A 54679-nucleotide genomic window follows, 5' to 3' on the forward strand; every position below is an offset into this window, starting at 1 on the left:
AACTTCCCGACCTCGGAGTGCACTCCGTAGGCCGCGGCGGGATTCGCGCTCGGGTCGGTCATAGCGGTTCCTCCTGGTTGACGACGATCCCGCTCACCGCTCGACGGGTTCGGAGCTCGCCGGATCCACCTTCTCGATGGTGAACCCGGTGAAGCCGTAGATCACGCTCAGCAGCGGGCTGGCGATGTTGAAGAAGCAGAACGGCAGGTAGACGATCGTCGGCACACCGAGCACCGCACCCATGAACGCGCCGCACGAGTTCCACGGCACCAGTGGCGAGGTGACGGTGCCGCTGTCGGCCGTGAGCCGGGACAGGTTCGACGGGGCCAGGCCCCGCTTCGCGAACTCGGCCCGGTAGACCTTCGCGGGCAGGACGAGCGCGATGTACTGGTCGCCCGCGACGACGTTGAGGCCGAACGCGGTGCCGAACACCACGAGGAACAGGCGGCCGGTGCCCTTCGCGAGGCGGATCATCGGGTCGATCAGCCGGCGCACGAGCCCGAACTCCTCGAGCAGCGTGCCGAACGTGACGGCGCCGATGATCAGCCAGAGGGTGAGCAGCATGCTGTCCATCCCGCCGCGCGACAGCAGCGCGTCGACGTCGGCGAGGCCGGATTCCATCGAGAACCCGGTGGCCATCGCCTGCCACACCGCCTGGATCCCGGTCAGCACCGGATTGAGTCCGGGCTCGTTCACGAACGCGCGGGCGACGTCGTACTGGAGGAAGACGCCGAGGACGCCCGCGGTGAGCGCCGCGGCGGCCAGGGCGAGCGAGGCCGGCGTCTTGCGGATCGAGAGGAACACCAGCAGCACCAGCGGCAGCAGGTTGAGCGGTGTGATCCAGTAGATGTCGCCGAGAGCGGTGAGCTCGACACCGGTGTCGCCCGCGTCGGTCGGTGCAGGCCCCCAGACCAGGCCGAGCATCAGCATCAGCACGAACGCGATGCCGAAGGCCGGCACCGACGTCCACGCCTGCCGCCTGATGTGGTGGTAGAGGTCGACCTTCACCAGCTGCGCGGTGAGCACGGTGGTCTCCGACAGCGGGGAGAGCTTGTCGCCGAGGTAGGCACCGGAGATCACGGCGCCCGCGGTGATCCCGGGCGAGACGCCCAGCAGCGCGGCGATCCCGACCAGCCCGACCCCGATCGTGCCCGCGGTGGTCCACGAACTGCCGATCGACATCGCGACGATCCCGCAGATCAGGGCGGACGCCGCGTAGTACCAGGTGGGCGAGAGCACCTGGATCCCGTAGTAGACCAGCGTCGGGATGGTGCCGGAGAGGTTCCAGGTGCCGATCAGCGCACCGACCGCGAGCAGGATGAAGACGGCACTCGTGATCGACGACAACGCCCGCTGACCGCTGGCCTGGATCTCCTCCCACGGGTGCCCGTTCTTCAGCGCGATCAGGGCCGCCACCATCGCGCACAGCACGAGCGCGACCTGGAGCGGGCCGTCCAGCGCGGCCAGGCCGAACAGCAGGAGCGAGCTCGCGATCAGGACGACCAGCGTGACGAGGGGGATGACCGCGTCGGCGATGGACGGCTCGCGGACACCCTCGATCTCGGTCATTGCGCCGGGACCGCGCCCGCCTGTGCACGTCCGCCGTCCCGCTCAGCGGTCAACGCGGCCACGATCGCGTCGACACCGGCGATGATGAGGTAGATCCCGATCAGGTTGACCAGCAGGAGCAGTTCGCGGCCGGGCGAGCCGATGGCCCACAGTCCGAGCCCGAGTTCCAGGACGCCGGCGATCAACCCGAGCCACCACAGGTCCCGGGTGCGGGCGACCACCGAGTCGATGATCCGGATGACGCCGTTGATGACCAGCGACCAGGCGGTGACCAGGGCCAGCACGAACAGGGTGAGGGCGGGCCAGAAGAACGCGGCGAGACCCGCGATGATCCCGACGACGCCGCCCAGGTAGGCGAGCCACCGCCAGCCCCGCTCCACCTCGGGGGCGAGCCCGAGCTGGGCGACGCCACCCACGATCAGCGCGAACCCGGCGAGGATGGCGACGGTCGCGAGCGCGGCCGGGCGCAGGCTCATCACCAGCAGCCCGTAGACGACGGTGAGCAGCCCGAACACCACGAGGCCGACGCGCCGCCACGCCGGGATCGGCCGCTGTTCCGGGTGCGCGCCGACCGGTTCGACCGGCGGCGCGCTCTCGGCCGCGCCCGGCGGCGCAGCGGATGCCGATGCGGGAGAGGTGTGCGGACCGGACACAGCGGCCTCCTCCGTCTGGTTCACCGCGTGATCTCGTGCGCGGGGAGGTCCACCGTTGTCCCCGCACGGCGCGCCCGGCCTCGTCCGCAGAGGGGGAGATCGGCCGGCGCCGCACCCCGGCGTGCACGGGGAACGGCTGCGGTCCAGGTGCTTTCGCCACAGCGGTCGTCCCGCCGGGAACCCGATCTCATCCCGTGCGGACGATCCGGTGGCATCGCCCCGCTGAGCAGGGTGACATCGCCCGCGTCGACTCCGGGGAGGAGGGGTCGCGACATGAATCCGCGACGGTACGAGTTCCGGGTGGCCGGACGGCTGTCGGACGAGACCCGCGCTGCGTTCCCGGACATGAAGGTGGTCGACCTCCCCGCCGAGACGCTCATCTACGGCGCTGTCATCGACGAGTCCCAACTGCTCGGCGTGTTGGCGCTGATCCAGAACCTCGGACTGCGCGTCGTGTCGATGAACCAGATCCCCGACTGATGGGAACGGTCCCCCGAGTGACACCAGGACAGGAGAGCTGACCATGGCCGACACGGTCCCCACGGTTGCCGGCACCTCGGCCGCACCCACGTCGGTCACGCCCTCGGGTACCGACAGCTCGGCCACGGAGCCGGGCAAGCTGAGCCTGCCCACCCTGACCGGCATGGTCGTCGGCAGCATGGTCGGCGCGGGCGTGTTCTCCCTGCCGGCGCGCTTCGGCGTGGCCACCGGCATCCTCGGTTCGCTGATCGCCTGGGCGGTCGCGGGGGCGGGGATCCTGATGCTCGCCTTCGTCTTCCAGAACCTCGCGATCCGCAAGCCCGACCTGGACTCCGGGGTCTTCATCTACGCCAAGGCCGGCTTCGGCGACTACGTCGGCTTCAACTCCGCGATCGGCTTCTGGGCCAGCGCGATCGCAGGCAATGCCTTTTACTGGGTGTTCATCACCGCGACCCTCGGCGCGTTCTTCCCTGCCTTCGGCGACGGCGACACCATCCTCGCGGTGGCGCTCTCCACCGTCGGGGTCTGGCTGTTCCACTACCTGATCGCCCGCGGGGTCCGCGACGCAGCGGCGATCAACCGGATCGTGACGATCCTCAAGATCCTCCCGATCCTGGTCTTCATCGTCGTGCTGTTCCTCGCCTTCGACGCCGGCATCTTCGCCGACAACTGGATCGCCACCGGCTACGGCGACCTCGGATCGCTCGACGAGCAGGTCCGCAACACCATGATCATCACGACGTTCGTCTTCCTCGGGGTCGAGGGCGCCAGCGTCTACTCCCGCTACGCCAAGAAGCGCTCGGACGTCGGCAAGGCCACCGTCCTGGGTTTCCTGAGCGTGCTGTCGATCTTCGCCCTGGTGACGCTGGCGAGCTACTCGGTGATGGCCCAGCCGCAGATCGCCGCGACCCGCCAGCCCTCGATGATCGGGCTGTTCGAGCACGTCGTCGGCGACTGGGGCCGCTGGTTCATCAGCGCCGGCGTCATCATCTCCGTTCTCGGCGCCTACCTCGCCTGGACCCTGATGGCCGCCGAGGTGATGTACATGCCGGCCCGCAACGAGGACTTCCCGGCGTTCCTCGGCAGGGAGAACGACCAGAAGACGCCGATCACGGCTCTCGTCGTCAGCTCGCTGGCGGTTCAGGCGCTGCTCGCTGCAACGCTGGTCCTGACCGACGCGTTGAACTTCATGCTCGACCTGTGCACCAGCCTGGCGCTGATCCCCTACTTCTTCGCCGCGGCGTACGCGCTGAAGCTCGGGCTCACCGGCGAGTCGTACGAGAACGTCGACGCGCGGACGCGGCGCAAGGAGGCGATCGTCGCGGGGATCGCGACCGCCTACACGCTGTTCCTCTTCGAGGCCGCCGGCCTGCAGTTCCTGCTGCTGTCCGCGGTGCTCCTCGCTCCGGCCACACTGCTCTACGTCAAGGCGCGCAGTGAACGGAACAGGAGGCTGTTCACCCCCACCGAGGTGGCGCTCTGCGCCCTGATCGTCGCCGGCGGGATCACCGGCGTCGTCGGCTTGTGGACGGGCTTCATCGCGATCTGAACGGCTCCCGCTGTTCCTCCCCTCACACGGACTGGAATCTGACACTGGTGTCAGGGCTTAGCGTCGCGTACGCCCTCGAGCCGAGAGCCGGCCGAGGACCGGGAGGAATGCGCGATGAGCACAGCTCTGGGATACCGGGCTTACGGGGCCGCCGACGTCCAGGAGTTCTTCGACCGGCCCGACCCGGCGCCCGGGCCCGCGGAGGTCCTGATCCGCGTCGCGGCGGCGGGGGTCAACCCGCTGGACCACCTGCTCCGGTCCGGGTACGCCCCTCGGATGAACGGCCACCTCCCCTTCCCCCAGGTCCTGGGGATGGAGGCCGCCGGCACCGTCCTGGCGGTGGGCGCCGACGTGACCGGCCTGTCCGCCGGCGACCGGGTGGCCGGGTTCGCCCTGACCGGCGCGGGCACCTACGTGGGCACGACCCTGCTGCTGGCCGAGTCGACGGGCCGCATCCCCGACGCGCTGCCGGAGACCTGGGCGGCGACCATCCCCGTCGCGGGGACCACCGCGCTCGACGCCCTCGACCAGCTCGCGCTGCCCGCGGGCGCGTCGGTGCTGGTGAACGGGGTAGGCGGCGGCGTGGGCATCGCCGTGGCCCAGATCGCGCGGGACCGCGGCCTGGTCGTCGTGGGCACGGCCAGCGCGGCCAAGCGGGACCTGGTGGCGAAGACCGGGGCGACGTTCGTCGACTACACCGCGGGCGACGTCGTGGACCGGCTGCGGGCGCACGCCCCGGACGGCTTCGACGCCGTGGTCGACACCGTCGGGGGTGACTCGCTGCGCGCCGTCGCCCCGCTGGCGGCGACACCGGGCGCGCTGCTCTCCGTGGGTGACCTGTCGGTGCCCGAGCTGGGTGGCGTGTTCGTCCACCGCCGCCTCGACCGCGACAGCATCGAGCGCGTGGCCGAGCTGATGGCCACGGGACGGCTCGACCCGCACATCACCGCGACCTACCCGCTCGCGCGGGCGGGTGAGGCGCTCGCGCTGGTGGAGACCCGGCACGCGGCGGGCAAGCTCGTGATCGACATGACGCTCTGATCCGCGGATCTCGCCACGGATCCGCCCGAGGCCTGAGCGGGGTCGTCGGTTCAGCGGCCCGCCATCGTCGCCCGCAGCTGCGGGGACGCCGCGGCCGGCGGCGCGCCGGTGGAGAAGGCGGAGAGCCCGGGCAGCGCGAGGCCGGCCCGGAACGACTGGTCCTCGAGCAGCAGGTACACGAGCTCGCCCTCGAACCGCTCGGCACGGGCGTCCAGGTCGGCGGGCCCGAGGGTGTCGGCGAGCCACTCGCGCACCCGCCGGGGGTCGACGTTCGTGATCGCCGCGATGCGCTCGACCGGCCCGGCCTGCGCCGGCGCCCCGAACGCACGGGCCCCGTCCACCTCCGAGACGTCCGGCAGCGGCTGGGACAGCAGCGCAGCCGCGTCGATCCGGCCCACGCCCCAGTCGTCGTCCCAGCCCAGGGGCCGCGCGCACACCCCGGGCGCGCGGACCTGGTGGAGGAAGACGGCCTGCACGCGGTGGCGCCCGAAGCGCCGGACCAGCTCCGCGTGCCCGTGGTGGGCCAGCCACAACGCGGAGACGCCCGCGAGGTGCGCCACCGCGTAGGACGTGCCGTCGGTCCGCTCGACCACGCGGTTCGGCGGGGAGACGTTCCAGTCGAACCCCGCGGCCCAGACACAGGCCCCGGGCGCCGACACGTCCACCGCGGCGCCCCGGGACGACCCCGGCCACATCGAGTCGCCGGTGCCGGTGGCCGCGACCGCGATGCAGTTGTCGTACGAGGCCGGCGCGGTGACGACGCCGACGTGGTTGCCCGCGGCCGCCATGACGATCATCCCGTCGTCCACCGCCTGCTGGATCGCCTCGCGCAACCCGAAGAACCCGGTGCCGCCGAGGCTCATCGACACGATGTGGCAGCCGGCCGCGCGAGCCCGGTGCACCGCCGCGGCGACGTCGCTGTCGAAGACCTGCACCACGCTCTCCGTGGCGCGGAACGGCACGAGCACCGCCTCCGGTGCCACCCCGCTGAACCCCGCGCCGTCCCCCTTGCCCAGGATGACGCTGGCCGTGCTGGTGCCGTGGCCCGGATTCGGCAACGGGTTGAAGAACGTGACGTTCGGCGGGCGCAGCGGATCGGTGGCGTCGTCGTCGTCATCGATCAGGTCCCAGTCCGCCGCGACGTCCACCTCGGCGCCGAGGGCGAGGTGGTCGCTGAAGCCCGAGTCCGGGTGCCCGACGCGGATGCCCGCGCCGCCCCGGGTCGCGGGGTCCATCGCGGCGAGAGCGTCCTGCCAGCCGATCGCGTCCAGCGCCCACCCGTGGTCCTCCGACGCCGCATCGGCACCGCAGTCGCCGCCGGAGAACGCACCGGTGGCGCGGGCCTCCGGGTCGAACGCGCGGACCGGGACGTCGGCCTCCGCGACGGCGAAATCACCGGTGTCCTGCAGGACGTGGGTGAGCTCCCACGCCGTGGACGCGTAGGTGGGCGACCCGATCGCGTCGGCCACCCGTACGGTGACGATCCGGTCGCGCTGGCCGTCCGGGCCGAGGCGGCGGACCTCGACCGGCCCCCCGACCCCGGCGACGCGCGCGGCGGCTTCCGCGACGATCGCCGCCACGGCGAGGTCGGTCATCTCGTCATCGGGGCGGACCGCGATCAGGAGCGGCTGGTCGGCCCGGGGCTCGGACATGTCGGCACACCCTCCGTGACGGGGATCTCCGGTGCAGGTGGGGTCGGACGGCCGGCACGTGGTGTTACCCGACGTCGCCACTCCGCTACGGAACGGCACACCGGCAGAGCTGCTGCGGCGCCGCTGTTCTGCGAGGATGTGCGCGGTGCGGGACGAGAGCCGTCGCTCCGGGAGTGCTCCGTCGCCGGCGAGGCTGCGCCGGTGGCGGCGCCAGCTCGCCGACGAGCGCGAGGCGGCGCTGGTCTACCGCGAGCTCGCCCGGCGAAGGGACGGCGAGGAGCGGGAGATCCTGCTCGGCCTGGCCGGGGCCGAGGAGCGCCATGCCGCGTACTGGGAGCGCAGGCTGGGCGATCGCGCCGGCCCCCCGCGGCGCCCGTCGTTGCGGGCACGGCTGGTCGGCGTCCTGGCCCGGTGGTTCGGCTGGGTGTTCGTCCTCGCGCTGATCGAACAGGCCGAACGGCGCTCGCTCACCGCCCCGGACGCGGACGTGCCGGAGGCGATGCTGGCCGACGAGCGCATCCACAGCGAGGTCGTGCGCGGGCTGGCCGCGCGGGGGCGGGCGCGGATGTCCGGCACGCTGCGGGCCGCGGTCTTCGGGATCAACGACGGCCTGGTGAGCAACTTCGCGCTCGTCCTCGGCGTGATCGGCGGTGGCGCCGACACCGCGACCATCCTGCTGACCGGCCTGGCCGGGCTGCTGGCCGGAGCGCTGTCGATGGCGGCGGGCGAGTACATCTCGGTCTGCTCGCAACGCGAGCTGCTGGCCGCGTCGAACCCGGACGAGGCGGCAAAGGCCGCCGTCCCCCTCCTCGACGTGGACGCGAACGAGCTCGCCCTGGTCTACCGGGCGCGGGGCTTGCCGGCCGACGAGGCCGAACGCCGCGCGGACGAGGTTCTGCGGCACGGCTCCGCGAGCACGCGGTCGGACAACCCCCGTTCCCACGGAGCCGAGGTGGTCGGCAGCGCCGTCGGCGCCGCGTCGTCGAGCTTCGCGTTCTTCAGCGTCGGGGCCGCCATCCCGGTGCTGCCGTTCCTGTTCGGCGTCGAGGGCCTCGCCGCGGTGGCGCTGGCCGCCGTGCTCACCGGGGCGGCGCTGATGCTCACCGGCGCCGCCGTCGCGGTGCTGTCCGGAGGACCGCCGCTGCGCCGCGCGCTGCGCCAGCTCGCCATCGGCACCGCCGCCGCGCTGGCGACCTACCTGCTGGGGCTGGCCTTCGACGCGACCGTCGGCTGACGCGCGCCGGCCGGCTCCGGGAACGAGCCGGCCGGCGGCGTCGTCCGGATCAGGACGTGACGCAGACCTGCCCGCGGTCGACCTTGCGCGGACCCTCGGCGTTCGGCCGGATGTCCGTGTCGAAGATGCCCGTCGGCAGGAACACCGAGCAGCAGGCGTTGGGGATGTCGACGACGCCGCCGATGCGGCCCTCGATCGGGGCGGTGCCGAGGATCAGGTAGCCCTGCTCGCCGGTGTAACCCCAGGTCTTGAGGTAGTCGATCGCGTTGAGACACGCGTTGCGGTAGGCCAGCGTCGCGTCCATGTAGGCGTTGCTGTTGTCCCGGTGGTCCACGGAGATCCCGATGAACGTGAGGAACTCCGTGTACCGGGGCTCGACGTTGCCCGGCATGAAGACCGGGTTGTTGTGGATCGCGAACTTCTCCATGCCGCCCTTGATGAGGTCGACGTGCATGTCGATGAAGCCGCCCATCTCGATGGCGCCACAGAAGTTGATCTCGCCGTCGCCCTGGCTGAAGTGCAGGTCCCCACCCGAGAGCAGGGCGTTCGGCACGTGCACGGGGTAGAAGATGCGGCTGCCGCGGCTGAAGTTCTTGATGTCGTGGTTGCCACCGTTCTCCCGGGCGGGCACGGTGCGGGCCCCGTCGCGCCCGATCGCCTCCACCGCTGCACCCGTGGCGGTGCCGGCCAGCACGCCGGCGCCCAGCGGCGGCAGCGCGAGCGGCGGCACGCGGTCCGGATCGGTGGCGATGAGCGCGCGCTCGCGCTCGTTCCACTTCGCCAGGAGCTCCGGGGAGGGCGCGGTACCGAACAGGCCGGGGTGGGTGATGCCGGTCATCCGCACCCCCGGGACGTGCCGGGACGTGCACTGCTGGCCCTGGAAGTCCCACACCGCCTTGTAGGCGTCGGGGAAGTAGTCGGTGAGGAAGCCACCGCCGTTGACCTTCGAGAAGATGCCCGAGTAGCCCCAGCCCTGCCCGCAGTGCGGGCCGGTCTCCTGCGGCACCGGGCCGAGGTCGAGGATGTCGACGATCAGCAGGTCCCCCGGCTCGGCGCCCTCCACCCCGATGGGGCCGCTGAGCATGTGTGCGACGTCGAGGTTGACGTCCCGGACGTCGTTGGCCGAGTCGTTGTTGCCGATCTGCCCGTCGGTCCACTCCTTGCACTCGATGCGGAACGTGTCACCCGGCTTCACCATCACGGCGGGCGGGATGTCCGGGTGCCACCGGTTGTGGCCGGGCACCTTCTGGTCGCGCATCGACTTGGCCTGGTCGACGCTGAACACGACCTCTGGCATGACGAGCTCCTTCCGTTCTCACGCGTGGTGGGGGACCGAGACGGGTGCCGCGGCGCGGCGCCCGAGTGCGAACCAGAGCCCGCCGAACAGCAGGACTCCGACGACGAGGTAGGTGACGGCGAGCCGGGTCGAGTCCGACCAGTAGCCGGTGATGAGCAGCAGCGCGGGCACGGCGGCCGTGCCGAACGCCTCGATGATCGTGACCCAGCCGGTGAAGCGGGTGAGCCGATCGAGCCCGAGGCCGAGCACGAGGAAGAACAGCAGCCACAGGAACGACCAGAAGAGCCAGATGACGGCGAAGGTGCGGTCACCGAGGACGGCGATCGAGTGCACGGCGAACCCGACGGCGGCCAGGGCCACGAACAGCGAGAACCACCCGAGGCCCGTCTGCGGCCAGCCGGTGATCGCATTGATGCCCACCCAGAGGTAGGTGAACCCGAACAGGTACAGCCCGGCCGCGAGCGAGATCGCGCGGGCGTCGCCGGCGGCGGCGATGATCAGGTAGGTCGGGGTGACGACCTGCAGGCCGCCGACGAAGAGGTTGATCGGCGCCGCGGCGCGTCCGTCGACGGTGCCGATCAGCAGCAGCCCGTTCACGAAGAGCACCGCTCCGACGTAGAGCAGCCCGACGTTGCCCATGTCAGGGCCTCGGCAGCCGGGCGTGCAGCGGGTGGGCGTGGCGCGGGGCCCGCGGTGCGACTTCGCGCCGGACGACCTGCGGGTTCTCCGCGCTGGCCCCCGCGGTGTCGAGTGCGGACACCAGGCCGGGGGCGACCAGGCGGGTGCGCGGGCTCGTGTAGACGCGGCGGGCGTCCGCGCCGCAGCGCGGGCACGGGACGTGGGACGTGGCCGCGCCCATCGGGCGGCGCACGTCGACGTCGCCGCAGGCCGCGCACCGGTACTGGTAGGTGACCATGTGACCTCCTGTTATTTCCATCTGGAACTTATCCAGGTGGAAGGAAAAGTCAAGCGGCCACCACCGCCGGAATCAGCGCACTGGGCCGATCAGCCGTCGGCGGATGCCGCGGCGAGGCGGGTGAGCAGCGCGGAGAGGGTGCTGCGCTGATCGTCGGTGAGCGCGGAGAACGCCGCCGCCTCCGCCTCGGCGACGGCAGGCCGCAGCGAGCTCCGCAGCTGCTCCCCGCGCGGGGTGAGGTGGACGAGCACGCGGCGGCGGTCGTGGGCGTCGACCTCGCGGTGCACGAGCGCCTTCGTCGCGAGATCGTCGACGATCCGGGTGAGCGTGGGCCCGGTGACGACGACAGCGTTCGCGATCTCGCTCATCGTCATCCCGTCACGGCCGGCGAGCAGGTCGAGGATCCGCCACCGCTCGAGCGTGAGGCCGCTGTCGCGCAGCACCTTCAGCACCGCGGCGGACACGCGCCCGGCGGCGCGGTCCAGCAGCAGGGACGGCGCGGTGGCGGCGTCCTCCTCGTCGGTCCTCGACACGGCGCCCCCCGAACGTCTGACGTGTTGGCCCTACCCAAGCTAAAGCTTCCATGTGAAAGTAGCAGCGAGCCCATCGCCGTGCCGCACGTCACCTCGAGAGGGGGGACATGCTCGTCACCGATCTGCCCTACCGGATCGCGCTGGTCATCCCGCTGCAGGGGCCTGCCGGGCTGTTCGGCGCATCGTGCGAGGCGGTCGCCGAGCTCGCCGCGGCCGAACTGAACGCGGAGTGCGGGCTGCTGGGCCGTCCCGTGGAGCTGGTGGTGGTCGACGGCGGGGCGGCGCCCGCGACGATCGCCCGCCAGGTCGGCGACCTCGTCGACGCCGACCACGTCGACGCCGTCACGGGCTGGCACATCTCCGCGGTCCGCGAGGCCGTGGTGCCCGCGATCGCCGGACGGGTGCCCTACGTGTACACCTCGCTGTACGAAGGCGGCGAGCACCGCGCCGGGGTCTTCTGCTCGGGCGAGACCCCGATCGACCAGCTCGCCCCCGCCCTGCGCTGGCTGCGCGACGAACTCGGGTTGCGGCGGTGGGCCGTGGTCGGCAACGACTACGTGTGGCCACTGCGCACGAGCGTCGCGGTCCGCGCCTACGCCGCGGCGCTGGACCTCAGCCTGCTCGACGAGCAGTACCTCCGGCTCGGCGCGGGCGACTTCCGCGCGGCCGCCGAGCGGGTGGGCCGCAGCGGGGCGCAGGCGGTGCTCATGCTCCTGGTCGGACAGGACGCCGTGGAGTTCAACCGGCGCTTCGCCGAACGCGGCCTGCAGGAGCGGATCGTGCGCTTCAGCCCGTTGATGGAGGAGAACATGCTCCTGGCCAGCGGGCCGGACGCCACCACGGGCCTGTACGTCGCCGCGTCGTACTTCCGCACGCTGACCACCGCAGGCTCGCTGGACCTCGTCGGCCGCTACGTCGACCGGTTCGGGCCGCACGCGCCGCCGCTGAACAACGCGGCCGAGTCGTGCTACGAGGGCATCCGCACCCTGTTCGCACTGGCCCACCGCGCCGGGTCGACGCGAGTGGACCGGATGGTGGCGGTCGCCGACTCCGTGGGCTACGACGGCCCGCGCGGCACGATGCACCTGCGCGACGGCCACCTGCGCCAGCGCGTGCACCTCGCGGTGGCCGACGACGTCGACTTCTCCGTGCTCACCAGCATCTAGCTGACCGAGGACGTCTTCGGGCGCGGGCGGCGTGGTGGGCGCCCGCCCCGCGCACCCGCCTGCGCCGCACGATCCCGCTCGGAGAGCTAGGCCGACGCGGCGAGGACGGCCGCGAGGCCGTGCGGGTCGCGGCGGGCGGTGTTGTGCCCGACGGGGATCTCGTGCACGCGCCAACCCGGATCGGCGCGCAACCGTTCGGCGAGCTCCACGAACGGGCTCCCCCGCCACGCACCCCCGCTGATGTACGTCCGGTCGTACGCCTGTCCCGAACCGCCGCCCGCGAACGAGTGCAGCCGCACCGACTGGAGGAAGCTCGCCAGCGGGTGCGGCCGTGCGCGCGGGTCCAGACCGTCCGGGACCGCGACCCATCGACCGTCGGCGCGGGCGCCGGCCACGAACACCTCCCGGAACGCGTCGCTGGTGAGCGACCAGCACGAGTCCCCATCCGCCGGGACGTAGGCGTCGATGAAGACGAGCTGGTGGAGGCGGTCGCCGAGCCGGTCCGCGACGCCGGCGATCACCATTCCGCCATAGCTGTGCCCGCACAGCGCGACGTCGGTTCCGCCGCTGCGCTCGACGATCCCGGCGACCTGGTCGATGTGGGCGTCCAGGTTCGGTGGGCGGTCCGGGTCGGCCGGGCCGTCCACCTCCAGGCCCGACAGGGTCACGGCCTCGACGTGGTGGCCGTGGCGCCGCAGCTCCGCCGCCACGGGCTCGAAGACCCACCCGCCCTGCCAGCCGCCCGGCACCATCACGAACTCCACGCCGTGATCCTGCACGGACGGCCTCACCCCGTCGACGCGCATCCCGACCAACCCGCGTTGCCGGCCCGCGGCGGCCAGGCGTACGGTGAGTTAAAGCAACAGATCGTTGTTTTTAGTTGGGTGGAGGCCCCACGTGAAGATCCTCGTTTCCGGAGCCGGAGTCGCCGGGCTCGCCGGCGCGCGCGACCTCGCCACCCGCGGCCACGACGTCACCCTCGTCGAGTACGCCCCCCACCTGCGGCTCACGGGAACACCCATCGACATCCGCGGCGACGCCATCGAGATCACCGACCGGATGGGCCTGCTCCCCCAGATCCGCGAGCACCGGATCCGGATGAGCGAGCTCATGCAGTTCGTCGACGCCGACGGCCTGCCGGTGGCCCACATCCCGATGGCGCAGGTGAGCGACTCCGACGACGACATCGAGATCGTCCGCGAGGACCTGGTGCGCATCCTCGCCGACGCGATCCCCGACTCCGTGACGATCCGCTTCGGCGACTCGGTCGAGGCGCTCACCGACGACGGCGACGGCGTCGACGTGGGGTTCCGGTCCGGCCGCACCGAACGGTACGACCTGGTGGTCGGCGCCGACGGCCAGCACTCCGCGGTGCGCAGGCTCGTGTTCGGCCCCGAGCGGGACCACCTCCGCCACCTCGGGGTCTACATCGCCCTGGCCGACCTCCCCGGCGAGGCGCGCCCCGATCGCGTCAGCTCGATGCACAACGTCCCCGGCCGGTTGGCGGGGATCGCCCGGTTCAAGGACCGGGCCCTGGCCGTGCTGATGTTCCGCTCGGAGTGGCTCGACCACGACCACCACGACCTGGACGCCCAGAAGAAGCTGCTCGCGGACGCCTTCGCGGGCCACAGCTCGTGGCGGATCCGCCGGCTGCTCGACGCCGCCCTCGCCGACCCCGAGCTCTTCTTCGACTCGGCGAGCCAGATCCACATGCCGTCCTGGCACCGCGGCCGCGTGGTGCTGGTCGGCGACGCCGGCCACTGCGCGGCCTTCCTCTCCGGCCGGGGCACCTCGCTCGCGCTCACCGGCGCGTGGTTCCTCGCCGAGGAACTCGGCCGGTACGGGGCCGACCACGCCGCCGCCTTCGAGCGGTACGAGGCCCGGCAGCGTCCGTACGTCACCGCCGCCCAGCAGCGGGTGGACGAGGGCCGCGAGCGCCTGATCCCGCCCACCTGGGACGCCATCGACACCCGCAACGCACGCCTGCAAGCGGCAAGCTGAACGGCACCCGGTTGCCCACGTCCCACGTCCCCTCCTGCAGCGCAGCAGGCCCCAACCCGCCAGACCTGCTGGAGAGAACGCACCCGTGAATGACGCAACAGTCGAGCTCGCGCCCGTGGTGGAGGAGCGCCGGTGGAGTGCGCGGCTCATCGGCTGGGTGGTCGTGCTCGTCCTCGCCAACCGCGTCGCCGACACGGTGCTCACCACCCCGCAGATGGTCACGTCGGAGATCCTCGAGCACTTCTCGACCAACCAGGTCGCCTGGCTGAACTCGAGCGCGCTGCTCGCGGGTGCCATCTGGTCACCGCTGCTCGCCAAGAGCGCCGACATCTACGGCAAGCGCCGGGTGCTCCTCGCCACGCTCGTCCTCGCGGGCGTCGGCTCGGTGATCTGCCTGGTCGCGCCCCACCTCGTGGTGTTCCTGCTGGGCCGGCTCCTCCAGGGCTCCGCCATGGCCGTGGTGTTCCTGTCCGTGGCGCTCACGCGCCAGGTCAGCGCCCCGGGGGTGGCGATGACCGCGATCGGGATCGTCACCTCCGCCTCCGCGATCATCGGGATCGTCGAACCGTTCGTGATGGACCCCCTCATCGACCGGTTCGGCTGGCGCAGCGTGTTCGTCGTGTCGGTCGTCCTGGCCGCGGCCGCCGTGCTGTGCGTGCGGGCGTACATCCCGGAGTCACCCGTCCGCACCGGCGGCAGGGTCGACGTCCTCGGCGCGTTCCTGCTCGGCACCGGCCTCGCCGGTGTGCTCGGTTACGCCAGCCTCGGCCAGGACCTCGGGTGGCTGTCGGGCGGCATGGTCGTCCTGCTCGCGGCCGGTGCCGCCGCCCTGGCCGGCTGGGTGGTGCTCGCCCTGCGGGTCGAGGAGCCCATCGTCGACCTCCGCGCCCTGAGCAGGCCGATCCTGCTGACGCTGCTCGCCGTGGTGCTGGCCGCCGGCTCCTTCCAGGCCGTGATCCAGCTGACGGACCTCATCGCGTCGGTGCCCCCGGAACTCGGGCTCGGGTACGGGCTCAAGGGCGTCGGCCCGAACGCCCTGCTGTTCGCCGCACCCGCGCCCGGCATCATCCTCGGCGGCATCGTCGCCGGCTGGCTCGCCTCCCGGATCGGCCCCGCGCGCACCCTGCTGGGCGGCATCGCCATCGGGACGGCGGGCACCTTCACGATGCTCGCGGGGGTGTCGTCGTTCCCGCTGGCGGTGGCCGGGTTCGCGCTGCTCGGCACGGCGGCGGGCGCCATCAACACCTCCGGGTTCAACCTGGCGACCGGGCTCGCGCCGCCCGCGCGGCACGGCGTGGTCTCCGGCCTCGTCTCGGTGATGCTCGCGGTCGGCGGCGCCGTCGTCACCGTCGCAGGCACCGCGGTGCTGAACGCCACCCCCACCGTGGTCGACGGCACCCCGCAGAACTCCGCGACCGGCATGTACCTGTACATCCTGATCGCCGGGATCCTGTTCGTCCTCGCCACGGCCACCGCCACCGTGCTCGCGCGCAAGCGGAACGCACCGCAGACCCCCGGGCGTTCGACGCGGGAGGCCGTCACCGAACCCATCCCGGTGGTGCGCACCCACCACCCGCAGAACCGGGCACAACGGGTCGCGGCCGGGGTCGGCGGGACACTGGTCGCGGCTGTCGCGCTGGTCTTCGGGGCCCAGATCCTCACCGCCCACGACGGCACCGCGCTGCTGGGCAGCCGCCAGGTCGCCGTGGCAACCGACCAGGCCCGGATGGAGGTGGGAGCGCTCTTCGGCACCGTCGACGTCGTGGTGCCCGACGGCGTGCGCGCCCGCGTCACCGGCCGCGTGGCGTTCGGCGGCACCGAGTGCGAGCGGGCCTGCAGCGAGCCGGGCCGCGAGGTCGTGGTGGACGCCGTCGGCGCGTTCGCGACGGTCCACGTGATGCGCCCGAGCGAAGTCCTCGCCGACGCGCGCGAACAGGCGCGCGAGGACGCGGAGGATGCGGCCGAGGCCGCGCGGGAACGGGAGCAGGACGAGCGGGACGGCGACTGAGCGCAGCCCGCCATGATCGGCGCAGGAAGGGCCTCAGCGCAGGACCGATCCCCCGTCGACGACGACCGTCTGGCCCGTGACGAAGCCGCTGTCGCCCGACAGCAGGAAGCTCATCACGCCCGTGAGGTCGTCCGGGGTCTGTTCCCGCGGCAGGCACCGGCTCGCGACGTTGGCGTCCATCAGCCCGCGGGGGAAGCTCTCGGAGTGGTCGAGGACGCCTTCGCTGAGGGTGAAGCCCGGTGCCACGCAGTTCACGCGGACGCCGTCGGGTCCGAGCTCGCGAGCCAGGGCACGCGTCATCGCGATGACCGCTCCCTTCGACGACACGTAGTGCGCCCACATCGGGATGCCTTTGAACACGGTGCCCGAGCTGACGGTGACGATGGAGCCGTCCCGCTGGCGGCGCATCACGGGCGCGACGGCGCGGATCACCTCGAAGGTGCCGCGCACGTTGACGGTGAGGACGCGCTCGAACTCCTCGGACGGGATCGTCTCGAACGGGCGGGGTTGCAGGCCGGTGAAGAGGGCGGCGTTGGTCACCAGCCCGTGGATCCCGTCGCGGCGGTCCAGCACCTCGCCGACCAGCCGCGACACCGACTCCGGATCCGCCACGTCGCAGACCCCGCCGAAGACCGCACCGCCCGCCTCGCGGATCGCCGCGACGGTGCGTTCCGGCACCCGCAGGTCCGCGATCGCCACGTACGCCCCGTCGCGCGCCAGCGCGGTCGCCACCGCCGCGCCGATGCCCTGCGCGCCACCGGTCACGAGGACCGTGCGCCCCGACAACCGACCCATCTCGCCTCCCACCCGCGTCAGGACATGAAGGTCGCGAACCAGTCGAGCATCGGCTCGGGCCTGCGCTGGAACTCCATGTAGCCGTCCCACCGCGCGGTGGTGCCCTCGATCCACTGCAGCTTCTTCTCGGCGACCGGGATGTTGTCGAACATCGTCTGGACGTCGCTCGGGTGCGTGAGCACGTCGTCGCGCACCTGGTAGAGGAACGTCGGGACGCGGACGTTGCGGGCCCACTCCCGCGGGCTGCGCGGGCCGAAGCCGATCCCGGAGCGCACGACGATGCGCCGGTCGAGGTCGTCGATCCGGTCGGCCAGGCCCATCGCGGCGAGCCGGCGCTCCATGATCGTGCGCGCGGTCACCGGCTGCGGGCCGACGAGACAGCGCACCCCGTCGAAGGCGCCGGGGAACTGCGTCATGGCGGCGAACGTGGAGCTGCAGCCCAGGCATCGGCTGAACAGGCCGATCGCCATGTCCCGGGTGTCGGGCCGCTGCCGGGCGTAGGCCAGCGCGCCGACGACGTCACGGGCCTCGAAGATTCCGCTCGAGGCGATGCCGCCGTTGGCGGCGCCGCTGAGCCCGTGGTTGCGCAGGTCGTAGGCCAGCACGTTGTACCCGGCCTCGTGCAGGACCGCGTAGTCGGGGATGAAGTCGATCTCGAACCCGTTGCCGCTGGCCGCCCACATCGAGTGCCAGGGCTCCAGGTGGGTGGGCAGGCCGGAGCGGGTGAAGCCCATGGGGTGGTTGGCGATCACCAGCTTGTCCGAGCCGGGTGCCGGGATGAACCAGCCCTCCAGCGGCACCCCGTCGTGGGACGGGAAGGTGACATCGGAGAAATCGAGCCCGTGCTCGGCGGGCGAGTGCAGCAGCGGCGAACGGGACAGGTGGCTGAACCCGTCGGCGATCCGGTCGAGCACCTGCGCGATCCGCTCCTCGGTCAGCGCGGGGGTCTCCTGCAGGTCGGTCATGGTCGCTCGTTTCCTTCCCGGGGGGTGAACATCCGGTCGAGGGTGATCGGCAGCTCGCGCAGCCTGATCCCGACCGCGTTGTGGATCGCGTTGCCGATGGCCGCGCTCATGCCGCCCGCGCCGATCTCGCCCGCGCCGCGGACCCCGCACTCGTTGTGCTCGAGATCCGGGACGTCCAGCAGCACGACGTCGACGTCGGGCACGTCGGCGTTGACCGGCACCAGGTAGCCGGCCAGATCGGCGTTGGTCATCCGCGCCGACGGGTCGAACTCGATGCTTTCCAGGAGTGCGGCGGACAGGCCCCAGACCATCCCGCCCACGATCTGGCTGCGCGCCGCCTTCGCGTTGACGACGCGGCCGATGTCCATCACGCCGAGCATCCGGGTCACCCGAGGCTCCCGGGTCCAGCGGTTGACCCGGACCTCGCAGAACTGGGCCCCGAACGACCAGTGGGCGTGGCCGTCGGTGAGAGCGCCGCGGGGTCGGGTTTCGCCGCGCCCGGTGACAGCCGTGCGACCGGCGGACCGCAGGACCTCGGCGAACGGGACGGCGGTCGCGTCGGGCCGCACCTCGGCCATGGCGGCACGCACGGCCGCCCGCACCGCCGGGACCACCGCCGCGGTCCCCGTCGACCCCAGCGCGGCACCACCGGGCGGGAGCGCGGAGTCGCCGAGGCGCACCCGCACCCGCTCGATCGGGATGCCCAGGGCGTCCGCGGTGGTGATGGCCAGGACGGTGGCCATGCCGGTGCCCAGGTCCACGGCTGAGGTGGCCACCTCCGCGTCGCCGTCGGCGCGCAGGGTCACCGACACCGCCACCGGGGCGACCTGCGCCGCCCGGTAGGACGTCACCGCCATCCCGAGCCCGACGAACCAGTCGCCGTCGAGCCGGGTGCCGGGACGGCGGGCCCGCTCGCTCCAGCCGAAGCGGTCGGCGCCGATGCGCAGGCACTCGGTCAGGTGCCTGCTGCTCCACGGCAGGTCCGTACCGGGGAACACCGGGGTGTCGTTGCGCAACCGGATTTCGACGGGGTCCATGTCGAGGGCGTCGGCGAGCTCGTCCATCGCCGTCTCCAGCGCGAACAGCCCGGGTACCTCGGACGGCCCGCGCATGAAACCGGTGCGCGGCAGGTGCGCGGTGACCGCCCGCTGGCTGATCGCCATGGCCTCGGCGCCGTAGAGCACGCGCGAGACCGTGTGGCCGGGCGCCACGAGCAGGTCGGACAGCACCGCGGCTTCGGCCGAGCGCGACCGGTGCACGACGGCGGTGAGCCGGCCGTCGCGGTGCGCCCCGAGCGTCACCTCCTGCTCGGTGGCGGCCCGGACGACGGTGGAGGTGAACACCTGCTCGCGGGTGAGCACGATCTTCACCGGCCGGCCCAGCACCCGGCTCGCGGCGCAGGCCAGCTTGACGTCCACCCCGGCTCTGGTCTTGCCGCCGAACGCACCGCCGACGTGGGTGGCGACCACGTCGACGTCCGCGGGGTCCAGGTCGAAGGTGAGCGACAGCTCCCCCACCAGCCACGGGATCGCCTGGTGGCCGGTGCGCACGTGGAGGCGGCCGTCGTCGCTCCACCAGGCGAGCGCGCTGTGCAGCTCCATCGCCGCGTGGTTCTGCACGGGCGTGCGGTACCGACCGCTGACGGTGACGTCGCTCCCGGCCAGGACCTGCTCGACGGTGCTGCCGTCGGGGCTGTAGCCGATGTCGGGGTCCTGGCCGTGGTCGACGGCGGCGGGGACGCGCTCGTGTGCGGGGTCGAGGTCGACCCGGCCGCGCTCGACGTCGTAGGACGCACGGACGAGGGACGCGGCGCTCCGAGCCTGTTCGGGGGTGTCGGCCACGACGACGGCCACGACCTGGCCGTGGTGGTGCACGGCGGTGTCCGCCAGCGGCGCCCAGCGCGCGCCCGCCGGGTTCGAGATCGACGGCAGCGGCGGGATCGGGAGCGGGTCGAACGGGGAGAAGATCGCGACGACCCCGGCCGAGCGCGCGGCCGCCTCCGTGTCCAGCGCGCGCAGCCTGCCTGCGGCGACCTCGCTCGTGACGAGGTGTCCCCACAGCATCCCGGGCCGCGTCTCGTCCACCGGGTACCGCGCGGTGCCGGTGACCTTCGCCGGCCCGTCGATCCGGTCGACGGGCGTGCCCAGGAACTCACGCACGCGGCTCGTCTCCCTGGACCTCCTGGATCGCGGCGACGATGTTCGGGTAGGCCCCGCAGCGGCAGAGGTTCCCCGACATGAACTCGCGGATCGCCGCCGCGTCGCGCAGGTCCGGCCGCGCGAGGGCCGCGGCCGCCGACATCAGCTGGCCGGGCGTGCAGAACCCGCACTGGAAGGCGTCGTGGGCGACGAACGCCTCCTGAAGCCGCCTGCCGCAGGGGTCGGCCGCCAGCGAGTGCACGGTCCGGACATCGGCGTCGCGGGCGGTGGCCAGCAGGGTGAGGCAGGACAGCACGGCACGGCCGTCGACGTGCACCGTGCACGCCCCGCACTGCCCGTGGTCGCACCCCTTCTTCGGGCCGGTCACGCCGAGCCGGGTGCGCAGGGCGTCCAGCAGGGTCAGCCGGACGTCGTCGGTGAGGTCGACGAGGTCGCCGTCGACGCGCAGTCGGGTGCGCACCGTGGGCACGGTGGGGGTCGGGGTGGGGGTCGCCGCCTCGGCCGTGTCGGTCATCGTCGTCCTCCAGCCCGGCCGGGATCAGCCCTGCTCGCGCTCGGCGAGGAGCCGGTCGCGCACGGCGGCGAGCGCGCCGGTCAGCGCCCCGGGCGGCCGCTCGAAGGTGGTGGTGGCCACCGGTGCGGGGCCGGTCTTGACGCTGATGGCGTGCGGGTAGGCGAACTCGAGCAGGCCCTCGTCGCCGTGCTTGCGGCCGTAGCCGCTGATGCCGCGGCCGCCGAAGGGCAGGCCCGGGATCATCGAGAACGCGATGGCGTCGTTCACGCTGGTCATGCCGACGCGCAGGCGGCGGGCGATCTCCTCACCGTGCTCGCGGCTGAACACCGCGCTGCCCAGCCCGTACGGGCCCGAGTTGATCAGCTCGACGGCCTCGTCGGTGTCGCGGACCCGCACGATCGACAGGACCGGCCCGAAGGTCTCCTCGGTGGCGGCCAGTGCATCGACCGGCACGTCGACGAGGATCGTGGGCTGGACGTACCGGTCGGCGCCCGCCGCGTCCGGGCCGCCCACCACCGCGGTGGCGCCTCGCGCGATGGCGTCCTCGACGTGGTGGCGGATCACCGGGATCTGGCCGGGCATCGGGACCGGCCCGATCTGGTCGTCATCGCCGCTGCCCGCGCGCACCTGCCGGGCCAGCGCGGCGATCTTCTCCACCAGCGCGTCGTGCACCTCGTCGACGACGTAGGCCACCTCGTGGCTGATGCACCCGCACCCGGAGTTCTGCAGCGCGCCCCAGGTGATGTGCGCGGCGGCCTCGTCGAGGTCGGCGTCGCGGGCCACGACGACCCCGTCGTTGCCCCCGAGCTCCAGCAGCATCGGGGTGAGGCGGGAGGCGCAGGCCGCGGCGACGGCCTGCCCGGTCCGGACGCTGCCGGTGAAGGCGATCTTGTCGACGCCGGCCTCGGTGAGCGCCTGCCCGGTGGCGGCGAACCCGATGAGGTTGTGCAGGACGTCGGGCATGTCGGGCACGGCCCGCGCCCAGGACCGGGCGAGCCACTCCCCCACGCCGGGGGTGAGCTGGCTGGGCTTGAGGACGACGGCGTTCCCGGCGGCCAGGGCGTGGATGACGATCGCGCCCGGCGTGCCGAGCGGGAAGTTCCACGGCCCGATCACGCCGACCACCCCGTACGGCAGGTGTTCGACGAATCCCCGCTGGTTCGGCGTCGTCGGCGGCACGGCGACCTTGCGGCGGCCCAGCACCCGCTCGGCGTTGTCGATCACGAAGGTCAGGTGCCCGATGGTGGACAGCACCTCCGCCCGGCCGTCCTCGACGGACTTGCCGTTCTCGGCGTGGATGAGGGCCGCCACCTCCTCGCCGCCGCGCGCGATCTCGCGGCGCCACGCCCGGAGCCGGGCCGCGCGGCCGTCGAACCCGAGGTCCCACCACGGCGCGGCGGCCGCCCGCGCGGCCGCGACCGCGGCCTGTACCTCCTCGGGCCCGGCCACGGGGTGGCGCGCCAGCTCCTCCCCGGTGGCCTGGTCGATCGTGATCACCTCGGTGCCGGTGGCCGCCAGGTCGCCGTCGCGGGTGGTGGCGTCGGTGCTCAGTGCGGTGCTCATCGTCCTCCGTCGCTCGGCGTCGTTGCACCGCCGAGTCTAATCAAGTCCTGAATGTGCATCAAGTTCTTGATGCGGTCTCCATGGATGAACGGCGCGTCCGAGCCGAACACGATGCGATCCGCGCCCGCGAACTCCGCGAGGGCCGCCAGCGCGGGCCGCCCGAGCAGCGCGGTGTCGAAGCAGCTGACCCGCAGCAGGTCCGCGAACCGGTCGCCGCCGTCGACCGTGCCCGGCGGGTCGTCCAACCGCTCCGCGACGTAGGGCAGCGTGCCGCCCCCGTGGGCGAAGATCCACCGGATCCGCGGGAACCGCGTGAAGACGTGGCGCCGCGCGAGCAGCACCGCCACCCGCGTGGTGTCGAAGACGTACTCGACGAGGTGCGGCCCCTGCAGGTCACGCAGCGGGGCGCCGGCCGGGGCCGTCGGGTGGACGTGCACGAGCGCGCCGTGGTCGTCCAGCACGGCGAGCAGGTCGTCCCACTCCGGCCGGCCGACGTGCTGCCCGGCGTACTGGGTGAGCAGCGCGATCCCGTCGGCGCCGTCGTGCCGGAGCGCCCGCTCGGCGTGCGCGAGGGCCTCCTCCAGCGCCGGCAGCGGCAGCGGGGCGAGCACGCCGAAGCGCTCGGGGTGCCGCTCCCGCAGTCCGAGCAGGTCGTCGTGGGCAGCGCGGGCGAAGTCGACGACCTCGTCCACCTCGCCCGCGCCGAATCCCCGTGCCGCAGGGGAGAGCAAGGCCCGCTCGATGCCCACAGCGTCCAACCAGGCGAGCGCACTCTCGGCGCTCCACTCCGGGATCGCCGGGATGCCGGCGACCCCGGCCCGGGAGCGCATGCGCTCCCGGTAGCGCTCGGTGATGGCGTGGTGGTGGACGTCGATGCCGCCGCAGCGGTGACCGGCGGCGCTCACGACGCCGCTCCCGCCGGTGCCGGCGTCGCCGCGTCGGTGTCCCCGCGGCGTCGGGTCTCGGCCCGCAGCCCGAACGCGGCGCAGGCGCCGGCGAGCAGCGGCACGCCGAGGGCGAGGAAGATCGCGCCCAGCGTCCAGCCCGCCCCCACCACCAGCCCGCCGAGCAGGCCGCTGGCGAGCGTGCCCAGCCGCCCCACGGCGCTGGTCCAGCCCATGCCGGTGGCGCGGGCGTGCGGCGGGTAGGCCAGCGCCCCGATCGCCTGCAGGGCGCCGTTGGCCCCGGGCAGGGCCAGCCCGAGGACGAACAGCAGCACCACGAGGCCGGGGAAGCCGGGAGACAGCGCCGCGATCACCCAGAGCCCGACCGTCCCGCCCGCCCACAGCAGGGCCAGCACGCGGAACCGGTCGAACCGGCGCAGGGCGAACGCGACGAGCAGCTGCCCGACCAGCCCGCCCCAGCCGAAGACGGCGATGAGCACCCCGGCCTCGCCGGCACCGAGCCCGCTCCCCCGGACCATCAGCGGCAGGTAGTTGAGGATCAGGAAGACCACGCCGATCCCGATGAAGAAGCACAGCCACACCAGCAGCGTCGTGACGATCAGCTGCCGGGACAGCACCACCCCGACGGCCCCGCCCGGCGCGTCCGCGGTGCGGGTGGCCTCCGGCTCCTCGACCAGCGCGGCGAGGCCCGGCACCAGCAGCAGCGGCGTGAGCCCGCAGACCAGCAGCAGCACCTGCCAGCCGAACGCCGGCACCAGCGCCGCGGCGAGGAAACCGCCGACGATCGTGCCGACCGACACCCCCGCGAAGGTCAGGGTCACCAGCTGCGCCCGGCGGGCCCGCGGCACCGCGTCGGCCACCACGGCCAGCACCACCGGCATCGTGGCGCCCAGGCCCACGCAGGCGACGATCCGCAGCGCGGTGAACACCTCGATCGAGCCGGCCAGCCCCATGCCCGCCGTGGCCAGGCCGAACAGCACCACCCCGGCGAGCGTGGCCGGCCGCCGCCCGTGGCGGTCGGCGATCGGACCGGCCACCGCGCCGCCCAGGGCCATCGCGAGCACGCCGATCGTCACGGTGGCGGTCACCGCGCCGAGCGACGTGCCCCACTCCTCGACGATCTGCGGGTAGACGAAGCCCGGGATCGTGATGTCCAGGCCGTCGGCGATCATCGTGAGGAACGCGATTCCCACCAGCAACCGCCGGCGGCGGGTCATCGCATCGCTCCCACGGTGGGGCCGCCGGCAGAGGCCGGCTCCGCGTCCGTGCGCCGGATCCGCGTCAGCACGTGCGCGCGCAGCTCGGCGAACCGCGGCAGGCTCTTCGTGGTGACCTGGTCGCGCGACCGGGGCAGGTCCACCTCGACCGTCTCGACCACCACGCTGGGCCGGGCGGACATCACGACGACCCGGTCGGCGAGGTAGACCGCCTCGTCGATGTCGTGCGTGACGAGCAGCATCGTCACGCCCGTGTCGTCGCGCACCCGCAGGATCAGGTCCTCCAGGTCGGCGCGCGTCTGGGCGTCCACCGACGCGAACGGCTCGTCGAGCAGGAGGATCTCCGGCTCGTAGGCGAGCCCGCGGGCGATCGCCACGCGCTGCTGCATGCCGCCGGAGAGCTCCCACGGGTAGCGCGAGCCGAATCCGCCGAGCCCGACCGCGTCCAGGGCCCGCGCCACGCGCGCGTCTCGTTCGGCGGCCGACCGGTGCTTGTTGCGCAGCGGCAGGCCGACGTTGCGCGCCACGCTGAACCAGGGCATGAGCGATCGGCTGTAGTCCTGGAACACCGCGGCCATCGCCCGCGGTGGCCCCGTGACCGGTTCCCCGTCGAGCACCACCGAGCCCGCCGACGGCGCCAGCAGCCCGCACAGGCACTTGAGCAGCGTGGTCTTGCCGGCGCCGGATGGCCCGACGATGCAGACGAACTCGCCCCCGGCGACGGTCAGCGTGAGGTCGCGGATCGCCTCGACGGCCTTCTCCCCCGAGCCGTAGGTCTTCTGGAGATGGGTGACCGAGAGCATTCAGTTCCTTCCCGTCATGCCGGTGTGCCACCGCAGGACGCGCCGCTGCAGCGCGAGGAACGCGACGCTCACCGCGACCCCGAGCAGACCCAGCAGAACGGTGCCCGCCCACATCAGCGGGACGTCGAACGAGCTCCGTGCGGTGACCGTGACGAAGCCGATTCCGTTGGTCGCCGCGTACAGCTCGGTGACGACCATCATGATGAAAGCGATGCCCAGCGCCGTGCGGATGCCGGCGAAGATCTGCGGCGCCGCCGCGGGCAGCAGCACGAACACCAGGCGCTGGGTGCGGGTGAGCCGGTAGGAGCGGGCGACGTCCTCCAGCTGGGGGTCGATCCCGCGCACCGCGTCGATGGTGTTCAGCAGCACCGGGAACAGGCACACGAACGCGATCACCGCGATCTTCGCGGCGTCGCCGATGCCCATCAGCACGACGCTCACCGGCACCAGCGCCGTGCCGGGCACGGAGCGGCCGAACTGCACGGCCGGGTTCACCGCGGCGGCGAGCAGCCTGCTGCGGCCGATCGCCGCGCCTGCGGCGACGCCGGCGAGCGTGGCGATCACCAGTCCGGCCAGCAGCCGCGCGAGGCTCGGCACCACGTCGGAGCCCAGCTGCGCGAAGAGCCACGTCTCCCGGAACGTCTGCAGCACGACGCTCAGCGGCGGGTAGAAGGGGGAGCTGCTCGCGGTGGAGGTGCTCCACCACAGCACGACGAGCAGCACCGGCACGATCAGTCGCAGGCAGGTTCGCAGCACGGGTGGCCTCCTCACGCGATCCGGTGCCGGTGGGACGCGTGCCAGGTGAGAGCCCGCCGTTCCAGCCGTTCGAACGCCGCGTTGAGCAGAACCCCGAGCAGGCCCGCGACGACGATGGACCCGTACGTGGCGGCGTAGAGGCCGTTGGCGGCGTAGGTTCCCAGCGTGTTGCCGAGGCCGGGAACGGCGCCGAGCAGCTCCATCGCGATCGCTACGAGCAGCGTGATCGTCGAGGCGATCCGCACGCCGGTGGAGAAGTAGGGCAACACGCTCGGGGCGGTGACCCACAGCAGCCGCTGCACCGGCGTCAGCCCGAACACCCGCGCGGTGTCGCGCGAGACCGGGTCGACGTCCTGCACGCCGTAGAACGTCTGCAGCAGCATCGGCCACAGCGCCCCCAGCGCCGCGAGCGTGACGACCACCTCGGACGTGGCACCGAGCAGCAACAGCATGATCGGCAGGTAGACCACCACGGGGATCGGGCGGAAGAACTCGACGGTGCCGAGCAGCAGCTCGTTGACCACGGGGATCGCCGCCATCGCGGCACCGGCGACCGCGCCGAGCACCACACCGGCCAGCAGGGCGAGCGCCCAGTGGGCGAGCGTCTGCGCGATCGCCGTCCACAGTCCGGCGGTGCCGAGGCCGGCCCACAGCCAGGCGGCGATGTCGGTGACCGGCGGCATCTCGGGAGGGAGCGCGCCGGAGCCCGACAGCGCCTCCCAGATCGCGAGCAGCGCGGCCGTCGTGACGACCGGCAACAGGACGGTGGGCTTCATGGCGTCAGCCCGAGATCTGCAGGTGCTGCGGCGGCGTCGTCAGGCCGGTGGCCTCCGGCGCCTGCGCCCACACGAAGGCGTCGAGCGCCGGGGCGGTCTCCAGTCGGCCGTGCTCGACCATCAACCGGGTCACCGCCTCGGCCGACCGGCGGTCGACGCCGCTGACGTACCACGGCAGGGGCAGCCGGGCCACCGCCTCGGGCGGGGCTCCGGTCAGCTCCGCGATCGTCGCGCGGATCTCCTCGGGGTGCTCGTTGGCGTACCGGGTGGCCTCGTCCCACGCCCGCACGAAGCGCCCCACCGCGTCCGGGTTCTGTTCCACGAACTGCTGTGACGCCGTCAGCACGCCGGAGATGCTGCGCGGACCGAGCGCCTCGGTGACGGGGTTGCCGACCGAGCGGAAGCCGTCGGCCACCAGCCGGCCGGCGAACGGCTGGACGGTGTTGACCGCGTCGACACGGCCCTGCCGCAGCGCGGCGACCTGGTCCTCCATCGGCACGGCGACGAGCTCGACCGCCGCCGGATCACCCCCGGCCGCCCGCACCGCCTCGAGCACCGACAGGTCGAAGATGCTCTCCAGCGCGTTGACCGCGACGCGGCGGCCCTGCAGGTCGGCGAACGAGCGGATGTCGCTGTCGCCTGCCACGACCAGGGAGAACACGTCGCCGGTCGGCGAGGTGTAGTCGGCCATCATCGAGGCGACGATCTGCACGGGGAACCCGGCGGCCACCGCCGCGGGCACCGCGGTGATCTCGCCGACGGCCAGTTGGATCTGCCCGTTCAGCAGCAGGGCGACGCTGTTGGCGCTGGCGCCGGTACCCGGCAGCTGCTGGATCTCGAGGCCGTGCCGCTCGAAGATCCCCTGGCGGATGCCCAGCGACAGCTGGGCGGTGTTGGCGGTGGCGCCGTAGTCGACGACCAGCCGGGTCAGCCCGGACTCGGTCTGTTCAACCTGGGCGCCGCCCGCGCCGCAGCCGGTCAGGGCGACGGCGGCGGCTGTGGTGATCGTGGCGGCCAGTCGGGCCGGCCACCGCACCACCCGGGTGGATCGATCTGGCGTGCTGTGCATGGCCGTGGCACCTCTTCCTCGCTCCGTTGCGGCGGTGGGGTGGGGCTTTGGATCCGGGGAGCAGTCCGGCGGCCGCAGGGGGCCCGGCCGCCGGACCGCGGGCTCACGCCTCCTGCGGCAGCCGCAGCACCCGCCGGGCGTTGCGGTGGGCGACCTTCTCCTTGGCCTCGAGGCTCAGATCCGCCTTCTCGACGGACGTCACCGCGGCGGCGGTCTCCTCGTACGGGTAGTCGATCGAGAACATCACCGCGTCCTCGCCCGCGGTGAGCACGGCGGCCTCGACCGCCTCGGGGGCGAGAACCCCGCTGGTGGTGAGCAGGATGTTGCGGCCGATGTAGCTCGACGGCGGCTGCTGCAGGGGCTGGTCGACCTGCAGCGTCCGATACCGGCTGTCGAGCCGCGACTTCTGGAACGGCAGGAACTCGCCCAGGTGGCCGAGGATCACCGTGGCGGCCGGGTGCCGGTCGAAGACGCCGGCGTAGACCAGCCGCAGGGCGTGCCCGCCGGTCTCGGCCTGCCAGCTCCAGCTCGCGCCGTACAGCTCGGGCCGCCCCGCCAGCACGTGCCAGTCGTCGGCGGGGACCGATCCGGGGTGCAGGTAGAGCGGCACCCCCAGCCGCTCGAACGTGCTCCACAGCTGCGCGTAGTCGGGGTCGTCGAGGTAGCGCCCGTGAGCGTGGTCGTTGACGAGCGCGCCGCGGAAGCCCAGCTGCGTCACCGCTCGCTCGAGCTCCGCGGCCGCGGCCTCCGGGTCCTGCGTCGGGAGCGCGGCGAAGCCCTGGAACCGCGTGGGGTGGCGGGCGACCACCTCGGCCAGGAAGTCGTTGGCGAACCGTGCGTTGTCCCGTGCTGCGGCGGAGTCGGTGTCGGCCTGGATGCCGGGGACGGTCAGCGACAGCACCTGCACGTCGATGCCGTGGGCGTCCATGTCCGGCAGCCGGTGCTCCTCGAAGTCGACAAGCTTGCGGCCGCACATCGCGGCGTAGGAGTCGGTGACCCGGATCCGCATCTCGCTGGCCGGCTGGCGGGACGCGAGCTCGGGGACGGCGAACGCCTCCTCCAGTGCGACGTACCGCATGGCCCACCTCCGGAAGTCGTGAAGTCGTGAGTGTGCATCAAGATCTTGATTACAGGCAACACACATATCCCGCGAAATTCCGGGATGCCGCGACTCAGTACGGGCCGGCGAGGACCGCGACGGCCTCACCGAACAGCCGCCGCTGCTCCTCGTCGGGCGTCTCGGGCAGGATCTGCCAGGCGCTGAGCTGCACCGAGCTCTCCACCACATAGCGGCACCGGTCGAACCGGCGCTCCGAGTACGCCTTCAGCCCGGCCGGGATCGACGACGCCGATGCCAGCTCCGCCCCGAGCACGAGCGTGTCCTCCAGGCACATGGCACCGCCCGCGGCCAGCTGGGGAGTGGTGCAGTGCGCGGCGTCGCCGACGAGGACGGTGCGCCCGGAGTGCCACGGCGGATCCACGAGGATCGTCTCGAGCACCGCGTAGTTGACCAGGTCGGGGTCGGTCATGTGCTCGCGGGCCGCGGCGACCGGGCCACCGAACGGTGCCAGGTACTCGCGCAGGATGCGCGGCAGGTCCTCCTGCGGCGGCCGCGTGGCGTCGGGCACGGGCACGCAGCAGTACAGGTACATGCTGTCGGGACCGATCGGCGTGAACCCGACGTGCCGGTACCGGCAGCCGTGGAACTGCATCTCCTGATCGATCTCGGCGGGGCGCGGCAGGATGACCCGGATGCAGGCCTGCCCCTGGAAGGTCGGGCGCACGGGGCCGAAGACGAGGTCGCGCACCGTCGAGCGCAGCCCGTCGGCCCCGACGACCAGGTCGAACTCGGCGCTCGCGCCGTCGCTGAAGGCGACGGCGGCCGCGTCCTCCCGGTTCTCGATCGCCGTCGGCGAGACGCCGGTGCGCACGGCCAGCCCTTCCGAGACCGCGCGATCGAACAGGATCCGGTGCAGTTGCGGGCGCTTCATGCCCAGCAGGCCGGGCAGCCCGGGCCGGCTCGGGTGCAGCGGGAGGTTCGCGATCTCCCCGCCGTCCGGGGTGCGGATGTGGAACTGCGTGCTCCCGTACCCGCCGGCGAGGCACTCGTCGACCACCCCGAGGTCGTCCAGCGCCCGCAGGGCGGGCCCGATCAGGGTGATCCCGCTGCCCAGGGCCTCGACCCGGGAGCTGCGCTCGACGAGGTCGACGTCCATCCCCTGCCGGGCCAGCACGAGGGATGCAGCGAGTCCGCTGATCCCGCCGCCGACGATCAGAACTCGTGTCATGGCTCCACCTCGCTGTGGGATCGCTGGTGTTCAGGACGTCTTCGTGGCCCACGGATTGGTCAGTGCCTCGTGCAGCTGCGGCGACGCGCCGTCCTCCGTGGCGGTGAGACCCGCGGCCGTGGGGAACGCCTCCATCATCGAGTCGGGCATGTCCCAGTTGCGGTAGAAGTTGTTCGAGCCCTGCGACGGCAGCCAGGTGCGCGGCTTCCAGTCCGGCACGTAGTTGCGGTAGCCGCCCGAGTTGACCTCGACGCGCAGCGTGCTGGGCTCGCGGAAGTACAGGAAGTTCTGCTCGCCGATGCCGTGGACGGACGGCCCGTACTCGATGGCGGTGCCGTTCTCGATCAGGAGGTCGGCGGTGCGCAGGAGATCCTCGGGGTGGTCGGCCCAGAACGCGATGTGGTGGACCCGGCCGGGGGCGTCGGAGGTGTCGATCACGATGCCGAGGTCGTGCGACTTCTCGTTGGTCGTCAGCACCGAGAACACCGTGACCGGGGCGTCCTCCAGGTCGGTGTAGGCCATCACGCGGAACCCGAGCACGTCGGAGTACCACTGGGCGAACCCGCGGACGTCGCCTGCCGCGATGGTCACGTGGTCGAGGAACCGCGGGGCGGCCGCGTGGCTGCTGCGGCGCTCGGGCCGGTCCGGGTACACCGACTCGAACCCGGGCTCGGCCACGAAGTCGGTCACCTCCCACACCAGGCTCATCCGGTGCCCGTAGGGACCCACGAACGTGTAGGTCCGACCCTGGGCGTGCTCGTCGGTGCGCCACTCGCCGGTGACCCCGGCAGCCTCGACGCGGCGGGCGAGCTCGTCGAGCGCGGCCTCGCTCTCGGTGCGCCACGTCATGTCCGCGAGGCCGGCGTCGGAGCCCGGGGCGATGACGAGGCTGTGGTGGTAGTGGTCGCCCCAGCAGCGCAGGTACACCCGCTCGCCGATCCGGTCGATCACACGCAGGCCGAACCGCTCCTCGTAGAAGGCTGCGGACGCCGCCACGTCGGGGCTCGTGATCTCCAGTGAGACGAGGTGGCCGAGCAACCTGGTCATTGCCAGTCCCTTCGTGACGATCAAGAACTTGAGGTGGATACAGGAGGTACGGTATGACCCGCCACACAGCATCGGAAACGATTGCTGTCGATGACATATATCGCTGGTGTCGATGGGATACGGATGGCCCTGAGCGGAATCGACCTCAACCTGCTCGTGGCGCTCGACGCCCTGCTCACCGAGTGCAACGTGACGCGAGCCGCCGAGCGCACGCTGGTGGGCCAGCCCGCGATGAGCGCGTCGCTGGCCCGGCTGCGCAAGCACTTCGACGACCCACTGCTGGTGCGGGAGGGCCGCAAGCTGGTGCCCACCCCGCTCGCGGAGTCGCTGGCCGCGCCCGTGCGGGAGGCGATCGTGGCGATCGAGGCCGTGCTGGGCTCCCGCGCCGGCTTCGACCCGGCCACGGATCAGCGGTCCTTCACGATCGTGGCCAGCGACTACGTCACGCTGGTGCTGCTGCGCCCGCTGTTCGCGCGGCTCGGGGTGGAGGCGCCCGGCATCGGCGTCAACGTCGTGCCGCTGCAGCCGGACTTCACCGACCAGCTGCGGCGCGGCCAGGTCGACCTGCTGATCATCCCGACCGCGCTGGTGCGCCGGGAGGAGTTCCCGCACGTCCGGCTGTTCAGCGACCGGTTCGTCCTGGCCGCCGATCGCGACAACTCCGACGTCGGCGAGCGCGTCACCGCCGAGGAGTTCGCCCGGCTGCCCTACCTGTCCTACCGGGTCGGCCCGCTGCAGGCGCTCGGCGAGAGCGAGCTCGAGGAGGTCGGGATCGAACGGCGCATCGAGGTGCGCACGCAGAGCTTCGTGATCACGCCGTTCCTGCTCACCGGAACCAGGCTGGTCAGCCTCGTGCACGAGCGGCTCGCCGCGCGGGTGGCCGAGCAGGCGCGGCTCCGGCTTCTGGAACCGCCGGTGCCGCTGCGCCCGATCGTCGAGGCGATGTACTGGAACCCGCGCCACACGCAGGACCCCGCCCACAGCTGGCTCCGGTCGTGCATCACCGAGATCGCGGACGACCTCTGAGCTCGGCCACCGTCTCGCCGATCCAGTCGCAGATGTGGTCGCGCACGACCGGGAGGTTGTCGATGCTGCAGTGCTCGACGCCCCCCTCACGGTCGGTGAAGATCTTCAGCTCCCGCTTCGGGCTGTTGACCAGGTCGTCGAAGAGGTCGTGGGCGTAGCGCACCGGGATCTGCCGATCGCGTTCGCCGTGGACCACGAGGAACGGCACGCGGATCCGGTCGACGACGCCGCGCAGCGTGATCCGTGGCGCGAGCTCGAGGAACTCGTCGAGGTCGCGGCAGCCCCACACCCACTGGACGTGCTCCCAGTAGTGCGGCACCGGGCGGTCGCCCTGGTTCTTCAACCGATCGAGCTGGACCTGCCCCCAGTCGTAGTTCGAGCCCCAGGCCACGCCGAACCGGATCCGGGGTTCGAACGCCGTGGCCCGCGGCCCGTAGTAGCCGCCGAGCGACCAGGCCAGCATGCCGACCATCCCTTCGTCGACGTCCGGCCGCGTCGCGAGGTAGTCGATGCACGCGCCCGCCCACCCCTCGGTCTCCGGGGTGGCGGTCAGACCGCGCAACCGCAGCGCTTCGCCGGCGCCGGGCGTGTCGACCATCAACGTGGCGATGCCGCGGCGGCGCAGCTCCGCGGGGGTCCCGGTGCCGTAGATCTGCTCCTTCGTGCTGTCCAGGCCGTTGAAGAACAGCACGCACGGCACCGGCTCGTCGGTGTCCGGGCGCACCAGGATCCCGGGCAGGCTCGCCTCCCCGAAGGGGATCTCCACCTGCTCCGCGGGCTGCCCGGTGAGCTCCAGGTACCGGCCGAAGCTGTCCAGCGCCTTGCGGTACGCGGCCCGGCGCGGCTCGAACGAGTGCGCCTGCATCCGCTCGGCGGTCTGGTAGTACACCGCCGCGCGCCCGTACTTGGCCCCCGCGCTGGTGAGCCGGTGCCGCTTCTCGTCGTCCTCCGCGAGCTCGACGAGGTTGTCGGCCACCGCGCACCAGGAGCGGAAGAACGCCTGCGTGGCCTCGTCCTCGTCGTCCGACGGCAGGTCGCGCAGCGGGCGGCAGGCGCGGTCGACCTCGCCGATCAGCCCGCCGACCGCCAGCGCGATCCCGACAGACAGGTTCCACACGTACTTGTCCGGGAACGGTTCGAACACGGTGCCGCCCTTTCGCCGATCACTTGATCGCCAGCCCGCTCACCGGGGCACCGGAACCACCGGTGAGCGGCAGCGGGGAAGCGACGAACATGAACTCGTGGACCCCGTCGGCGGCGCAGTCCGCGGCCAGCGCGTCGAGGTCGAACATCTCTCCGAACGCGATCCCGCCGTGCACCAGCGAGACGATGTGCAGCGGCTGGAAATAGCCGATCTCGTTGGGCCGGACCTCCACACCCCACGTGTCGGTGGCCACCGCGGCGACGTCGTGCACGCGCAGCCACGGCGCCATGTGCAGCGACAGCCCGGGCGCCGGGCCGCCTGCGTAGTCGCCCCAGTCGCCCCGCCGGGCCGCCATGAACCCGGTGCGGACCAGCAGCGCGTCGCCCGGCTCCACCTCCAGGTCGTGTGCGGCGAGGACGCTCTCGACGTCGTCGGGGGTGATCGCCTCGCCCGGCTGCAACGCGTCCACGCCCCGGTGGGCGGGGACGTCGACCAGCACGCCGCGCATGACGATGCGGCCCGTGTAGTTCTCGATCCCGTTGGCCGCGGCGCCCCGGCTCGTGACCTCCCCCGCCGACCGCCCGTTCCACATCCGGCCTTCCCAGAAGATGTGGCACAGCGCGTCCCACTGCGTGCCGCACTGCGTGGGCATCACCAGCAGGTCGTCGTGGAACCCGAACCCACGGGCCGGGCCGAACCCGCCCGGCAGTGGTTCCTGCGCCCCGGAGACGTGGTCCAGACCGGTCGCCGTCGCGAACAGCTGCGGGTTGTTGCGGAATCCGCCGGGCTGCGGCCCGCGCTGGTCGTAGGGCAGGGTCAACGAGATCGAGACGCCCTTGCGCACCAGCCCGGCGGCCCGGCGCACCTGGTCGGGCCCGACGAGGTTCAGCGCGCCGACCTGGTCGTCGTCGCCCCAGCGCCCCCAGTTCGAGCACTTCGCGATGTAGTCCCGAAGCAACCTGGTGTCGTCCATCGCAGCGCTGCCTTCCGTGGACGGGGAACGGATCGGGTGGCGCCGCAAACGGTAACCGCGACCACTCAGGCACAACAGTGATGACTGTCGATACCAGCCATCGACAGTATCGATTAACTGCCCAATCGGTTGACTGTCATCAAGAGATTGATACGGTTCCTGCGTGACCGAAACACGCACGCCGTGGACCGTGTCCCGGCGCACGTTCATCGCCGCCACCGGCGTCGCGACCGGCGGTGCCGTCGCCGTGACCTACCTCGCCCAGTCCGGCACCGACGCGCTCGACGCGCCACCGGAGGGCTCGGGCCGGGTGTCGTTGCGGGTCAACGGCACCGCGGTGACCCTCGACGTCGACAACCGGACCTCGCTGCTCGACCTCCTGCGCGAACACCTGCACCTGACCGGCACGAAGAAGGGCTGTGACGCCGGCGCCTGCGGCGCGTGCACGGTGCTCGTCGACGGCCGCCGCGTCAACGCCTGCCTGACGCTGGCCGTCCGGCTGGAGGGCGCGGAGGTCACCACGATCGAGGGCCTCGCCCCCGGCGACGCCGAGCTGCACCCGCTGCAGCGCGCGTTCGTGGAGCAGGACGCGTTCCAGTGCGGCTACTGCACCCCCGGCCAGATCATGTCCGGCGTCGGCTGCATCCGGGAGGGCCGCACCGGATCCGCCGAGGAGATCCGGGAGTGGATGAGCGGCAACATCTGCCGCTGCGGCTGCTACGTCAAGATCGTCAGGGCGGTCGAGCAAGCCGCCCGGGAGGCGTGAGCCGTGTTCCCGTTCTCCTACACCCGTGCCTCCGACGTCGAGTCCGCGCTGCGCGGCGGGCAGCGCGGCGGGCGCTACATCGCGGGCGGCACCACCCTGGTCGACCTCATGCGCGAGACCGTCGAGCACCCCGACGAGCTGGTCGACATCAGCGCGCTCCCCTTCGCTGACGTCGCCCCGACCCCGGACGGCGGCCTGCGCATCGGCGCGCTCGCGCGGATGGCGGACGTCGCGGCCCACCCCGCGGTGCGCGACGCCTACCCGGTGGTGGCCGAGGCGCTGGAACTGAGCGCGTCGGCGCAGCTGCGCAACATGGCCACGATCGGCGGCAACATCATGCAGCGCACCCGTTGCCCCTACTTCCGCGACGTCAGTGCCACCTGCAACAAGCGGCTCCCCGGATCGGGGTGCGCCGCTCGGGAGGGCGTCAACCGCGGGCACGCGATCCTCGGCACCTCGGAGGCGTGCGTCGCCACGCACCCCTCCGACCTCGCCGTCGCGCTCGCGGCGCTCGACGCCACCGTCCACCTGCGCGGGCCGGACGGGGAGCGCAGCGTGCCGTTCACCGCGTTCCACCTGCAGCCGGGCACCACGCCCGACCGGGAGCAGGACATCCGCCCGGGCGAGCTCGTCACGGCCGTCGAGATCCCCGCCCACCCGCGGCCGCTCGCGTCCGGCTACCTCAAGGTGCGCGACCGGCAGAGCTACGAGTTCGCCCTCACCTCGGCCGCGGTCGTGCTGCACGTGCAGGCAGGGGTGATCCGCTCCGCCGCGGTGGCCGCCGGCGGGGTCGGCACCGTGCCCTGGCGCCTGCCCGCGGTGGAACGGCGCCTGGTCGGCAACCGCCCGTCGCCCCAGCTGTGGGCCGACGCGGCGGCCGCCGCCACCGAGGGCGCCCGGCCGCTGGAGCACAACGCGTTCAAGATCGAATTGCTGCGGCGCACCGTCGAGCGCCAGCTGCGTGTCGTGGGAGGCGAACGGTGACCCGTCCTCAGATGATCCAGCCGCAGACCGCCGTCGGCACGCCCCAGCCGCGGGTGGACGGCCGGCTCAAGGTCACCGGGCAGGCCACGTACGCGGCCGACCACGGTCCCGACGACGGCGTCACCGGCGTCGTGCACGCCGTCCTCGTCGAGAGCACCGTCGGCCGCGGCCGCATCACCGGGATCGACACGCGGGCCGCCGAGGCCCTGCCGGGGGTGCTCCGGGTGATCCACCACGGCAACGCCCCGCGGCTGCCCTACCGCGACAACCCGTTCCCGGACTCGATCAACCCGCCCGGGGAGCGGCTGCGCGCCTTCCAGGACGACCAGGTGCGGTTCTTCGGCCAGCCGATCGCCGTGGTCGTGGCGGGCACGCTGGAGGAGGCCCGGCACGGCGCGCGCCTCGTCGAGGTCGGCTACGACGCCGTGCCGCCGGTCACCGACCTGTCCGGCGCCCCCGCGGGCGAGCCGGAGGTCTACGCGCGGGGCGACGCCGAGGCGGCACTCGCGGCCGCCGAGGTCCGGCTGGAGATGGACTACCGGCTCGCGCGCAACCACCACAACGCGATGGAGCCGCACGCCGTCGTGGCCCGCTGGGACGGCGACCGGCTCACCGTGTGGGAGAAGACCCAGTGGGTCACCGACCCGCGCAACGAGCTCGCCGCGGCCTTCGACATCCCCCAGGACGAGGTGCGCTGCTTCTCGCCGTTCGTCGGCGGCGCCTTCGGCTGCGGCGGGCGCACCTGGGTGCACTCGGTGATCGCGGCGCTGGCCGCGCGCGAAGTGCGGCGTCCGGTGAAGCTGGTCATGACCCGCAAGCAGCTCTACGCCGGCATCGGCTACCGGCCCGCGTACGAGTACGCGGTGCGGCTGGGCAGCGACCGGCAGGGCCGGGTGTCCGCGATGGTCCACGACGTGCGCGGGGAGACGTCGCGCTACGAGACCCACAACGACGACCTCGCGCTGGGGCGGATGCTCTACGCCACCCCGCACGTCGCCCAGGACGTGCGGCTCGTGCCCCTCGACGTGAACACGCCCACGTGGATGCGGGGGCCGGGGTGGTCGACCGCCGCCTACGCGCTCGAGTGCTCCCTCGACGAGCTCGCCCACGAGCTGGGCATCGACCCGATCGAGCTGCGCATGCGCAACGAACCGAGCGCGGACCTCGCGACCGGGCTGCCGTTCTCCACCCGGCGGCTGCACGACTGCTACGCGATCGGTGCCCGCGAGTTCGGCTGGGACCGGCGCAACCCCACGCCGGGCGGCACCCGCGACGGCGACTGGCTGATGGGCATGGGCATGGCCGCGGGCGCCTACCCGACCGAGCGGATGAACGCGCAGGCGCACGTCAGCCTCGACGCCGGCGGCAGGGCCGTGGTGCAGTCCGCCACCAGCGACATCGGTCCCGGTACCGCAACCTCGATGTCGCAGGTGGCGGCTGACGCGCTCGGCCTGACGATGGACACCGTCGAGTTCCGGCTCGGCGACTCCACGATGCCGACCGCCCCGGCGCAGGCCCTCGCGTGGACGATGGCCAGCGTCGGGTCGGCGGTCCAGAACGCCTGCGACGCCCTGCGGCGCCAGGCGATCGGGCTGGCCGTCGCCGACGAGCGCTCGCCGCTGCACGGCGCGAACCCGGACGAGGTGGTGGTGCGGGACGGGCACATGCACCTCCCCAACGACCTCACACGCGGGGAGACCTACCAGCAGCTCCTGGCCCGCTCCGGCCGCGCCCACCTCGAGGTGATGGGCTCCTACGAGCCCCCGGAGGAAGCCGCCCACTCGATGTACGCCTACAGCGCGATCTTCGCCGAGGTCGCGGTGGACGCCCGGCTGGGACTGGTGCGGGTCCGGCGCATGCTCGGGGTCTTCGACGCGGGCCGGATCGTCAACCCGCGGCTCGCCGACAGCCAGGCGCACGGCGGCATGATCGGCGGCATCGGCCAGGCCCTGCTCGAGCACACGGTCACCGACCACCGCGACGGCCGGATCGTCAACGCCAACCTCGCCGACTACCTCGTGCCGGTCAACGCCGACATCCCCGACCTCCGCGCGATCTACGTGGACGGCGAGGACACCCAGGCCGATCCGCTCGGGGTGAAAGGCCTGGGCGAGATCGTGCTCGTCGGGGTGGCGCCCGCGATCGCCAACGCGGTCTTCCACGCCACCGGGCGCCGCGTGCGGCAGCTCCCGATCACCCCCGAAACCCTGCTGGGGTGACAGCTACTCCGTCAGGGGTACCGACGGTCTGCCCCTCAGGGGTGAAGACGGGAGGCGTTCACCCGTTTAGCGTCACGCCCGCGATCGGCCCTTCGCCGGATCCGGGACGTGACGGGGGATGCAGCAGCGATGAGTCGGACACGCGGGCCCGCCGGCGACCGACCGGGGCACCGACGGGTCTGCGGTGCGGGGACGCCACCCGCGATCCGTGCCGGAGGACGGTTCGACGGCGCGCGCGTCGAGCTCCTCCTCCGCGCGGCCGGCTGCATCGGCTCGGGCTCGGCGGTCGATCTCCCCCGGCAGCGCCGCCGGCCCCGCCCCGACCTCGGGTGACCGGCTGAGCCGACCCGTACGCAGCCGTTCCCGCACGCACTGAGCGCTTGGACTGATGTGCACAACTTGAGGAAGTCGATGGGCGCCGTGGCGGGCACGTTCATGGCGCTGTCCGCCGTGCTGGGCAGCGGCATGATGATCCTCCCGGGCGTGAGCTACCACCAGCTCGGCCGGTCGGCGTGGCTGCCGTGGACGATCGCCGCGGTCTCGGTCATCCCCCTGCTGTGCTGCTACGGGTGGCTCGGCCGCCGCTATCCGTCGGCATCGGGGGTGGCCCACTACGCCGAGGTCGCGCTCGGGAGGACCACGGGGCGCGCCGTCGGGATCATCGCGGCCATCGGGCTGCTCTCCATCATCCCGGCCACCGCCACGACCGGCGGGCGCTACATCGCCCAGTTCTCCGGCGTCGAGTCCGCCACCTGGTCGTTCCCGATCATCGTGCTCGTCGGGGCGACGGCCGCGGCCCACATCGGCGCGAACCTGTCGAGCCGGGTGCAGGTCGGTCTCATCACCGGGCTGTTCGTCCTGGTCACCTGCATCTCCGTGGCCGCGTTGGGCGTCCACGGATTCGTGCCGCCACCGGCGGACACCCTCCCCGAGGGCGACCTCGGCATCGTCCTCACCGCCGTCTACGTCGCGTTCGCCGGGTGGGAAACGGTGGCGTTCACCTTCGAGGAGCACAAACGGTCCGACCTGATCCCGCGCATCTTCGCGACGTCCTACGTGATCGTGGTCGCCCTCTACGCGATCCTGCTGCTGGGTCTGCTGGTCGCCGTGGACTCCACCGATCCGCGCCTGGATTCGGCGCCCCTGCTGGCACTCGCGCAGCGGTCGCTCGGCTCGCTCGCCGAGCCGGCGACGCTGCTCGTGGTGACCGCGTGCATCGTCGCCAACGTCTTCGCGGCGACGTTCGCGCTGTCCCGGCTGATCTTCGGGTTGGCCCGCAGCGGCTACCTGCCTGCCGTGCTCACGAGGACCCGGGACGCGGACGGGAACCCGGTGTACGCCGTGCTGGCGGTGGGCTCGGTGCTGACCCCGATCGCCGCGCTCAGCGCGAGCGGGCTCTTCCCGCTCGAAGTCCTGTTCGGGGTGACCGGCGGGCTCTACTTCGTGCTGTACGGGATCGGTGTCGCCGCCTTCGCCGTGCTGGCCCCGGGCACGGGCCCGAAGGCCGTCGCCGCCGTGGGTGCAGCGACCGTCGTGGCCGTCACCGTGATCGGAGGGCAGTCGATGTGGTTGTCCTGGGCCGCGTTCCTCCTGGCCCTCGGCGTGGTCGCGCTGTTCGGTCGCCGCGCTCCCGCCGTCGATCCGGCCGAGCCCGCCACGATCGAGTTCCCCACGGTCCCGCTCCGCGTCCCCGCGTTTGCGGGCGTCGACCAGAGAACGGTCGAGCTGCCGAGGGCGCCGGTGAGGAGGCCGGTGCCGCACCCGCCCCACCCGCCGGTCCGGATGGCGCACCCGGCTCGCACCCCGGTCCCCGCGCGCGGGTTCACCGCACCTCCTCGGCAGGTCCACGGGGTCGCACGACGGCAACCGGACAGGCCGCCCCGTGCACCATGGCGTGGCTGACCGAGTCCAGGATCAACCCGACGAGCTCCCCGTGCCCGCGCGACCCGACCACGACGAGCTGCGCCTCCCCCGACAGCTCGAGCAACCGGTGTGCGGGGTGGTCGTGGCCCACGATCCGTCGCACGTCCACGCCGGGGTGGCGCTCGGTCCACCCGTCGAGCTCGCCCCACTGCGGTGCGCTCCGCTCGCCACGGCGCCGCCCACCCGACGTGCGCACCGCGACGAGGGGCACGCCCCGCGCGGCCGCGGCCTCGAACGCGAAGGCGATCGCCCCCTCCCCGACCGGTGACGCGTCGACACCGAGCACCACCGGGGCGGTGCCGTCGGGCCGCTCGCCCCGGACGACCACCACCGGGCACGCCGCGTGCGTGGCCGCTCCGATCGCGACCGAACCGGCCAGGGCGGCCGCGATCCGCCCGAACCCGCTCGCCCCGACCACCAGCAGCTCGACGCGGCGCGACTCGGCGACGAGCACGGCGACCGGGTGGCCCACCTCGACCTTCCGATCGAGCGGCACCGGGGGTGCGACCTCGGCCGCCACGGCCGCCGCGTCCTCGACGTCCCTGCCCACCGGCTCGAGCATCGCCTCGACCGGGAACCCGAGCATCGGGCGATCGGGCCCCTCCACCGCGGTCACCAGGCGCAGCCCGGCACCCCGCCGGGCCGCCTCGGCCGCGGCCCACCGCACGGCGTCCAGCGCGCGCGGCGAGCCGTCGATCCCGACGACGATCCACCGCCGGTCCTCCGGTGCGCTCATCGGCGCTGGTGTAGCCGGGCCGGCGCAGGCGTCGCATCCCCCGGACGGGATGAAGTGGCTCGCACCGCCGTAGCCTGATGATCATGACCGAACGCTTCACGACGATGCGGCTCGACGAGGCTCCGGTGGTCGCTGCACCGGACGGTTCCACGGTGCGGCCGCTGTGCGTGCTCCCCGGAGTCGCGAGCTTCGCCCAGTTCGAGCTCGCACCGGGGCAGACCGCGAAGGCCGTGTCGCACGCCACCGTGGAGGAGATCTGGTTCGTCACCTCGGGAACGGGCGAGATGTGGCGCAGCCAGGACGGCCGCGAGGAGGTCACCGCGCTGGAGCCCGGGGTGAGCCTGACCATCCCGCTCGGCACGACGTTCCAGTTCCGGGCCGGCGCGGACGGGCTGCGCGTGGTGGCGGCGACCGTCCCGAGCTGGCCCGTGGACAACCCGGACGAGGCCCGGTTCGAGAACGGTCGCTGGTAGCGCCATCGAACGCACCTCGCCGAGCACCTCGGCGGCCGTCAGGCCGCGAACGGTCCTCCTCCGGCGAAGGCCAGGGCGGCGAACCGCTCGCCGATGCGTTGGTGGGTCGCGGCGTCCGGGTGCAGGGCGTCGGGCAGGGGCAGCTCGGCCGCGTCCGCCTCGCCGTAGAGCTCGCGGCCGTCGAGGTGGAACAGGTGGGGGTCGCCCGGCGCGCGCTGCGCCACGATGCGCGCCAGCTCCTCCCGCACCGCTTCCAGCGTCAGCTTGCCCGCGGCGCGCTCGGCCGGATCGCCGGTGGCGCGGAAGCGCAGCGTCCCGGTGCTGAAGTCGATCGCCCCCGGCCCCGGCGTCCGTTCGTGGATCGGGCAGAGGATCGGTGACACCACCAGGAGGGGTGTGGTGGGGTGCCCCTCGCGGATCGTGTCGAGGAAGCCGTGCACGGCCGGGCCGAACGCCCGCAGCCGCATCACGTCGCCGTTCACCACGTTGATGCCGAGCTTGACGCTGATCAGGTCCGCCGGGGTGTCCCGCAGCACGCGCGCGGTGAACGGGTCCACCATGGCGCTGCCCCCGAACCCCAGGTTGATCAGCTCGACGCCGGCGCGGGCGGCCGCCAGCGCGGCCCAGGTCGTCGACGGGCTCGCGGCGTTCGAGCCGTGGCTGATCGAGCTGCCGTGGTGCAGCCACACCCGGCGCCCGGTGCGCGGCACCGGTGCGACCGGGGCGTCGGCGCGCAGCGCCACCAGCTCGGTGATCTCGGTGTGCGGCAGCCAGATCTCGACGTCCTTCGGGCGATCGGGGAGCCCGGCGAACCGGACCGTGCCGGGCGGGCCGGGGATCGTCTCCGCCGTGCCGGTGGTCATGTCCAGGAGCAGGGTCTTCCCGCCGGTCGTGGTGGCCTGCGCCGTGAGCTCACCGTCGACGTGGAGGTCGTACACGCCGTCGGGCCGGGGCGGGATGTCCCGGTAGCCCACCCTGGTGCGCAGCGTGTCCAGCTCGACGGCGGTGGCCCGGGTGCGCACCGCCAGCCGCACGCCGGACGGCTGCGCCTCCGCCATCGCCAGCTGCCCGTCGCCCTGCGCGCGGGCCCAGGCGGGGAGCCGGTGCGGCAACAGCCCGTGCTCGGTGTGCTCCCACTCGAGCGCCCCGGCCACCAGGTCGGGCGTGATCGTGATCGTGTCCATCGTCCTCACATGCTGCTGGACCGGCTCGGCGCCCGCTCGCCCGCCCGGCGCCGCCGGGCCGCGACCACACCGGCGACGACGGCCACGGCGAGCCCGGACACCTGCAGCGCCGAGCCGGCGAAGAGCGGGAACTGCGCCGGCTCGGCGAGCCGGTCGTACGTCGCCCGGTAGATGACCAGCGCACCGGACAGCGCGACGGCGCAGACGCCCGCGGCGAGGACGTTCGGCCAGCGCCGCCGCGGCAGGAGGGCCACCGCGAGCGCGACGGGCACGAGGACGGCGACGGGCGGCGGGAACGGCCGCAGCTCCCGCACGCCACCGAGGAACAGGAGGAGGTACCCCGCGACGGCCACGACGATCGCGGTGAGCTGGACCGCGCGGGCGCTCATGCCGCTCCCCCGACGCGTCGCCCCCGCCGGCACCGGCCGCCGGGGCGGAAGACCGACAACACGGCCGCCGCGATGATCATCACGACGTGGTAGACCGCCACCCACACGAGCGCGTACTGGGTGTCGGTGTAGGCGGGTGTGCCGACCGCGCCGGCCTGCTCGACGGCGTGGGCCAGCGCCTCCGGCGAGATGCTGACCGTCACCACGACGGTGGCGACGACCACCACGAACTTCGCCGGCACCCACCACATCCACCGCCGCCACCGGCGGAACCGCCCGGCCACCAGCACCAGCAGCAGCCCGGTCACCGCCGAACCGATCGCCGCGGGCCGGGCCAGCCAGACGACGGCCAGCTCGTGGAAGAAGTAGCCGGTGCGCAGCGTCGCCGGGTCCCGGACGTCGAGCAGCCACACGGTCAGCACGAGGAACGTGGCGGTCACGCCGAGCCACCCGACGCTCGTGGCCAGGTGCAGGATCAGCAGCACGCGGCGGGCGAGCGACGCCGGCCCGCCGCGGCGCCGGGCGGACGGCGCGGTGGGGATCCGCGCAGAGCCCTGCTCCGGCGGCGACGTGGACGTTGTGGTCATGGCTCGACCCTCCCCGCCCGGCACGCCCGTGTCGTCCGCTCCGAGTCGACATGACGAGGTCTCCCCGCGGAGTAGGCGCGGCCGCGATGGTGCGTACGAGACCGACCCGGCCCGAGAGATCGGGGGGAGCTGGACTCGTTGAAGAACCGCGTGGGCATCGCCTGACCGTCTCCACGCCACCGAGGGTGGGGGCCTGCCGGGTGGGCGCGCGGCGCCACCTGCGGCCAGTTCCGGGGCATGATCACGGGTTTGGCGCATTCTCGGGCGTTTTCGACACGGGAATGCGCCAACTCTCTGATCATGGATCAGCGGGTGGGGCGAAATTGCGACCCCCGGTCGTCAAACCTCCGGCTCCGCCCCTCCAAGGGTGACAGCCTCCTGGTGGCGCCGCAAAAGGGGAATGATCACGGCGTCAGCGCGTTTCCCGACGAAATGCTGTCGGGAAACGCTCCAAGCCGGCGATCATGGCGGAGGTGGAGCGCCGCCCACTCGGCCCGGTCGTGGTGCGCGGGCAGGTGCACCCAGAACCTGCGGAACGTGCCCGGGTAGCCGGCTCTCTCGTCCCACGTGCACTCGACCGTGATGCCGGTCGGGACGTCCCGGTGGATGACCGAGTCGGGCCCGTGGGCGTACCGCACGTCCGTCTGGTCCACGGGGAGCGGCTGGTGCGGGACCCCCGTCGGCATGGGGTGAGCGTGAGTTCCGCGGTTACGCTCGAATCATGACGACCTCGCGGGCCCTGTTCGACCTCGACAGCACCTACGCCCGCGACGTCCCCGCCCTCTCGCTGCCGTGGCCCGCCGTGACTGCCCCGGACCCCCGGCTGCTCGTCCTCAACGAGGACCTCGCCGCCGAGCTGGGCGCCGACCCCGCCGTCCTGCGCGAACCCGCCGGGGTGTCGCTGCTGGTGGGCAACAACCTGCCGGACGGCGTCACCACCACCGCGCTGGTCTACGCAGGCCACCAGTGGGGCGTCTACAAGCCGCAGCTCGGCGACGGGCGGGCGCTGCTGCTCGGCGAGGTCGTCGACGTGCACGGCCGCCGCCGCGACCTGCACCTGAAAGGCACCGGGCCCACCCCGTTCGCGCGGGGCTTCGACGGCATGGCGGCCGTCGGGCCGATGCTGCGCGAGTACCTCATGGGCGAGGCCATGCACGCGCTCGGCATCCCGACCACGCGGGCGTTGGCCGTCGTCACCACCGGCGCGGAGATCGAGCGCGACCGTCCGCTGCCGGGTGCGGTCCTCTGCCGGGTGGCCGCGAGCCACCTGCGCGTCGGCACCGTGCAGTACGCCGCCGCGTCGGGCGACCACACCGTGCTGCGCGCCCTCGCCGACCACGCGATCGCCCGCCACTTCCCCGACGCCGCCCACGCCGACCAGCCCTACCTGGAGCTGTTCCGGCGCGTGGTCGACGCCCAGGCCGCGCTCGTGGCCCGCTGGATGCTCGTCGGGTTCGTGCACGGCGTCATGAGCACGGACAACACCACGATCTCGGGCGAGACCATCGACTACGGGCCGTGCGCGTTCATGGACGCCGTCGACCCGGCCACCGTCTTCAGCTCGCTCGACACCACCGGCCGCTACGCCTACGGCAGGCAGCCCTCGATCCTGCAGTGGAACCTCGCGCGGCTCGGCGAGAGCCTGCTGCCCCTGCTGGGCGGCGACGGGGCGGACGCCGTCGAGGAGGTCCTGGCCTCCTACCCCGCGGCGTACGAGCGCTACTGGGCCGCCGGCATGGCCGCGAAGCTGGGCCTGTCCACACCGGACCCGGCGCTGTCGACGGACCTGATGGCGCTGCTGCACGACCAGCACGTCGACTTCACCACGTTCTTCCGCGTCCTCGCGGCGGGCACGGCCCGCGACCACTTCCTCGACCGCGAGGCGTTCGACGCGTGGGCGGCCCGCCGGGAGGCGCTGCTGCCCGCCGACCGCGCAGCCGTCGCGACGGAGATGAACCGCGTGAACCCCGTCTACATCCCGCGCAACCACCTCACCGACGCCGCGCTGGAGGCTGCCGAGCAGGGCGACCTGACGCCGTTCCACCGGCTTCTCGACGCGGTCTCCTCGCCCTTCGACGAGCGCCCGGACTTGGAGGAGTACGGCAAGCCGGCCCCGGCGGGAGCGCACCCGCACGTCACCTTCTGCGGGACCTGACGCTCACGCGCGCACGGTACGTGTCCGGTGTGTGCGGGCCCCGGCCCCATGATCACCGGCCGGGAGCGAAACCCGACACCTGGCGTCGGGAAACGCGCCAATCCGCTGATCAAGCTCTGCTGTGGCGCGGCAACGGCGATCCTCAGTGCTGCGGCACGCCTTCCTCGACCCCGGCCTCCGCCTCCGCACCCCGCTGCGCGCGGTAGGCGTCGAGGATCTCGTCGGCCGTGGCGAGCCAGACGCCCTCGTGCCCGGCGATGTACTCGAGGGCCTCGTCGAAGTACCGGTGGCGCAACGGCTGGCTCACGCTGAACGGGTGCACGCACAGGGCCATCACGCGCCCGGAGTCGGCGGCGTCGTCGTGGATCTGGTCGAGCGTGTCCTTCACCGCCTGCAGGAACTGTGGGCCGGTGAAGCTCCGGCTTGCGAAGAGCGAGATGTCGTTCAGCTCGATCGAGTACGGCACGCTGTACATGCCGGGCACGGTGAGTTCGTAGGGCTGCTCGTCGTTGGCCCAGTCCAGCACGTACTGCAGGCCCAGCTCGGACAGCAGGGACGGCGTCTCGAACGTCTCGGTGAGGGCAGGGCCGAGCCAGCCCCGGGGGCGCCGGCCCGTGGCCGCCTCGATCGTGTCGACGACATCCGTGAGGTACGCCCGCTCCTCGTCCCGCGTCATGCCGGCCTCGAAGGTGGAGTTGTCCCGGCCGTGGGCGACCCACGCCCAGTCGCGGTCGAGCCCGGCCTGCATGATCTGCGGGTAGCGGCTGCACACATCGGAGTTGAGGAGCGCGGTGGCCCGCACACCGTGCCGGTCCAGGCTCTTGATCATCCGCCAGATGCCGACGCGGGGGCCGTAGTCGCGCCAGCCGTAGTTCAGCGGGTCCGGCGCCAGGTTCGCCGTGCCACCGAAGATGCTCGTGGACGGCTTGTCGACCTGGTAGTGCTCGATGTTCAAGCCTAGGTAGAAGGCCACCCGCTCCCCGCCGGGCCACCGGATCGGGGCGCGATCGACGATCGGGCTGTAGGTGAAGAGCTGGTTGTCCATCCGGTTACCGCCCCAATCCGCACATCACTACTGGTGTGAATTCCCCCCGAGCGCGCTCAGGGCTTGCGGGCCACTCCCCCGTAGGCGTCGACCGGTTCCGCAGCGCGGGCAGCGGCGAGGTCGTGGTCCTCGGGCCGCCACTGCGACAGCTGCACCACGCCCGGGTCGACGAGGTCCAGGCCGGTGAAGACCTGCTCGATCTCCTCGACGGTGCGCAGCGTGTAGGGGTGCCCCATCTCCGCCTGCAGCCGGTGTGACTCGCGGATGGCGTCGCTGGTGTCGGTGCCGTCCCAGAAGGTGAGGTAGCTGCCCGAGGGGACGGCCGCCATGGTGCGGTCCACGATGGACCGCAGCTCGTCGTAGGGAGGCAGGTAGCCGAACACGCCCATGAACATCACCGAGATGGGCTCGCTGAGATCCAGCGTCTGGCTCGCCAGACCGATGACGGCATCGGTGTCCCGATAATCCGTGGCCGAGAACGCGGACGCACCCCGCGGCGTACTGACCATCAACGCCCGTTGGTGGGCCAGCACCACCGGGTCGTTGTCGACGTAGACGATCTTCGCTTCCGGTGCCACCGCCTGCGCGACGCTGTGGGTGTTGTTGCCCAGCGGGTCGGGCAGGCCGGCGCCGAGGTCGAGGAACTGCCGGATGCCGACTTCCGCGGTGAGGTAGCGGACGCTCCGGATGAGGAACTGCCGCGACTGGCTCGCCATGGTGCGGATGCCGGGGTAGATGTCCGCGACGACGTCGCCGACCTCCTGGTCCGGCCGGTAGTTGTCCTTGCCGCCGAGCCAGTAGTTCCAGACCCGCGCGGGTGACGGCTGGCGGAAGTAGTCGTCGGGCAGCAGCTTCTCGGTGAGCGACCAGTCGGGCGCGGAACCGTCGGGCACGAAGCCTCCCTGGTGACACCGAGTGAGTTCCCGTGCACTATACCGAGCCGATCAGGTGAAGACGCGGCGCTCCCGCCGACCCGCAGCATGCCGACGGCGTGTCTCGACCGACCGGCGTCAGGCCACCGCCTCGCGCGCCGACCGGAGCTGGGTGACCACCGCCAGCGTCGTGGTGACGGCCAGCGTCGCGACGCCGATCAGCAGCGCCGGCACGGCGTGCCCGAGGACGAGGCCGGCGATCCCGATCACCACGAGGGCGGCCACGGCGATGTAGCGGGTGCGGGCCACCGCCCCGGTGCGCGACCGCAGGAACAGGATGTTGCCTGCCAGGTAGATCAGGGGGCCGCCGACGGTGGTCAGCAGCAGCGGCGGGTCGTTCTCGGGGTGGCTGATGCGCAGCTCGATCGACACCGCCACGACGATCGCCCCGGCAACCATCAGGGCGTGCGCGTAGGCGAAGGCGGACCGCAGCGCCGTGGTGCTCCCCTCGCCCTGGCTCGCCGCGGTGTCGTGACCGGCGAGGGCGAAGTAGGCCCACCAGAGCACGAACAGCCCGGCGAACCCGAGGAGGGTCGTCAGCACGGCGGCAGGCGTGACCTCCTCCAGCTCGGACAACGTGAACCCCACTGATCAGGATCGACTCGCCGAGCGCGATGATGAAGACCAGCCGGTTGCGCTCGGCGAGGTGCTCCACGTCGGTGGGCCAGGTGCTCATCGGGGCCGACCCGAGGCCGGGGAAGCGGAAGTCGAACCGCGGAGCGGCCACGTCGACGGCCAGTGCGACCAGCCAGACGAGAAGCCGCGGCCCGGGCGGGAGGAACGCCCCGACGACGAAGAGCGCGGCGGCCACCGTGCTCCAGGCCAGCAGGTTCGTGTAGTTCTTCGCCAGCACGTGGCCGCGCAGCGCCACCGCCGTGAACGCCGCGCGGCCCACCTGCGCTGCGGCGTAGCAGGCGGCGAAGAGCAGCCCGTCCTCCTCGAAGGCGTGCGGCAGCCCGAGCGACATGCCCAGTGCGGCGAGCATGAGCAGCGCGTTCAGCACGCGGACGACGCCGCTGCGCGGGTCGAGCCAGTTCATCGCCCACGCCGAGTAGTTCCACACCCACCACACCGCGCCGAACAGCAGCGCCGTGCGCAGCGCGCCCAGCCGGCTCAGATCCGCGAGCAGGGTGTGCGAGACCTGGACGATCGCGACACGTACACCAGGTCGAAGAACAGCTCGATCGGCGCCACCTCGGAGCGCGACTCGTCGTCGGCACGCATCAGCCGCGGGCGTCGGTGTTCGGCGCTCCGTTCCGTCATCGCATCCACCCCCCGGGCGCCCGGCGGACCGTCACCGGACGAGATCACGACGCGGCGCAGGGTAGCGGCAGTGCGGGAGCCGCGGGCTCCGAGGGTCCGTGATCAGGCATTACGGGCTCGTCGGCGCACCCGACGTGGCCGGCGTCCGCAGCGACCGCTCGTTCGTCTCGGGCAGGGCCAGGCCGCACGCGATGCTCAGCAGCCCGTACACCGCGAGCATCACGCTGATCGCACCGCTGCCGAACGCGGCCACCAGCCCGGCGGCGAGCACCGGCGGGAGACCACCACCGATGATCGTGGCGAGGTTGTAGCTCAGGCCCGCTCCCGTGTAGCGGTGCCCGGTGGCGAACAGTTCCGCCAGGTAGGCGGCGGCCGGGCCGAGGACGATCCCACCGCCGATCATCAGCAGGCACAGCCCGAGCCCGACCAGCGCGACGTTGCCCGTGTCGATGATCGGGTAGGCGATCACACCGGACACGAGCGTGACGACGTTGCCCGCCAGCACCACGCGGCGCCGTCCGTACCGGTCGGAGCCCGCCGCCCCGGCGGCGGTGGCCGCGACGAGCGCGATCCCGCCCACGACGCCGAGCGCCAGCACGGTGGGACGCGGGATGCCCAGCACCGTGGTGGCGTAGGTGGTGAGGTAGACGGTGCCCATGTAGTTGAGCGCGAACGCGGCGGCCACGGTGCCCCCGGCGAGCAGGATCAGGCGGGTGTCGCGGCGGAACGCGGCCCGCAGCGGGGCGGCGTCGCGCACCCCGCTCCCCCGCTCCGCGAGCAACTCGCGGAACACCGGGGTCTCCTCGATCCGCAGCCGCACGTAGAGCCCCACGCCGACGAGGAGTGCGCTGAGCAGGAACGGGATCCGCCACCCCCACTCCAGGAACGTGCCCGGGGCGAGGAGTTCGACGAGCAGGAACGTCGCGCTGCTCAGCCCGAACGCCGTGCCCGGGCCCAGCTGCGGGTACATCCCGCCGCGCCCGCGCCTGCCCGCCGGGGCGTACTCGACGGCCAGCACGGCCGCGCCGCCCCACTCCCCTCCCACCGCGACGCCCTGCAGGAACCTCAGGACCAGCAGGATGATCGGTGCCGCGACCCCGATGGTCGCCGCCCCCGGCAGCACGCCGATGGCCACCGTGGACAGCCCCATCAGCAGCAGCGTGTACACCAGCGTGCGCTTGCGCCCCAGCCGATCACCCAGGTGACCGAACACCACCGAGCCCAGCGGACGCGCGATGAACGCCACCGCGATCGACCCGAGAGCGGCGGCGGTGCCGGCCACCGCACCGAGCACCGGGAAGAAGACGGTCGGGAACACCAGCGCCGCGGCGGTGCCGTAGATGAAGAAGTCGTAGAACTCGATGGTGGTGCCGGCGAAGGACGCGATCGCGACCCGCCGGGTGCCGCGCGCAGCCGCGCGCCCGTCGTCGTGCCCAGTCATGATTCCCCCCGGAGTCATCCCCCCGAACGACCGACGAGCAGGGTAGCGCGCGTCGAAATTCCCTGCTCAGCGCGGCTCCTCAGGCGGTACCTGCCCTCGAGGTTCGTCCCGGCCGCGGACGTGCACCAGCACCTGCGGCACCGCACCCGGTCGCGGCGGCCGCCCGGGCGGCCAGAGCTCGGCGGGTCCGGCGAGCACCGTGGCGAGGAGACCGAGCGTGCCGGCGGTGCACAGCACCCGCTGCAGCCCCTGCCCGGCGCGCAACCCCGACACCGGCAACCCGTGCTCGGTGGTGAGCAGGACCAGGAGCCCGCCGGCCGGGACCGGACGCGCGGGCAGGTGGGCGAACAGCCGGGCGCGTTCCTCGGCGGTGGCGGCGGTGCGCAGCAGCAGCCTCTCGGCGTCGGCCGCGGCGCGCAGCCGCGCGCGGACCGCAGGCAGGGGGACCTCGGCCCGGGACATGCCGCTCCGCGGCGTGCACAGGGCGGCGAAGAGGACGCGCTCGACCGGGGTCGGCGGCGCAGGCACTCCCGGCCGCACCACCGCGACGGCGCTGCGCGCGAGCCCCCCGGGCAGGAGCGTGGTGACCGGCCGGTACCCCGATGACGCCACCGCGAGCCGGACGGCGAGCAGGGCGGTTCCGGCGGCCACCCGGGTGGCCGCGTCCGCCGGCGACGCGCCGTGCGGCGCACCGGCGACGTGCACCTCGATCTCGCTCCGCTCGACGATGACCCACCAGCGGTGGGCCGTGGCGAACGGGCGGGGCGGTACGGCGTCGAGCACCGCGTCGAGGACGGTGCCGAGCGCAGCCGGGAGTTCGGCATCCCACCGCTGGTCCGCACGGGGCCACGCGGCGGCGAACGGGTGTGGTGCCTGCTTCACGGTCACCCGGCAAGGGTCGGCCCGCGGGACCGCCTGCGGCCACGGCCGGTCGGCCCGTCCTGCGTCGCCGTCGGTCGGGGCCGTCGGACCCCCCGGCCGTGACCTCCGGCTCGGCCGCCGGGGCCGTCCGCCCCTGTCCGGACGCAGAGCCCGCCGGAGCGCGCGGCCAGGCCTCAGGAACCGATGACCTCGCCGCGGGCGGCGTCCGGCTCACCCGCCCGCCGGCGCCAGACGTCCTCGCTGGTCAGCTCGCGGCGGGCCACGGCGCGGAGCACGTCGCGGCGGGTCACGATGCCCACCAGCTCCCCGTCCTCGACGATCGGCACCGAACGGAGCCGCTTCCCGAGCATCAGCTCCACCACGTCGGCGAGGTCGTCCTCGGGCCGCATCCCCACCGGTGACGGCGTCATCACCGCCCCGACCAGGGGCTCGGCCCGCTCGTCGGGCGGCCATCCCTCGGGCCGGATGCGCCCCCGCACGAGGTCCGACTCGGTCGCGATACCCACCACCCGGTTCTCGGCGTCCACCACGGGCGCGGAGGTGAAGCCGTGCGACACCAGCAGTGCCGCCGCCGCGCTCACCGGGGTGTCCATCCGGAGTGTGATCACCGGGCTGCTCATGACGTCACGCGCCCTCATCGCCGCTTCCTCTCGCCGAACTGCGTCGTTGCCGTCGACGATCACCCGGATGCGGGCGCCGAGGCAGGGGCGACGGACCCGGATCTCGACGGCCGGAGGACGGGAAATGGGCGGACGTGGAATGGGGCGGTGCGCGCCGACGCACCGCCCCTCCCCCTCCCACAGCACGGCGCGCAGCGCGCACTCGCACCTGTCCGCACCGTGAAGAGCGCCCCCTCACGCTCTCCCGACGAGCCTCTCCCGCCGACCGGCCGCGGTCCCAGAGCCGAAGGTCCCGTCCCGGTGGGACCGCGGTCGGTGGCCCGGAGGCCGGCGCGGGGCCCCGCGCCGGCCGGACCGGGGCTCGACGTCAGGCCGCCGAGTGCGGCACCCCCTGACCGGGGTCGACCTGGTGCGGGCCACTCGTGCCCGGACGCACGTCGAAGTCGAAGATCTCGGTCGGGATGTAGACGGTCGAGCAGGAGTTCGGGATGTCGACCACGCCGGACAGGCGACCCTCGATCGGCGCGGCGCCGAGGATCATGTACGCCTGGATGTCGGAGTAGCCGAACTTCTGCAGGTAGTCGATCGCGTGCAGGCAGGCCCGCTGGTAGGACAGGTGCGAGTCGAGGTAGTGCTGCTCGCCGCTCAGCGTCACCGAGGTGCCGGAGAAGGCCAGCCACTCGCTGTACTGCGGGTCCGTGCGGCCCGGCATGAAGATCGCGTTCTCGGACACCCCGTACGTGTCCATGCCGCCCTTGATCAGCTCGACGCCGAGGTCCATGAAGCCACCCATCTCGATGGCCCCGCAGAAGGTGATCTCGCCGTCGCCCTGCGAGAAGTGCAGGTCACCCATCGACAGCTTCGCGCCCTCGACGAACACCGGGTAGAAGACGCGCGAACCCTTGGTCAGGTTCTTGATGTCCTGGTTGCCGCCGTTCTCCCGTGGTGGCGCGGTGCGTGCGGCCTCGCGCGCCGCCCGGTCGAACTCGTCGCCGGTCAAGGACCCGAGGATCGCCGAGTTCGGGTTCGGCGGCAGCGCGAGCGGCGGCACCCGGTCCGGATCGGTGTCGATCAGCGCCTGCTCCCGGGCGTTCCACTTCATCAGCAGGTCGCGCGACGGCGCCGTGCCCATCAGCCCCGGGTGCACGATGCCGGTGAAGGAGACACCGGGGATGTGCCGGGAGGTGGCGACGCCCCCGCGGAAGTCCCAGATGACCTTGTAGGCGTCCGGGAACTGCTCGGTGAGGAACCCGCCGCCGTTGCGGGTGGCGAACACGCCGGTGTAGCCCCAGCCCTGCCCGGCCAGCGGTCCGGAGTCCTCCTGCGGGATCGGACCGACGTCCAGGATGTCGACGATCAGCAGGTCGCCGGGCTCGGCACCCTCGACGGCGATCGGCCCGCTGAGCACGTGCACGCTGGGCAGCGGCGCGTTGAGGATGTCGTCGGCGGAGTCGTTGTTCTGGATGGCGCCGTCGAACCACTCCCGGCAGTGCACCCGGAACGTGTCACCCGGCTTGACCTGCACGAGCGCCGGGATGTCCGGGTGCCACCGGTTGTGGCCGACGATGCGCTGCTCGGTGAAGCGCTTCATGGAGTCGAGGGGGAAGACGACCTCGGGCATCGGAACTCCTCAGGTGTCAGATCCGGCCGGGCCGGCCGCCCGGCCGCAGCTTCAGGCGGTGCCCACTCCCGCGACCGCGTGGCCGTGATCGGGCGGCGGAACGGTGCCGGTCGTGGCGGCGGACCGGCGCGCCCAGAGGTACAGCCCGCCGAAGACGACCACGCCGAACACGGCGAGCCCGACCGCGGTCGCCTGGTCCGCGAACCCCCACAGCCCGGTCAGCAGGAGGAAGGCGGGAATCGCACCGGTCACCCACCCCTGGATCGCCGTCACCGCGCCGGTGTAGCGGGTGAGCGACTCGACCTTGAGGCCGAGGAGGACGAAGAAGAGCGTCCACAGGAACGCCCAGAAGAGCCAGATGACGCCGAACGTGAGGTCGCCGAGCCAGAAGAAGTTCAGCCCCGCGTAGACGACCGCGCAGATCGCCACGAACAGCGAGAAGTAGCCCAGCCCGGTGCCGTCGAGGTCGCCGAGCAGGTTGAACGCCACGTACAGGTAGGTGAAGCCGAACAGGTACAGGCCCGATGCGTTGAGCACGACGTTCGGGTCACCGGCCGCGGTGAAGATCAGGTACGTCGGGGTGATCACCTGGAGGATGCCGACGAACAGGTTGAGCGGCGCGGCCGACCGGGCGTCCACCCAGCCGAGGAGCATCGCGCCATTCAGGAAGAGCACTGCGCCCACGTACAGGAGTCCGACGCTTCCCATGGGAGCGGTCCTTTCGTCAGGGCCGGGGCAGCCGCTGCTGTGCCGGGTGCGTCGCGCGTGCCGGACGGCCCGCGCGGGCCGGGATTGCGGTGACGACCTCGGGATCGGTGCGGCTCCGTTCGTCCCGTTCGATGGCTGCGACGAGCGCGCGGGACGAGAGCCGCAGCGCAGGCGGGCTGAAGAGCCGCCGCATCGCTGCTCCGCAGCGGGGGCAGCTGCTGGTGGGCGGGGCCGTTCCGATCGGGAACCGCACGTCGACGGGCCCGTGCTCGACGCATTGGAACGCGTACACCGCCATTTGGTGCCCCCTCCGCCTTGCTGGGCCGAGAATGCTGCGCGTGCGCCGGTGCGGGTCCCAGGGCCTTAAGACCCTGTCGCGGGGGGACCTGTGGACCTGCCGGGGCGAACCCCTCAGGGGACCAGCACGGCCGCCCCGACGAGCCGGTCCGCGGCCAGGTCCGCGAGCGCGGCGGCGGCGTCGGCAAGGGGTCGTGGGGACACGGTGGGCCGGACCCCGAGCGCCGTGGCGAGGCGCAGGAACTCCTCGCCGTCGGCGCGCGTGTTGGCCGTGACGCTGCGCAGCTGCTTCTCCCGGAACAGCTCCTCGCCGTACACCAGGCGCGGCACGTCGGTGAGGTGGATCCCGGCCACC

General features: G+C 72.8%; 52 protein-coding genes and 2 pseudogenes. 14 read left to right on the plus strand and 40 right to left on the minus strand.

The window, feature by feature from the left end:
- Positions 1 to 93: 93 nt before the first annotated feature.
- Together nhaC and ACFPL3_RS39480 are read right to left on the minus strand one after the other, a co-directional pair.
- On the minus strand, positions 94 to 1569 hold the full coding sequence (gene nhaC, locus ACFPL3_RS39475; RefSeq protein ID WP_343944314.1) for a Na+/H+ antiporter NhaC: 1476 nt from the start codon (positions 1567 to 1569) through the stop codon (positions 94 to 96).
- Positions 1566 to 2222, minus strand: coding sequence for an HdeD family acid-resistance protein (locus tag ACFPL3_RS39480; protein WP_343944315.1), 657 nt, complete (start codon positions 2220 to 2222; stop codon positions 1566 to 1568). The genes nhaC and ACFPL3_RS39480 overlap by 4 nt, the downstream gene beginning before the upstream one ends.
- A 273-nt stretch (positions 2223 to 2495) precedes the next feature.
- On the opposite strand from ACFPL3_RS39480, the gene ACFPL3_RS39485 reads away from it, so the two are divergent.
- The 3 genes from ACFPL3_RS39485 (at position 2496) to ACFPL3_RS39495 (ending at position 5292) form a co-directional block, all read left to right on the plus strand.
- Entirely contained in the window at positions 2496 to 2702 is a 207-nt protein-coding gene (locus tag ACFPL3_RS39485; RefSeq protein ID WP_343944316.1) for a hypothetical protein, read from the plus strand.
- Between the two features lie 43 nt (positions 2703 to 2745).
- A complete protein-coding gene (locus ACFPL3_RS39490) occupies positions 2746 to 4251 on the plus strand; it encodes a basic amino acid/polyamine antiporter (protein ID WP_343944317.1) in 1506 nt (501 codons plus the stop codon).
- Positions 4252 to 4365: 114 nt separating this feature from the next.
- The gene (locus tag ACFPL3_RS39495; RefSeq protein ID WP_343944318.1) at positions 4366 to 5292 is read left to right on the plus strand and encodes an NADP-dependent oxidoreductase; all 927 of its coding nucleotides are present in this window, start codon (positions 4366 to 4368) and stop codon (positions 5290 to 5292) included.
- A 50-nt stretch (positions 5293 to 5342) separates the two neighbouring features.
- Here the strand turns inward: ACFPL3_RS39495 and ACFPL3_RS39500 are convergent, their stop codons facing one another.
- Positions 5343 to 6944, minus strand: coding sequence for a S8 family peptidase (locus tag ACFPL3_RS39500; RefSeq protein ID WP_343944319.1), 1602 nt, complete (start codon positions 6942 to 6944; stop codon positions 5343 to 5345).
- 136 nt (positions 6945 to 7080) lie between these two features.
- On the opposite strand from ACFPL3_RS39500, the gene ACFPL3_RS39505 reads away from it, so the two are divergent.
- Complete coding sequence (locus ACFPL3_RS39505; protein WP_343944320.1) at positions 7081 to 8178, plus strand: VIT1/CCC1 transporter family protein; 1098 nt, start codon at positions 7081 to 7083, stop codon at positions 8176 to 8178.
- 49 nt (positions 8179 to 8227) lie between these two features.
- Here ACFPL3_RS39505 and fmdA (ACFPL3_RS39510) read toward each other — a convergent pair whose 3' ends face one another.
- The 4 genes from fmdA (ACFPL3_RS39510) to ACFPL3_RS39525 form a co-directional block, all read right to left on the minus strand.
- Complete coding sequence (gene fmdA, locus ACFPL3_RS39510) at positions 8228 to 9475, minus strand: formamidase (protein WP_343944321.1); 1248 nt, start codon at positions 9473 to 9475, stop codon at positions 8228 to 8230.
- Between the two features lie 18 nt (positions 9476 to 9493).
- Complete coding sequence (locus ACFPL3_RS39515) at positions 9494 to 10114, minus strand: AmiS/UreI family transporter (protein ID WP_343944322.1); 621 nt, start codon at positions 10112 to 10114, stop codon at positions 9494 to 9496.
- A 1-nt stretch (position 10115) separates the two neighbouring features.
- The gene (locus ACFPL3_RS39520; RefSeq protein WP_343944323.1) at positions 10116 to 10391 is read right to left on the minus strand and encodes an FmdB family zinc ribbon protein; all 276 of its coding nucleotides are present in this window, start codon (positions 10389 to 10391) and stop codon (positions 10116 to 10118) included.
- 89 nt (positions 10392 to 10480) lie between these two features.
- A complete protein-coding gene (locus ACFPL3_RS39525) occupies positions 10481 to 10924 on the minus strand; it encodes a MarR family winged helix-turn-helix transcriptional regulator (protein ID WP_343944324.1) in 444 nt (147 codons plus the stop codon).
- A gap of 107 nt (positions 10925 to 11031) precedes the next feature.
- Here ACFPL3_RS39525 and ACFPL3_RS39530 point away from each other — a divergent pair, with 107 nt between their 5' ends.
- On the plus strand, positions 11032 to 12090 hold the full coding sequence (locus ACFPL3_RS39530; RefSeq protein WP_343944325.1) for a substrate-binding domain-containing protein: 1059 nt from the start codon (positions 11032 to 11034) through the stop codon (positions 12088 to 12090).
- Positions 12091 to 12176: 86 nt separating this feature from the next.
- On the opposite strand, the gene ACFPL3_RS39535 is transcribed toward ACFPL3_RS39530, so the two are convergent.
- Positions 12177 to 12854: an alpha/beta fold hydrolase gene (locus ACFPL3_RS39535; protein ID WP_343944326.1), complete on the minus strand. Its 678-nt coding sequence runs from the start codon at positions 12852 to 12854 to the stop codon at positions 12177 to 12179.
- Positions 12855 to 12987: 133 nt separating this feature from the next.
- Between ACFPL3_RS39535 and ACFPL3_RS39540 the strand changes: the two genes are divergently transcribed.
- Together ACFPL3_RS39540 and ACFPL3_RS39545 are read left to right on the plus strand one after the other, a co-directional pair.
- Complete coding sequence (locus ACFPL3_RS39540) at positions 12988 to 14091, plus strand: FAD-dependent monooxygenase (protein ID WP_343944327.1); 1104 nt, start codon at positions 12988 to 12990, stop codon at positions 14089 to 14091.
- Between the two features lie 85 nt (positions 14092 to 14176).
- On the plus strand, positions 14177 to 16099 hold the full coding sequence (locus ACFPL3_RS39545) for an MFS transporter (protein ID WP_343944328.1): 1923 nt from the start codon (positions 14177 to 14179) through the stop codon (positions 16097 to 16099).
- Between the two features lie 33 nt (positions 16100 to 16132).
- On the opposite strand, the gene ACFPL3_RS39550 is transcribed toward ACFPL3_RS39545, so the two are convergent.
- The 14 genes from ACFPL3_RS39550 to ACFPL3_RS39615 form a co-directional block, all read right to left on the minus strand.
- Positions 16133 to 16894, minus strand: a complete 762-nt coding sequence (locus ACFPL3_RS39550; RefSeq protein WP_343944329.1) for an SDR family NAD(P)-dependent oxidoreductase — start codon at positions 16892 to 16894, stop codon at positions 16133 to 16135.
- A 17-nt stretch (positions 16895 to 16911) separates the two neighbouring features.
- On the minus strand, positions 16912 to 17859 hold the full coding sequence (locus ACFPL3_RS39555; protein ID WP_343944330.1) for an alpha/beta hydrolase: 948 nt from the start codon (positions 17857 to 17859) through the stop codon (positions 16912 to 16914).
- The gene (locus ACFPL3_RS39560; protein WP_343944331.1) at positions 17856 to 20018 is read right to left on the minus strand and encodes a xanthine dehydrogenase family protein molybdopterin-binding subunit; all 2163 of its coding nucleotides are present in this window, start codon (positions 20016 to 20018) and stop codon (positions 17856 to 17858) included. The genes ACFPL3_RS39555 and ACFPL3_RS39560 overlap by 4 nt, the downstream gene beginning before the upstream one ends.
- Positions 20011 to 20478: a (2Fe-2S)-binding protein gene (locus ACFPL3_RS39565; protein ID WP_379590795.1), complete on the minus strand. Its 468-nt coding sequence runs from the start codon at positions 20476 to 20478 to the stop codon at positions 20011 to 20013. The genes ACFPL3_RS39560 and ACFPL3_RS39565 overlap by 8 nt, the downstream gene beginning before the upstream one ends.
- A 78-nt stretch (positions 20479 to 20556) precedes the next feature.
- Complete coding sequence (locus ACFPL3_RS39570) at positions 20557 to 22095, minus strand: aldehyde dehydrogenase family protein (protein WP_343944333.1); 1539 nt, start codon at positions 22093 to 22095, stop codon at positions 20557 to 20559.
- The gene (locus ACFPL3_RS39575; protein ID WP_343944334.1) at positions 22092 to 23000 is read right to left on the minus strand and encodes an amidohydrolase family protein; all 909 of its coding nucleotides are present in this window, start codon (positions 22998 to 23000) and stop codon (positions 22092 to 22094) included. Before ACFPL3_RS39575 ends, ACFPL3_RS39570 begins: the two co-directional genes overlap by 4 nt.
- Positions 22997 to 24217: an MFS transporter gene (locus tag ACFPL3_RS39580; protein WP_343944335.1), complete on the minus strand. Its 1221-nt coding sequence runs from the start codon at positions 24215 to 24217 to the stop codon at positions 22997 to 22999. Before ACFPL3_RS39580 ends, ACFPL3_RS39575 begins: the two co-directional genes overlap by 4 nt.
- A complete protein-coding gene (locus tag ACFPL3_RS39585) occupies positions 24214 to 25020 on the minus strand; it encodes an ABC transporter ATP-binding protein (RefSeq protein ID WP_343944336.1) in 807 nt (268 codons plus the stop codon). Before ACFPL3_RS39585 ends, ACFPL3_RS39580 begins: the two co-directional genes overlap by 4 nt.
- On the minus strand, positions 25021 to 25776 hold the full coding sequence (locus tag ACFPL3_RS39590) for an ABC transporter permease (RefSeq protein WP_343944337.1): 756 nt from the start codon (positions 25774 to 25776) through the stop codon (positions 25021 to 25023).
- A gap of 11 nt (positions 25777 to 25787) precedes the next feature.
- On the minus strand, positions 25788 to 26552 hold the full coding sequence (locus ACFPL3_RS39595) for an ABC transporter permease (protein ID WP_343944338.1): 765 nt from the start codon (positions 26550 to 26552) through the stop codon (positions 25788 to 25790).
- Positions 26553 to 26556: 4 nt separating this feature from the next.
- Positions 26557 to 27621 carry an ABC transporter substrate-binding protein gene (locus tag ACFPL3_RS39600; RefSeq protein ID WP_343944339.1) on the minus strand — a complete coding sequence of 355 codons (1065 nt, stop codon included), beginning with the start codon at positions 27619 to 27621 and terminating at the stop codon, positions 26557 to 26559.
- 103 nt (positions 27622 to 27724) lie between these two features.
- A complete protein-coding gene (locus tag ACFPL3_RS39605) occupies positions 27725 to 28699 on the minus strand; it encodes an amidohydrolase family protein (RefSeq protein ID WP_343944340.1) in 975 nt (324 codons plus the stop codon).
- 94 nt (positions 28700 to 28793) lie between these two features.
- Complete coding sequence (locus tag ACFPL3_RS39610) at positions 28794 to 29909, minus strand: FAD-dependent monooxygenase (protein ID WP_343944341.1); 1116 nt, start codon at positions 29907 to 29909, stop codon at positions 28794 to 28796.
- Between the two features lie 30 nt (positions 29910 to 29939).
- On the minus strand, positions 29940 to 30956 hold the full coding sequence (locus tag ACFPL3_RS39615; protein ID WP_343944342.1) for a VOC family protein: 1017 nt from the start codon (positions 30954 to 30956) through the stop codon (positions 29940 to 29942).
- A gap of 123 nt (positions 30957 to 31079) precedes the next feature.
- On the opposite strand from ACFPL3_RS39615, the gene ACFPL3_RS39620 reads away from it, so the two are divergent.
- The gene (locus tag ACFPL3_RS39620; protein ID WP_343944343.1) at positions 31080 to 31982 is read left to right on the plus strand and encodes a LysR family transcriptional regulator; all 903 of its coding nucleotides are present in this window, start codon (positions 31080 to 31082) and stop codon (positions 31980 to 31982) included.
- On the opposite strand, the gene ACFPL3_RS39625 is transcribed toward ACFPL3_RS39620, so the two are convergent.
- Complete coding sequence (locus tag ACFPL3_RS39625; protein WP_343944344.1) at positions 31957 to 33126, minus strand: alpha/beta hydrolase family protein; 1170 nt, start codon at positions 33124 to 33126, stop codon at positions 31957 to 31959. The two genes, ACFPL3_RS39620 and ACFPL3_RS39625, sit on opposite strands and share 26 nt — an antisense overlap.
- A gap of 19 nt (positions 33127 to 33145) precedes the next feature.
- Entirely contained in the window at positions 33146 to 34099 is a 954-nt protein-coding gene (locus tag ACFPL3_RS39630; protein WP_343944345.1) for a cyclase family protein, read from the minus strand.
- Between the two features lie 163 nt (positions 34100 to 34262).
- Here ACFPL3_RS39630 and ACFPL3_RS39635 point away from each other — a divergent pair, with 163 nt between their 5' ends.
- The 4 genes from ACFPL3_RS39635 to ACFPL3_RS39650 all read left to right on the plus strand — a co-directional run bounded on the left by ACFPL3_RS39635 (position 34263) and on the right by ACFPL3_RS39650 (position 39970).
- Positions 34263 to 34865, plus strand: coding sequence for a (2Fe-2S)-binding protein (locus ACFPL3_RS39635; RefSeq protein ID WP_343944346.1), 603 nt, complete (start codon positions 34263 to 34265; stop codon positions 34863 to 34865).
- Between the two features lie 3 nt (positions 34866 to 34868).
- A complete protein-coding gene (locus ACFPL3_RS39640) occupies positions 34869 to 35849 on the plus strand; it encodes an FAD binding domain-containing protein (protein WP_379590788.1) in 981 nt (326 codons plus the stop codon).
- Positions 35846 to 38068, plus strand: a complete 2223-nt coding sequence (locus tag ACFPL3_RS39645) for a xanthine dehydrogenase family protein molybdopterin-binding subunit (RefSeq protein ID WP_343944348.1) — start codon at positions 35846 to 35848, stop codon at positions 38066 to 38068. The genes ACFPL3_RS39640 and ACFPL3_RS39645 overlap by 4 nt, the downstream gene beginning before the upstream one ends.
- A 411-nt stretch (positions 38069 to 38479) precedes the next feature.
- Positions 38480 to 39970 carry an APC family permease gene (locus ACFPL3_RS39650; protein ID WP_343944349.1) on the plus strand — a complete coding sequence of 497 codons (1491 nt, stop codon included), beginning with the start codon at positions 38480 to 38482 and terminating at the stop codon, positions 39968 to 39970.
- Here ACFPL3_RS39650 and ACFPL3_RS39655 read toward each other — a convergent pair.
- The gene (locus tag ACFPL3_RS39655; RefSeq protein WP_343944350.1) at positions 39891 to 40727 is read right to left on the minus strand and encodes a universal stress protein; all 837 of its coding nucleotides are present in this window, start codon (positions 40725 to 40727) and stop codon (positions 39891 to 39893) included. The genes ACFPL3_RS39650 and ACFPL3_RS39655 overlap by 80 nt on opposite strands.
- 83 nt (positions 40728 to 40810) lie before the next feature.
- Between ACFPL3_RS39655 and ACFPL3_RS39660 the strand changes: the two genes are divergently transcribed.
- Positions 40811 to 41200 carry a cupin domain-containing protein gene (locus ACFPL3_RS39660; RefSeq protein WP_343944351.1) on the plus strand — a complete coding sequence of 130 codons (390 nt, stop codon included), beginning with the start codon at positions 40811 to 40813 and terminating at the stop codon, positions 41198 to 41200.
- A 38-nt stretch (positions 41201 to 41238) separates the two neighbouring features.
- On the opposite strand, the gene ACFPL3_RS39665 is transcribed toward ACFPL3_RS39660, so the two are convergent.
- The 4 genes from ACFPL3_RS39665 to ACFPL3_RS39680 all read right to left on the minus strand — a co-directional run bounded on the left by ACFPL3_RS39665 (position 41239) and on the right by ACFPL3_RS39680 (position 44046).
- Positions 41239 to 42384, minus strand: coding sequence for a GDSL-type esterase/lipase family protein (locus tag ACFPL3_RS39665; RefSeq protein WP_343944352.1), 1146 nt, complete (start codon positions 42382 to 42384; stop codon positions 41239 to 41241).
- A 5-nt stretch (positions 42385 to 42389) separates the two neighbouring features.
- Positions 42390 to 42773, minus strand: coding sequence for a hypothetical protein (locus ACFPL3_RS39670; RefSeq protein ID WP_343944353.1), 384 nt, complete (start codon positions 42771 to 42773; stop codon positions 42390 to 42392).
- Entirely contained in the window at positions 42770 to 43360 is a 591-nt protein-coding gene (locus ACFPL3_RS39675) for a hypothetical protein (RefSeq protein WP_343944354.1), read from the minus strand. Before ACFPL3_RS39675 ends, ACFPL3_RS39670 begins: the two co-directional genes overlap by 4 nt.
- Positions 43361 to 43764: 404 nt before the next feature.
- The gene (locus ACFPL3_RS39680; protein ID WP_343944355.1) at positions 43765 to 44046 is read right to left on the minus strand and encodes a hypothetical protein; all 282 of its coding nucleotides are present in this window, start codon (positions 44044 to 44046) and stop codon (positions 43765 to 43767) included.
- Positions 44047 to 44081: 35 nt separating this feature from the next.
- Between ACFPL3_RS39680 and ACFPL3_RS39685 the strand changes: the two genes are divergently transcribed.
- Positions 44082 to 45515: a protein adenylyltransferase SelO gene (locus ACFPL3_RS39685; RefSeq protein WP_343944356.1), complete on the plus strand. Its 1434-nt coding sequence runs from the start codon at positions 44082 to 44084 to the stop codon at positions 45513 to 45515.
- 142 nt (positions 45516 to 45657) lie between these two features.
- On the opposite strand, the gene ACFPL3_RS39690 is transcribed toward ACFPL3_RS39685, so the two are convergent.
- The 11 genes and pseudogenes from ACFPL3_RS39690 to ACFPL3_RS39740 form a co-directional block, all read right to left on the minus strand.
- Positions 45658 to 46560, minus strand: a complete 903-nt coding sequence (locus ACFPL3_RS39690) for a polysaccharide deacetylase family protein (protein WP_343944357.1) — start codon at positions 46558 to 46560, stop codon at positions 45658 to 45660.
- 56 nt (positions 46561 to 46616) lie between these two features.
- Positions 46617 to 47453, minus strand: coding sequence for an SAM-dependent methyltransferase (locus tag ACFPL3_RS39695; RefSeq protein ID WP_343944358.1), 837 nt, complete (start codon positions 47451 to 47453; stop codon positions 46617 to 46619).
- A gap of 117 nt (positions 47454 to 47570) precedes the next feature.
- Positions 47571 to 48068 (minus strand): low temperature requirement protein A, encoded by a 498-nt coding sequence (locus ACFPL3_RS39700; RefSeq protein WP_343944359.1) that lies wholly within the window; start codon positions 48066 to 48068, stop codon positions 47571 to 47573.
- A gap of 67 nt (positions 48069 to 48135) precedes the next feature.
- Positions 48136 to 48642, minus strand: a pseudogene (locus ACFPL3_RS39705) (low temperature requirement protein A); the annotation flags it as partial.
- Between the two features lie 222 nt (positions 48643 to 48864).
- Complete coding sequence (locus tag ACFPL3_RS39710; protein ID WP_343944361.1) at positions 48865 to 50196, minus strand: MFS transporter; 1332 nt, start codon at positions 50194 to 50196, stop codon at positions 48865 to 48867.
- Positions 50197 to 50262: 66 nt separating this feature from the next.
- A complete protein-coding gene (locus tag ACFPL3_RS39715; protein WP_343944362.1) occupies positions 50263 to 51084 on the minus strand; it encodes a hypothetical protein in 822 nt (273 codons plus the stop codon).
- A gap of 167 nt (positions 51085 to 51251) precedes the next feature.
- The gene (locus tag ACFPL3_RS39720; RefSeq protein ID WP_343944363.1) at positions 51252 to 51716 is read right to left on the minus strand and encodes a CBS domain-containing protein; all 465 of its coding nucleotides are present in this window, start codon (positions 51714 to 51716) and stop codon (positions 51252 to 51254) included.
- A gap of 349 nt (positions 51717 to 52065) precedes the next feature.
- Positions 52066 to 53319, minus strand: a complete 1254-nt coding sequence (fmdA, locus tag ACFPL3_RS39725; protein ID WP_343944364.1) for a formamidase — start codon at positions 53317 to 53319, stop codon at positions 52066 to 52068.
- A gap of 51 nt (positions 53320 to 53370) precedes the next feature.
- Positions 53371 to 54027 carry an AmiS/UreI family transporter gene (locus tag ACFPL3_RS39730; protein WP_343944365.1) on the minus strand — a complete coding sequence of 219 codons (657 nt, stop codon included), beginning with the start codon at positions 54025 to 54027 and terminating at the stop codon, positions 53371 to 53373.
- Positions 54028 to 54043: 16 nt separating this feature from the next.
- Positions 54044 to 54325, minus strand: coding sequence for an FmdB family zinc ribbon protein (locus tag ACFPL3_RS39735; RefSeq protein ID WP_343944366.1), 282 nt, complete (start codon positions 54323 to 54325; stop codon positions 54044 to 54046).
- Positions 54326 to 54438: 113 nt separating this feature from the next.
- Positions 54439 to 54679: pseudogene (locus ACFPL3_RS39740) on the minus strand (zinc-binding alcohol dehydrogenase family protein); the annotation flags it as partial.

This window comes from Pseudonocardia zijingensis (genome assembly GCF_042657305.1).
GTDB classification, from domain to species: Bacteria; Actinomycetota; Actinomycetes; order Mycobacteriales; family Pseudonocardiaceae; genus Pseudonocardia; species Pseudonocardia zijingensis.

Coding starts and splice junctions, on each gene's coding strand:
- nhaC (WP_343944314.1), bottom strand. CDS start 1,569: ATGACCGAGATCGAGGGTGTCCGCGAGCCGTCCATCGCCGACGCGGTC.
- ACFPL3_RS39485 (WP_343944316.1), top strand. CDS start 2,496: ATGAATCCGCGACGGTACGAGTTCCGGGTGGCCGGACGGCTGTCGGAC.
- ACFPL3_RS39490 (WP_343944317.1), top strand. CDS start 2,746: ATGGCCGACACGGTCCCCACGGTTGCCGGCACCTCGGCCGCACCCACG.
- ACFPL3_RS39495 (WP_343944318.1), top strand. CDS start 4,366: ATGAGCACAGCTCTGGGATACCGGGCTTACGGGGCCGCCGACGTCCAG.
- ACFPL3_RS39500 (WP_343944319.1), bottom strand. CDS start 6,944: ATGTCCGAGCCCCGGGCCGACCAGCCGCTCCTGATCGCGGTCCGCCCC.
- ACFPL3_RS39505 (WP_343944320.1), top strand. CDS start 7,081: ATGTGCGCGGTGCGGGACGAGAGCCGTCGCTCCGGGAGTGCTCCGTCG.
- fmdA (WP_343944321.1), bottom strand. CDS start 9,475: ATGCCAGAGGTCGTGTTCAGCGTCGACCAGGCCAAGTCGATGCGCGAC.
- ACFPL3_RS39515 (WP_343944322.1), bottom strand. CDS start 10,114: ATGGGCAACGTCGGGCTGCTCTACGTCGGAGCGGTGCTCTTCGTGAAC.
- ACFPL3_RS39520 (WP_343944323.1), bottom strand. CDS start 10,391: ATGGTCACCTACCAGTACCGGTGCGCGGCCTGCGGCGACGTCGACGTG.
- ACFPL3_RS39530 (WP_343944325.1), top strand. CDS start 11,032: ATGCTCGTCACCGATCTGCCCTACCGGATCGCGCTGGTCATCCCGCTG.
- ACFPL3_RS39550 (WP_343944329.1), bottom strand. CDS start 16,894: ATGGGTCGGTTGTCGGGGCGCACGGTCCTCGTGACCGGTGGCGCGCAG.
- ACFPL3_RS39555 (WP_343944330.1), bottom strand. CDS start 17,859: ATGACCGACCTGCAGGAGACCCCCGCGCTGACCGAGGAGCGGATCGCG.
- ACFPL3_RS39570 (WP_343944333.1), bottom strand. CDS start 22,095: ATGAGCACCGCACTGAGCACCGACGCCACCACCCGCGACGGCGACCTG.
- ACFPL3_RS39580 (WP_343944335.1), bottom strand. CDS start 24,217: ATGACCCGCCGCCGGCGGTTGCTGGTGGGAATCGCGTTCCTCACGATG.
- ACFPL3_RS39585 (WP_343944336.1), bottom strand. CDS start 25,020: ATGCTCTCGGTCACCCATCTCCAGAAGACCTACGGCTCGGGGGAGAAG.
- ACFPL3_RS39595 (WP_343944338.1), bottom strand. CDS start 26,552: ATGAAGCCCACCGTCCTGTTGCCGGTCGTCACGACGGCCGCGCTGCTC.
- ACFPL3_RS39600 (WP_343944339.1), bottom strand. CDS start 27,621: ATGCACAGCACGCCAGATCGATCCACCCGGGTGGTGCGGTGGCCGGCC.
- ACFPL3_RS39605 (WP_343944340.1), bottom strand. CDS start 28,699: ATGCGGTACGTCGCACTGGAGGAGGCGTTCGCCGTCCCCGAGCTCGCG.
- ACFPL3_RS39610 (WP_343944341.1), bottom strand. CDS start 29,909: ATGACACGAGTTCTGATCGTCGGCGGCGGGATCAGCGGACTCGCTGCA.
- ACFPL3_RS39615 (WP_343944342.1), bottom strand. CDS start 30,956: ATGACCAGGTTGCTCGGCCACCTCGTCTCACTGGAGATCACGAGCCCC.
- ACFPL3_RS39620 (WP_343944343.1), top strand. CDS start 31,080: ATGGCCCTGAGCGGAATCGACCTCAACCTGCTCGTGGCGCTCGACGCC.
- ACFPL3_RS39630 (WP_343944345.1), bottom strand. CDS start 34,099: ATGGACGACACCAGGTTGCTTCGGGACTACATCGCGAAGTGCTCGAAC.
- ACFPL3_RS39650 (WP_343944349.1), top strand. CDS start 38,480: ATGGGCGCCGTGGCGGGCACGTTCATGGCGCTGTCCGCCGTGCTGGGC.
- ACFPL3_RS39655 (WP_343944350.1), bottom strand. CDS start 40,727: ATGAGCGCACCGGAGGACCGGCGGTGGATCGTCGTCGGGATCGACGGC.
- ACFPL3_RS39660 (WP_343944351.1), top strand. CDS start 40,811: ATGACCGAACGCTTCACGACGATGCGGCTCGACGAGGCTCCGGTGGTC.
- ACFPL3_RS39665 (WP_343944352.1), bottom strand. CDS start 42,384: ATGGACACGATCACGATCACGCCCGACCTGGTGGCCGGGGCGCTCGAG.
- ACFPL3_RS39670 (WP_343944353.1), bottom strand. CDS start 42,773: ATGAGCGCCCGCGCGGTCCAGCTCACCGCGATCGTCGTGGCCGTCGCG.
- ACFPL3_RS39675 (WP_343944354.1), bottom strand. CDS start 43,360: ATGACCACAACGTCCACGTCGCCGCCGGAGCAGGGCTCTGCGCGGATC.
- ACFPL3_RS39680 (WP_343944355.1), bottom strand. CDS start 44,046: ATGCCGACGGGGGTCCCGCACCAGCCGCTCCCCGTGGACCAGACGGAC.
- ACFPL3_RS39685 (WP_343944356.1), top strand. CDS start 44,082: ATGACGACCTCGCGGGCCCTGTTCGACCTCGACAGCACCTACGCCCGC.
- ACFPL3_RS39690 (WP_343944357.1), bottom strand. CDS start 46,560: ATGGACAACCAGCTCTTCACCTACAGCCCGATCGTCGATCGCGCCCCG.
- ACFPL3_RS39710 (WP_343944361.1), bottom strand. CDS start 50,196: ATGACTGGGCACGACGACGGGCGCGCGGCTGCGCGCGGCACCCGGCGG.
- ACFPL3_RS39720 (WP_343944363.1), bottom strand. CDS start 51,716: ATGAGGGCGCGTGACGTCATGAGCAGCCCGGTGATCACACTCCGGATG.
- fmdA (WP_343944364.1), bottom strand. CDS start 53,319: ATGCCCGAGGTCGTCTTCCCCCTCGACTCCATGAAGCGCTTCACCGAG.
- ACFPL3_RS39730 (WP_343944365.1), bottom strand. CDS start 54,027: ATGGGAAGCGTCGGACTCCTGTACGTGGGCGCAGTGCTCTTCCTGAAT.
- ACFPL3_RS39735 (WP_343944366.1), bottom strand. CDS start 54,325: ATGGCGGTGTACGCGTTCCAATGCGTCGAGCACGGGCCCGTCGACGTG.